Below are 51,124 nucleotides of genomic sequence, written 5' to 3' on the forward strand. Positions count from 1 at the left end.
ATGCCAGAACCTCCATCTGAATCTGAAGTAACTTTCGCATTTCCAGAACCACCTCAACAGGTGACCCAAGAAACTACAAAAGACGATAATGATAACGACTGGCTTGCTAGAATGGAAGCACAATAATTTTTTTAATTTATTTTTTCTTTAACATTTAGAAAGTATAACTTTCTACACTTTTTTGATGTCTGAAATCTTTGAAATTGGACTAGGAAATAATAATCCTGAAATTCGAAAAAAAGCTGATTCTGATTTTGTCTCTTTTTGGGATGAACAGGCTAAGCAGTTATCTTGGTTCTCTCCTTGGACTAAGACTTTAGATTGGAATCCTCCCTTTGCAAGGTGGTTTGTAGGCGGAAAAATCAACGCTTCTTATAATGCTCTAGATGTCCATCAGGCATCAAAATCTCAAAAACCTGCTATATTGTGGGAGGGCGAAAATGATGAATCACGTGTATTGACTTATGAGGATCTTTTTGTTCAAGTTCAAAAATTTGCAAATGTCCTGAAATCTCTTGGTGTCAAAAGTGGTGATCGTGTCACCATTTATCTTCCAATGGTTCCAGAATTACCAATTGCAATGTTGGCCTGTGCAAGAATTGGTGCCACACATACTGTGGTTTTCTCTGGATTTAGTGCAACATCAATTAAAGATAGAATTGATGATTCCAAATCCAAAGTTGTCATCACTGCTGATGGCGGATATCGAAGAGGCAAAGTTGTTAAACTCAAAGAAGTTATTGATGAGGCAATTCAGGGCTTTGATTTTGTAGAGCACGTAATTGTTTTAGAGAGAACAAAAAATGAAATTACTCTAACCTCGAAAGATCATTTATGGCATAACTTAATGGATGAAGCATCCCCTTCCTGTGATGCTGAAAAATTAAACAGTGAACATCCTCTATACATTTTGTATACATCTGGTACTACTGGAAAACCAAAAGGTGTTTTACATGGAACAGGTGGATACCTTACTCATTTACATTCCACATACAAGTGGGCATTTGACATTAAAGACTCTGATGTCTTTTTTTGTACGGCTGATATTGGTTGGGTAACTGGACATAGCTATGTAGTTTATGCCCCTCTTTTACACGGTGCAACTGAAGTAATGTATGAAGGCGCACCTGACTTTCCTGATGCATCTCGCATGTGGGATATATTGCAAAAATACAAAGTAACTATTTTTTACACAACACCTACTGCACTTCGAATGTTCATGAAGTTTGGAGATGATATTCCAAATTCTTTTGATCTATCGACATTAAGATTACTTGGAACTGTTGGCGAGCCAATTAATCCCGAAGTTTGGAAATGGTATTACAAAACTATTGGTAAAGAAAAATGCCCAATCATTGACACATGGTGGCAAACTGAAACTGGTGGAATGCTGATCTCTTCACTTCCTGGAATTGAAACAATTCCATTAAAGCCCGGTTCTGGCACTCGTGCTATTCCAGGCGTAAATATTGCTGTAGTTGATGAAAATGGTACTGATGTGGCACCTAACACAAAGGGCTATCTTGTCATAAAGAATCCTTGGCCAGGAATGCTTTTGACTTTATGGAATGATGATGAAAAATACAAAACTGTCTATTGGTCAAAATATGAAAATTGGTATTATCCTGGTGATTATGCTCTCAAAGATGATGATGATTACTTGTGGCTTTTAGGTCGTGCTGATGATGTTTTGAAAGTAGCTGGACATAGAATTGGTACTGCAGAATTGGAAAGTTGTATTGTATCTCATAATTCTGTTGCAGAATCTGCTGTATGTGGAATCCCGGATGAAGTTAAAGGAGAAGTAATTATCGCATTTGCTGTTTTGAAACAAGGTATTAGTAAAAATGATGAATTAGAAAAAGAAATTTTGTTAAAAATTCGTAATGATATTGGTCCAATTGCTACTCCAAAACAAATCTACTTTGTTTCTAAACTTCCAAAAACCCGTAGTGGAAAAATCATGCGAAGATTACTCAAAGCTATTGCAAAAAACGAAAAGATTGGTGATGTTAGTACTTTGGAGGATGGAGCTGCAGTATCTGAAGTGCAACAATCAGTTGAAGATCTTAAACGCTCAATGAATGTGTGATGTATTTTCTCTGATCGGTTATTGCTTTTTCAATACTTCAAAATCTATTTTTGACAGCATTTCAAACATCTTTTTTAGGCCATCGTATTCTGATTTTGAATTTTTATCCAAACTATCGTATTTTTTTTCTTTTATTTCGTCAAGTTTCTTGTTTGCCTCTTTTACAAATTCTTTGTATTCATTAACCTGCTCATTATTCATTTTTGTTAAATCAAAAATCACTGTATTACTTCCAAGCAAATTTTTATTTTCATCATAAAGGCTGGTGGCTTGCAACAATCCTGGAAATGTTGTTTCATCTTGTCGCTTGAAAGTAATTCTTCTATAAGTGACTCTTCCTGTCTCAAACCATACCTTTAGCGATTCATTCATCTTTTCCCATGATTCTTTTGGTACGTGCTCAAAAATTGATTTTCCTAAAATTTCTGATTTCTCATATCCCAAGTTTGCAGCATATGTGGAATTACAGTCTAAAATCACGCCTATGGAATTGATTCTTCTCCACATTACTGGGGCGTCTTTGAGTGTTTTTCGTGCTTCTGTTTGAGTCATTTTATTAAATTTAGACTGACTAGTTATTAAATTAAAATCTCTTAAAACCATTGATCTAGATTCTGGCTTTTCTTTTCTAGAGCTTTTTTTAGTCTGTTTAGGGTTGATTGCACTCTGTCTTCTGAAAAACTTCGTTCTTTCACTAAATACTGTGTTATTCCTTCATAATCGATTTTTTCAAAAATAACTTCGTCTACTTTTGCTACTTCTGGTTCAAGAAATATTTTCCTTATTTGTTCAAAGTCTATTTCTTGTAATTGTTCTTGAATTTGAGGAATATCTTCTAATCTGGAATGTTGTTTTATCATTTTTAGTGCTGTCTTTGGCCCAATTCTTTCAAATCCGTTTGGATTAAAATCAGTCCCAATTAAAATTCCTACATCAATTAATTCTTCTCTTGTTAATTGTAATTCATCAAGTGTCTTCTGTGTTTCAATAATTTCTGGGACAATATCGATGTATGTATTTCGATTTGGAATTTTTCTTCTTCCACTATTTGTAAAATTTCTTACTAGTTTTTTTGCACCACATAATATTGAATCGAAATCTTGACTTGCAGAAGCATATGCCTGTCCTGTATTTGTCAAATGTGCTGCGGTTGCTTCACCTTCTGATGGTGCATCGATGTATGGTATTCCAAAATACGTTAAAAGTTGTTTTGATTCTTTAACCATACCATCTTTCATGCTTGTTGTTTGTTGTGCATATTTTCTTGCATCTTCCATATTTCCTTCTGCAATAGCTTTTTCGTATTTTACGGTTGCATCTTTTTTGATTTGTTTTCTTCGCTCAATTTCTGCTGTTTTTAGTGAGGGTGGTTTTCCATCAAAAACATAAACTGGTTTTATTCCCAATGACAAAAAATTGACATTTCTATACAGTAATCCACTCAGATGACTCGTAATTCTGCCCTCTGAATCTGATAATTGAAGTCCATCTGGGCCTCTAATACTTGCTAGGAATTGATAGATCGCATTGTATGCATCAATTGCTATGACTTTGTTTGCAAATGATTCTAAGGTTGTTTTCTCTCTAACAACTAGATCTTTAAGATTTAATCCCATGATTTCATCTCCTTTTTGTCATATTTTGCATTTGTTATTTTATGATTTTTCATAATAACCTCCCCTTTTAGCCTTGAATAGTTCTCATTACATCTTATGATTTGCAATATGCTAGGATGTGATAGTGAGGCATTTACTCAAGTTATGTTTTATCACTTTGAAAAACAAAACCCAAAGCCTTACTGCAGACAAATTATGAGATTTTGCATTATTCATGCTAAGCTAATCTCAGAAGATGACAGCTCAATAAGGGTGCAAGTGCTAAATTGAGAAAAATTGAATTTGATATAATAGATAAAGATTATCTAGATTTCTTGTCTGTATGTGTTGATGAAGATCTAAGCGTTGAGGATAAACTCAAGAACATAATCAAATATCATGTAATTGTTTATAGAAACAGAAGGAAGCTTAAAAATCAGAAACTTTTTTCATAATTTGTAGATGAAGAATTTACCTCTAAATCTTGAAGATAAAATTTTTGAAATTAAATCTAATTCAGAAAGTGTAGTGAAAATAAAATCCTATTTCCCTTTACGTGAAAACGAAAAACAGGAAATAATCAAGATTCTTGAATTGAAAAATTTTGATGGGTTTACATCTATTTTTACTGATACTGTAAGTGATGAAGAGTGGGAAAAAACAAAACATCAAATAAAAAAGAAATTTCGAGATGAATTATTTGATATTGATAATGACTCCTGATTTGCTTTATTATGGAGAATATTCAAGACTAAATGCCGGGATAGCCAAGCGGTAAGGCGGCCGTCTCGAAAACGGCTACGCGCAAGCGTGCAGGGGTTCGAATCCCTTTCCCGGCGTCTAACAAATGGTTAAAATCCCATCTTTCTCAAGAAATTTCATGACAAAAGAAACAGAATCTAAAATTCAAAATTCTGGGCTCTCGTTAGCTGATCTAATCGGTCATTTTAGAGAAAAATGCAAGATATGTGGTCATCATAGAATAATGCATAATGAATTGGGAAAGTGTGATGGTGTAATGAATAAGCCTTGTAACTCAGGATGCGATGCATTTGATGCTGAATAAAACAAAAATGTAATTCTTTAATACGTTATTTTCAAAATCCTTTCATGGATTCAGAAAATTTTGAAGAGAAGATTTATCCTTTAGGATATGAACCTCAAACAACTCCTGAAAAAACTGATCCAAATGTTAGAAATCAATTATTGGATTTTATTTTACATTCGGGACCTTCAGAAGTTGTCGATACAGATCTATTTGCTGTAATGGCAAAGAGAAGATCCACAAGAAAATTTTCAACAAAACCTGTAGAGACAGAAAAAATTGATAAAATTATTGCAGCAGCTGATACTGCTCCCACTGCTGGAAACTATCAAGGTTTTGAAATATTTTATGTAAAAAATCCTGAGAAGAAAAAACAACTCATCCCAGCTTGTAATAACCAACCATATGTTAATTCCCCAGTAGTTTTGGTTTTCTGTAAAAATCCAACAAGAGTAAAATTTGATTTTCCAGAATATGTTTTAAAAAAATTTGCAATACAAGATGCTACTCTTGCAGCAGGATATTCTCAGCTAGCAGCTCAAGCATTAGGGTTGAGCTCAATTTGGATAGGAATGTTTGATGAACAAAAAGTTATGGATGTCATAGAGACTGATTTGATACCTTCATCAGTATTATGCATTGGATATCCTGAGCAGACGAAATTTCCAAAACCCAGAAGGAATCTCAAAGATTTGGTTCATGTGGTTTGGTAAGCTATGCCTAAAATTCTCCATCTTTAAATAATCATTCATCTCTGCATTACATATGACTGATGCATATGTGATGCTAAATTGCGAATTAGGTGCAGAAGAAGAAATCATAGAACAATTAAAAGAGCTAGAACAAGTTGTTGATGTTTTTGAAACTATTGGCACTCATGATATGCTAGTGAAACTTCAAGCAGAAAACTTTGAAAAAATACGAGAAATTGTATCTTGGAATATTCAAAAACTCAAAAAAGTGCGCTCAACTGCCACTCTCATAAAAAAAGATAATTAAGATTAGCCTATAGTTTTTTCATGGTTGATGAGAAAAATGAAATTGAAAAACTCATTGACAATATGATTTCTAGTGGTGATGAATTAGTCGCAAATCTTAAAACCGTTTTACCTGATTCTCTTGCTGAATCCATGACAATGTTTCAGGAATCAAATGTAGAGAATTTGAAGAAGATTAAAGATTTCTTAAATAAGTAAATTCTACTTCCGATGAATACTACTATATCTTTTTTAACTATAATTCGAGCTGTAACTTGTGAGCCGAAGTAGAACTATGTCCATAACTGTAAAGAAAAAAACTGGTGATGCGTTTGATGCAATATTACAAATTCCACCAAAAATGATGCCTGATGCAAAACTTCATGATGATGGATGGTGGTCATTTACTGGACCTCATGGTTCATCTAAACTCAAATTTAATGAAAACAAATCTTTTGGAATTTTAGATCATAAATACATCGATGAAGAATCTACTTGGGATGTTCCAATGCGTGTGGTTTCAAGTGGTGATTATTCTGAAGTAATTATTACCCTAAACAAGCCTGATGAACTTAGTGATGAACAATTTGATCAAAGAATGGAAGAAATTGGAGAGATGGTAAATAGTATGAAAAACATAATCGAATCTTCTCCTAACCCTTCCTAAAATTGAATTTTGATAATGGATTGGTCATTCCCCTCATACCTACATTGAATTTCTCTAAATGCCGTGAAAACGATTGTGATACTTTTTTGTGTCTTGTTAGCATGAATAATGCAACAAATCCTTCAAAAAACATCATTGTTCCTTCAATTGGGCTAATCTCAAAAATTCCTGTAACCAGTAATGTTATGGCGATAATGACTACAACCAGAATTACTGAATAGTAGATTGCATAACGTTCCTTTTTTGGGTCATGAAGTGATGATAGGATTTTCATTGTGATGAACTGGTCCCCATAATTTCTCTTTGACGTCGTTTGACATAGTATAGTGATAAGATAAAGGCTGAACTTACTACGGCGATTCCAATCCCCATTGTATGAAGATGAAATTCTCTAATCTCTGGAAAAATAACTGCAAGAAAATGTATTTGAACTCCTACTACAAAAATCAAAACCCATGGAATTTTACTACAAGAATCCTGAAATGTCACTTCTAATCTAGATTGATAAATTAGATAATACTATGCCTGTATCATTAATTTCTGACACGAGATTATGCCTGAAAAGTAGAACTTGTTCTTCAAGCTTAAATGCAAATTTTGTAATAACAATCTAAGAAAATGCCCTATGAAGAAGTATATTATCAAAGATTGGAAGAAGACAATCCTGAAGATTATGAAAAATTAAAATCTAAAAAAACTGAATAATCATCAATTATCTTTTGGTTTATCTGAATCATCATTTTGGTTTCCTCCTGGACCTACCATGTCTTCTGGTTTGACTTTGTTATCCCAATTACCTTTTACTCCTTTGATTAATGAAATAACTCCACCAGCTATCAAAGACAAAACTACTCCGAAGAAAATTGTTTGATCAAATATTTTGTATGAGCAATTGATTTCTTTTGGCGGTGCTTCATCAGAATACTCATAACAAGTACCAAATTCATCTGCTTCAAATGTTGCTGCTTGATAATCTTGTCCAAAAACTCCTAACACTCCAAATCCAATAAAAATTAAGATCACTCCGATTAGAGTAAATCTCATATCACTCATACAAACTTTTTCAAATTATCATATTTACACTTTGACATGAATTTGTTATAGTGTTATTTTTCTAAACTAGTTTTCAAATTTTCTAAAGATGCTTCATAGAAACTTCCCATGAATACAATAAAATCCAGAAATTGTTTTTCTGTCATTTTCATACTGTTAAGATATGATTGCCATGTTAACTCAACTATCGATCTTGATTTAGCTTTAATTGAAATTGTGGCAACATATGCTCTTAATGGTAACCCTTCAGTTGCAATATATGAGAAATATTCCTTATCTTTCCAAGCAACTACATGCTCTTCAATCTTATTTCCGTCATTAAATGTGATTAATCTGACTGCACCTACTCCTTTTTTCTTACTTGAGAGATAGACAGTCTTTTTGACATCTACAACCCATGTAGGCAATCCTGCTATGTTACTAATTTTTCTCCAAACTTTATCTCTAGTCGCTTTAATTTTGATAGTTTTTTTCACAGTACCTGTATGAAATGTCTTTTTTGTTTTATTTGCCATGTGCCATGTTCGATAATCTAGATTTTAAATTTAGTTGTACAACCGTTTTTAATCCCCATCCAATAATACTATCAAATGGTCTTTGGATGGGGAAAAAAGAAAGAAGATAAAAAAGAAGAAAAACATGTAGAGCAGGAAGCCCCACAAAACAAAGAAATCCAATATTCCGATATCCCTAAAGTAATTGCTGATTTGAAGCAACTGCGTGAATCTCAAACAACTTCTGAAATAAAACATTTGAGAAATTCAACTGCTCCTCTAATTGAAGAATTGATGAAAATTGGGGATGTTCTGGAGAAAGATAATCTGAAGGTAGATGACATTGACAAGCATCTGGCAATTATTGTTGTTAGAGGAAAAAAACAAGTGATAAGTGTAATAAAAAAGGATGTACTTCCTTTACCAGAGGTTAAAACAATTGAGGATGCCTCAAAACTAAATTCATTATTGAATCAAATATTAAAAAAAGTTGGAGATGTTTTGGGACGTCAAACTCGAGTAATTCACATATTTGCAAAAAAATATGCAGAACAATTAAAAAATAATTTAGAAGTCATGAATTCCAATCATGCAGAAATTCAAAAATTATTAAAAAATTATCAGGATGGAAAAGAACTATCTGAACAAATCCTCCAATCTGTTTCTGAAATTGATAAAATGAAAAAACTAAAACAAGAAAAACTGAACAAAGTATCTGAAACTGAAAATATTCTAAGCGAAACCAGCAACTCTGTATCCTCACTTGAAAAATCTTTTAAAGAAATAAAGTCTTCTGAACATTATAAAAAATATTTAGAATTGGAATCATCTTTGAATAATTTTACAAAAGAAAAATCTCAAATCAAAAGTTCAATTGATGCCCAATTTACAAAAATTTCTAGACCTTTGAGTAGATATGAGTATGGCTCTTCATTAGACAAAGAGCAAAAAAATCTGCTAACTCAATTAGTTAATGATCCATTTACCATCTTACTTGCTGAAAACAAGGATTCCATCATTACAATATTGGAAAATGTAAGAAAAGGAATCAATTCTGGTTCAATTTCTGTAAAAGATCAAGATAAATCAATGCAACAAATCACTGAAGTTGAAGAATCATTGGATTCGCTAATTTTGAGAGTTTCTTCCTATTCTGAAAAATTCAATTCTTTACAAAATGAATTAGATTCCTATGATCTGACCGATTTTAATACTAAAAAAAATGATTTAGAGAAAAATTCCTCATTACATGAAGAATTACAACTAAAATTGGAATCCTTTCAAGGTGAAATTAACGAGTATGAGGTAAAAATCCCTTCTGTGATATCTGAGGTGCAAATCATGATGCAAAATTACTCAAATACAAAATATGTTGTATTGGATTCTTAAAATTAAATTAGTTAAGAAATAGAGTAATTATGTGATTTTCAAAAAGAAGAAATTAGAACGTAAAGTGTTGATCACTAAGGATGTTGTTGAAAGTATCCTTTCCTACTGTCAAATGAAACATCCCAATGAAGGAATTCTAATTTTAAAAGGAAAATCAAAACAAGGAGAAATTAAAGTTGATGGATTAGTTATTCCTCCATTTAGTTACACTGGTCCAACATTTGCAGGATTTCCTCATTCTTTTTTACCCTTTGATATGAGTTATGTGGGAATTGTACATTCACACCCTAGCGGTTCTGCTGACCCATCAGTAGAAGATTTGCATAATTTCTTTGGATTAGTTTCTCTGATTGTTAAATCTCCATACAAAGATGATTGTATTTTTGCGTGGGACAGTGGAGGCAATTCTGTGCCTCTATCCATTGTTGAAGAATCATAATCTGAAATAACACCTGAAAAATACTGACAAAACTTTATAACATATTTTGCGATACTTTTATTGTATTGTTTAATTATAAGACATATCTGATTTTCTTATTTGCTTCATTAGCTATTAGCATAGGATTGCAAATGGTTTTGCCATTCCCATATGGTTTAGGCGCTGCTCTTGCAATTTTCATTGCTTTCCCATTGATTCTCAGAAGACGTTACATGAGTCGTATGAGAGGCGGCTATGGTGGCGGCAGCGATTCTGGCTCTGGTGGAGGAGGATTCTTTGGAATGGGATCTCCAAATTCATCTGGTGGAGTTCGTTACGTATGCTTGGTATGTAACAACAAACACAAGGGTGGAACTTGTCCACGATGTGGCTCAAAAATGCAAAGAGCAGATTTCTAACTGAAAAAACATGACATTAGATGCCCTTAAACAAAAAGTAATTTTTCATAATTCAGTTGATGTCTGGATTGCTGCATGTGGTGAAAAAAATATTCAATGGTCTAATCCTTCTGATTATAAAAAATTCATTGCACATTTACTCAAAAATAATTTGAATCTTAAAGCATTCAATCTATGTGCACATGATGCTGGTGCAACTGAGGAAGAGAAAACAAAATTTGCTGAAACTCTTGCAGAGACAAAGGATGATCCAAACTCACAAGTCTATACCATCAAATTAACCGATTCTGCACTTGAAATGATTCGTAGTTATCCTTTCTAGTTTAACGTTTGAGCTTTGGATTAACAATTGCATCTAAAGCATTTCCGATAAAAACAAAAGCTAAGCCTGTAATTGCAATCATAACTCCTGGAGGCATTATCCACCACCATAATCCTCTTGCAGCTGCACCAAATGTATTTGCATCATGAAGAATTTGTCCCCATGTTGGGAAAGATGGGTCACCTAATCCAAGAAAACTTAATCCTGCTTCTGTTGTAATTGCGGCAGGAACAGAAATTGCAATACTGGCAAAAGCATAAGGCAACAATTGTGGAAGAATGTGTTTTAAAATGATTTTGGAGTTTTTTTGCCCCATCATATTGGCCGCATCAACATACCCACGAGTTTTAATTTGTAATGACATACTTCTAGAGACTTTGGCTATTCCAACCCATCCAAAAATCATCAAAAATCCTACCATTAGGAAGATGCTGTTGCTAATTGTTACAGAAAGAATAATCAGAAATGGTAAGGCAGGCAGTGCATAGATTACATCGTTAAATCTCATCATCGCTTCATCAGTTTTTTTGCCTTTGAACCCTGCATAAACTCCATACAAAAGTCCCATAATGACTGAAGCAATTGCTACTACCAGGCCAATAAATAACGCCAGTGGTGTTCCCCAAAGCAAACCGATTGCCAAATCTCTTCTTAGCTCATCTGTTCCCATAACCCCAAACGCTTTTCCTCCTATGATCAATTTTGATTCTGTTAATTCAATTTTTGAATTAATTGAAATTGCATTAATTATGAAAACATATTTTCCTTTTAGAGGAACATTTTGTTCAATTTGTGAAAAAATTATGTCTTCTGAAGATAAACTTTGTATAGAAAATCTATAATGTTCTGATTGCAAAAACAAATTTTTCTTAATCATCTCATCAGTAGAAAAAATTCTTTCTTGATGAATTGCTAAATTTTCAGAATATGGTAATGATGACGAAATTAAATCTAATGTAATTCCATCTGGTCTGATAACTGACATTTGAATTAGTGGTGAGTTACTGTATGCTGATGTGAATTCATAAATGAAATCGTTTGGGAAATCATCATATTGATAATTCACTCCAAATTGATGTGATGTTTGGATGATTTCACCTTGAACCCTATTACTAATAACGGGAGAATCTAAAATTTGATGCTCAGGAATTTTTTCAGATTGAAAATAGTTTACCCAAGCTGGTACTGCCACTTTTGGATATGAAATCCAATTTCCAGGATTATTCCATTCTTGAAACGTTTCAACGGGAATAACTGTAATTGCAATTAATGAAATTGATACAAGAATTATCAAAATGGAAATTCCGGCAATCCCAATTTTACTTCTGATGAATTCTTGTTTGATTTCTTGAGGACTAATACTACTCATTGCCCTGTCCTCACACGTGGATCAAAGTAACCATACAGCAAGTCTGCAACAAAAATACTAATCAAGAAAAACACTGTCAAAATGTAAGTAGCACCAATAATTACTGGCAAATCCATGACTGTAATTGCTTCAAAGTACAGTCTTCCCATTCCTGGCCAATCGAAAACTGCCTCTGTAATTATTGCACCTCCTAGTGATCCTGATAAACTGAGGGCAAGTATGGTTACAATTGGCGGTGCTGCATTTTTCAGAGCATGAGTATACACAATTTTCTTTTGCTTGATTCCAATAGTCTTTTTTGCTAAAATGAAATCTTCTTGCATAATTCCTACCATGAAGTTTCTAACTAGATATGCCCATGATCCAAAACCAATCATTACTATTGTGATTAATGGAAGTGCCATATGATACAACAAAGCCAAGAAATATCCAGGTTCTGATGATGGTATGTCTGGAGTAGCTCTTGCTGGAAAAATTTGATACATAAATGAAAATACAAAAATCATTAACATACCAATCCACCATACTGGGAAACTAGAACTAATTATAGCAAAAGATGAAGTGATTCTGTCAACTACTGAACCTACTTTGGAACCAGCTAGCGCTCCTAGAAAAATTCCTATTATTGAAATAATTATTGTTGCAGTAGTAAATAGTAGAATTGTTCTTGGTAATTTTTCAAAAATAATTTCTTTAACATCTGATGAACCTGAATCGCTTGTTAGAAATGTGGCATGGCCAAAATCTAATAGAAGAATTTTATACATTGTTATTCCGATTCTTTGTGGTGAATACCAAGGTTCATCTAATCCTAATGACTTGACTCTCTGATCAATTTGACTTTGTACAAACATTTCAAATTCTTCTACCGATGAAAAACTTTCAGCGATTCCTGGATTTTCTGTAATTTCTGCCCTAACTTGGAAAACGACCCCTTGTTTTAGAATTGTATCCATATTGGAACCCACTAATGCAATTGTAATCAGCAAAGTGATCATTAGAACCCCAAACATTGTTGCTAATCTTGTTGCAACGTATCTCTTCATACTCAATATTTCTGAAATTATGGTTGTTGTTATAATATTAGATGGTATTTTTTGTGCCTAGCACAAAAATACTAGAAATTATTGATTCAACAACAAAAAAATCTCACACTCTTTCTTTTCAAATTTACTTATGATATCATGTATGGTAAATGAGAACAAATTAGGTCAAATTCTTACAGAATATGTTCAGAATCACATTAGAGGAAAAACACCCTTTCAAAACACCTCTCATTATATCGCTTATTTGCATAGAAAATCCATGGAAAATTCCTAATTCTGATAATTCCTTATCTTTAATTCGTTGTTTTAACAACTATCTTTATGACAAGAAAAAAGCAATTTAATCCAGACAATCTTGTTTTGACAAAACCCGAAATCCTTGAATTTTGTGACCGTGTATTGGAAAAATGGAATAAATCTCCAACTCAGAATGCAACTAATATTCTTGCTATGAATGCTGTAAAAACTAGTGTAATGTGGACCGATGATGAATCTCTAAAGGCAATCTGGAGTGAAATAATTGGATGGACTTATGAATTACTGTATCATAATGCTATGGCCAATAATGATGAAGAATGGACTACAGTAATGAAAAAATTAAAAAATAAAAAGTAATTATTTTTCTTTATGAGTGCAAATACCATTAGAAAAGCAAAGAAGCTTGTAGAATCTGGTGGGGTAGCTCAGCTCGAGGATGATTTGTTTCAAATAAAATCTTTATCGGATCCTGAAAAATCATACATTGCAAGTTCCACTGAATGTGAATGTCCGGGATTCAAAAATTTCTATAAATTCCATCATGGAAAAGGTTTGAAAGCTAATTGTTCTCATTTAGAAGCAATTAAAATATTCAAACAAGAAAACCCTTGATTACTTTAAATTATTTTTTGAATTTTTCCAATTGTTACTTTATTTCCATCAATCACAATGGGTCTTAGAATCAATCCTGGATGCTTTATCATAAGTTTGATTAATTGAGCATCTGTTTTTTTAGAATTTTCCAAATCTAATTCCTTGTACATCTTATCTCTTTTTCGTAAAAATTCTATGGGCTTTTTACCACTAATTTTGATAATTTTTTTTAATTCTGTTTCAGTAAGGGGATCTTTGAAAAAATCTCTTTTTTCAATCTCTTTTTTCATTCTTTCAATCTCTGAAATTGATTTCTTACATGTGATGCATGATGATTTATGAAGAACTTTCAAGTCATTTTTTATGCCTAATTTTCCTTAAAAATTGTTTAGAAAAAGAAAATTGCCGTTAGGCACAGCAGATTGATTTTTTAAAATCTTCAATATTTCTTTCAAAGTTGCATTCTTTGCATACTTGCCATGTTCTCTCTTTCAAGATTGACAATGTTGCTTCATAGTTTACAGAATACATTTTTCCTCCACAAGAAGGGCAAGGTAATGGGATATCTATTTTCATAATTATTCTTATGTGATTTTGAATATAAGGCGCACGTAGAATTTATCAATTGTTCATTAATCTTCAGATTGATCTTCTGTATCTAATTTCTCTTGATTAAATTGTTCCAAGATTTCTTTTGGAATCGTAATCATTTCCAAATATGCTTTTTGGGCTTCTTCAAATGTGCCTCCATTCTCTAAAATCTCTGCTCTTAGGTTTTGAGCATTTTCAAAGGTATTTTTTGTGAAATTCAATTGATTGATGACTAGTTCTTTGATTTCAGGTCTTAAACTTGTAATGTAGTCTTCATATTGATATCCTCCATACGTTCCTGCTCCTGGTTGATAGAAATCAATTGCTTCTTGTTTTAGTTCTTCAGCAATTCTTCTTTGTTCGTTTAGACGAATCTGTTCTTCATTAGGTTTGTATTCTTCTTTCTTTTCTAAAATTAATTCATCCAATAATCCATGATAATATTTGAATAATGTCTGACCTATTGGGTCTTTTTCAAAATCACTTTCATTTGAACTTAGATATTTTCTTGCTTGTTCTGATGCTAATTGTTGTTCTAATAATGATAATTTACTTGCTTCTCCTTTTACGTCAAAGGAAGTTGATGATAGGCCCTTCATTTCGTACCATGTTGCGACTATGTTAATTGGATATGTTCCAGCAGCTCTCTCCAGATCTTTGAATTCAGCTCTAAATTCTCCCCAAGGATCTGTGAAAACCTTAACTGAATCTGAGCCTGTTCTAAGAAGAACTTCAGCTCCTCTGATTGGCTTATATGCATGATCAACAACTTGCCCTGAAATTACTACTGTGCCTCCTGAAACTATTGACTTATTTTCTACATTAGAAATAATGACAAAATCCCACAACTCTGCATTTGCCACAGGCAACACTGAAATCACCATCAATACTGTTAGCAATGCTACAGCTGCTAGTTTATGGGTAATCATATGAGATTGTGCTGAATTTTGTTGTTAAGACAATGTATGAAGAAAAATTAGCCATTTTTCAATTTTTTTTGAGTCAATTTTGTTGGCTTTGATAAAAACAGTCTCTAGACATGCTTCCCTAATTCTTAAACCTCTGGAAAATTTACCCTATGAAATATGGACTTGGAAAAATTTCAAAAGGATGTTACTCAAATGACAGAAAAACTAGCTAAAAATCTTGACCAATCTGATTTGTCAAAACTGAATTTTGTTCGTGAGCAGTTAATTGAAATGTATAAAAAAAATCTAGTTAAAATCAATCACTCAATTTTAGAATTAATTTGTGCTAGCACTTTGATTTCTAGAGGATATTCTGTTAAAGTTGAGAAAAATATTTCTGAAATTCTGGTTTGTGATATCTTTGCAAAAAAAGGAGGAGGAAATACCATAATTGAAATTGAAACAGGATTTACTCCACCAGAACATGCAATGGATACTGTTGATTATTACGCAGCTAGAATAATGAGTAAAATTGCTCGTTATAGCAAACACTGTTCAAAGTTTTCATTGGCAACTCCTGTCATTGGAATATTGCCTATTGCAAAAATTTTCTTACTTCCACCAAATGCAAGAAAACAAGAAGACGTTCAAAAAATAAAAAATTTATGCGATCGATATTACAAAAATCCTCCAATTAATTATGAGGATATCTTGAATGCTCATCTTCATTCAATTTTTTTGATAAATATTGACAAGGGCTTTGCAAAAGAACTTGATCCACAAGGATACATGGATTTAACTGATGATCTCCTTGGTAGAAGTGAAGTTTCCTATTGATTTTAAGGATTAACAAAAATATTCAAATTCATCTTTGTTTACTAGTTAAGTATGATTTGTGCATCTTGTGAATCTCGAAAGCACTATGAATGCATTGATTGTATGAACAATCACAAAACCTACATTTGCACTTGCGATTGCCATGATGAAAATACTAAACCTCACCCAATAGGGAAATCTCATTGATTAATTTCTAAATTTTCGCTCCAAGTCTTGAGCCATTATTTCCAACTTGCTGGTATCACCAAGTTTTCGATAAGTTAGTTTTTCTAGAGTTTTGATAATGCTTATTGCTGCTCTATATTGAGGGATTTCTGGCTCATTTAATTCACCATACATGCCGATTCCCTGAATTCCATGTTTTTTAGCAAATCCTAGAATTAGCCCATTAAATCCAGTAATGATTGATTTTTGTGGAGTAGTTTCTACATCTAACTTCTTCATTTGGTTTGTTAGCTCGGTAGATGTTGTAGTGATGTATGTTTTTGGTTTTTCGTCAAAAATTCTATTTGTATGAAATCCACCTAATGTGTAAATGAACTTTGCAGAATATTTTTTTGAAATTTGAATTACGTCTTCACACAATGCGTTTAATTCACTGTTACTCTGCGGTTGACCTTTACCTCCTCCAAAAACAATTAGGTCTTCTGTATATCTATAATCCCAACTTTCGTCTGGAAGATCAATGTATCCCCCTCTGTCAACAACATATGTGGGAAATGGAGTTTTTGCAGTTCTAAATGGTTTGGTATGGAGTGATTCATTGATAAAATTTACAACAATACTTCCAACGTTTCCCATATCTTGCATAGCTGCAATGATGATTGGTTTTTGCACATTAGGCTCTTCAATTTGTTCAAACTCCATTCATCCTCTTAATTCTAATGAATTTTAAATCTATATTGAAAAACTTTTTTTGATTGAAACCTTCTTGCGCCTAATCTGATGTTTTTCCCAAGTGTAAAAACAATATCATATTTTAACTCTTGTAGATTTACATCTTTTTGGCTCAAGATCGTCAAAAACGTGAAGATTCATAAGGCAAAAAAACATTCTATCGACAAATTATGGAGACTACTGTAGAAACCATTGGAACACTCGAATATGTCCTTGATAAGTACTCAAAAGTCTGGAGTTGGAAAGTAACTGGTGATCGTGCAGTAAGTATGATTTCTAGATTAGTCACTCAAGCATGGTATGGTGAAAACGTAAACGAGATAATAATTCCTGATAGTGATGAAAGTGTAAAACAAATCAAAATGATACTGGATAGATATCCTCTAGAAATTCTTTCAAAATCTGCCTGGCAGAGAAAAATTGTCAAAACGTTTGCTCCTAAACCTACATTACCGCCTGTAAAATTAAAACTCAAGAAAGCAAAAACTGGTGAGCAGTTTAGAGGAAAACTCTTGAATTTTCAAAAGGAAGGATTAGACTTCTTAATCAAATCATCTGGTAATGCATTATTGGCAGATGAAATGGGTTTAGGTAAAACTGTTCAAACCTTATCCTATGTCGCCACTGAAAAACAAACTTTTCCGGTTCTAGTTGTTGCTCCTCTTGTCACGCTAAATAACTGGGAAAGAGAAATTTCAAAATTCTTAAAGAAAAAAAGTCGTAACGGTAGAATTGTTGAATCTGATTCTCCTAGTGTAACAATAATTCGTACTGGAAAATCAAAAGAATTACCAAAAACTGATATCTATATCATCAATTATGAATTACTTTTCAAAAGATACGATGATTTATCAAAAGTTGGAATCAAAACAATTGTTTGTGATGAGGTACATAATCTCCGTTCAAAGACTACTCAAAAGTATAAGGCAGTAAAAAAATTAGGAGCTTTAGATTCAATCAAATATAGAATTGGTCTTTCTGGAACTCCCATCTATAATCGTGGTTCTGAAATATGGCCAATTATTGATATTTTGAAACCTGGATTACTAGGAAGCTTCAAAGAATTTTGTGAATACTTTTGCTATGTAAATGAAAAAGGAAAGGCAATAGTATTGGAAAACAAACGTGCTTCTCTTAGAAATGAACTTCAAAAACATGTTATGCTTAGAAGAAAAAAATCCGATGTTCTAAAAGAACTAAAAGACAAAGTTAGATACAAAGAAGTTATTGCATCGGATACTGAATACTATCTTGAAGAATTAGATAAGATTTGGAAGAAATTAGAAGAAGAACAAAAGGATGCGGAAACTGAATTCTCCAAATCTGCATCTTATCAACGTGCTATCCAGAGTGAAAGACAAATTGCAGGCGTGGCAAAATTACCTCATGTGATTAATTTTGTTAAAAACATCATGGAAATTGAAGAAAGTGTTGTAGTTTTCTGCCATCATAAAGTAATTCATAAACTTCTTCATGAAAGCCTTGAAGAATTTTCCCCAGTCTCAATTATTGGTGGGCAAACCGATTCAGTAAGGCAAGATCAAATTGACAAATTCCAAAAGGGTGAATCAAAATTAATGATTGCTGGATTACGTGCTGGAAATGTTGGTATTAATCTAACCAGAGCAAAATATGTGATTTTTGCAGAATTAGATTGGAGTCCTGCTATTCATAGACAAGCAGAGGATAGATTACATAGAATTGGCCAAAAGAATACTGTCTTTGCATATTATCTGATAGGTAATGGAACTCTTGATGATCATGTTGCCAATATTTTGGTTGACAAAAGTTATGAAATTGATGAAATCATGGATGAATCTACAGAAAATTATGAAAATAAAAATAAAGCAGAATTAATTCTTGCTCAAATTCAAGATAAAATTAGATCAAAATAACTAGATCTCTAGTTTATTTTTCAATTCAACAAGTTTTTTGACAATTGTTTCTTTTTGGGAAAATTCCATTTGTGAGTCTTGAATTTCTTTTTGAATTTCATCAATGATACTCAAAACTTCGATACTGTGGTTATCTTTTTCAAAGTTTATTTTTTCAAATCCTTCTGTTTCTGTTTTATCAATTTCTTCTATTCCTTCAGGTAGAATTTCAAAAATTTTGATGATTGTTTCGTTGACTCTTTGTGGAGACATTAAGACAAATTGATTTTTTCTCAATTTTTCCATTTCTTGATTGATGTGTTCTTCTGTTTCCTCTAGGATGTCTGAAATCTCTTTCATACTACATGATTTTACTTGTAATAGTCTAAGAATTCGTGCCCATAATGGGATTTTAGAATTCCATAAGATTTCTTTGGCTAAATCCGTAATAGAAAAAGAACCATTGTCATTTAATACAATCATTTTTCTGTCTTTTAGTCCTGCTAATGTATCTAGAATTTTTCCTACTCCTAATCGCTTTAAATTAGAATTTTCCAAGCTGGTTTCATTAAAGGTCCCATTTTCCTTTATTGCCAAATCTAAAATCTCTAATTCTATTGTTCCTATTTTTCTCATATTTTCAATTCCTTCTTTAGATTTATCTTCCTTTCCTCTTTATCTCTGAATGTATCTCTTCTAATTCTTTGTGCAATTTCAAAATATTTTCAAAGTTGGATTTTTCCCATCTCTCAAATTCCTCAATCTTTCCTAATTTAAAATCTGGATTAGATATTTGATTTGCTAAAAACCATGGTTCTCTATAAGTAAAAATTATTTTTCCAATCAATAATCCATTCTGATTTAGAAATGAATTCATCATTTTTTTGATTTTTTCTTTTTGATCAGGATAATTCTCAATCAATTTCTCAAAATTATTTTTTCTCAATAATTGAAATCTCTCAAACACTTTGTTACTCGTTTCTCTTAATTCTCTAATATTATTATCATAATTTTTTAAAAATAGTTCTGCCCATTTTTTCACATTTGAAGAATTTGAGAAATTCAATTGTTTAATTTTTAAAATTTCATCAATTACTTGCTGATTGGCATTGATATGCCACTCGATAAATTCCTCTATCTCTTTAATGTTATCTGATTTTTCACAAATCCAAGAAAATAACTCCGCTCCTTTTGTTTCACTATCAAATAATTCTTCAACCCTTGGATGTATCACGATTTTAGTAGTATCTTCAAAAATATATGTGGATTCAAAGGTTTCATCATATGGTTCAGTATGAACTTCCAAAACTTGCTTATGATTATGATGAATTAGAACCTCATATTGATGCCGAAACAATGAGGATTCATCACCAAAAACATCACCAATCATATGCTGATGGCCTAAACTCTGCACTTGACAAAGTTTGCGGGGCCTCACATCCTCAATACATCTCATCCATTCTTTCAGATTTGAAATCTGTACCTGAAACAGGACGTTCTGCAGTCAATTTTTTTGGTGGGGGATATGAAAATCATAAACTATTTTGGGAAACTATGACTCCTGATGGTGATAAATCTCCCGGAGGAAAATTAGAAGATTCTATTGATGTTTATTATGATAATTTTGAAAACTTCAAAAAAGTTTTTTCTGAAAAAGCAGTTTCTATTCAAGGTAGTGGTTGGTGTTGGTTGGTATTTAATCAAACATACAACAAAATAGAAATCATTACCACTTCAAACCAAGATAGTCCGTGGGTTTTACAAAAAATTCCACTGTTGGCTCTAGATGTTTGGGAGCATGCATATTATTTGCATTATCAAAATCGAAGACCTGAATATGTCAATTCCTGGTGGAATGTTGTGAATTGGGATTATGTTGAAAATAGATTTTCGGAACTAAATGGGTAAACTTCATAATTTGGACAAATTCTTTTAAAGAAAAATTCCATTTTTGTACCAATGAACAAGAGTCTAAGAATTATTGCAATTCTAGCAATATTGCCCTTGTTTGCAACAGGTCTAGGGACTGACTATTTCTCAGGTGTCGATGCTTTGAAAAGTAAAGGTACTTCAACCTCTCAATATGGTTCAAGTACTGATATCTGTGGATTGGATTTCTGCTCAAACTATCCTGGTGGAAGAGCTGGATGGGAAACAGACCAAGGTAGTGCCACTACACCTGTAACTCCAGTTGAAGAAGAACACATGGAAAAAGAATCCATGGAAGAAACTCATGAAGAAGAACACATGGAGAAAGAACACATGGAAAAAGAATCCATGGAAGAAACTCATGAGGAATTAACTGAAGAAGACTTGGGCTCTGTACTTAGATTATCAAGAGCAAATGTTCCTGCAACAATCCCATTACATCAAGGATTCTATGATGGTGGTGATGTATATTACATCATTACTGATTCAAGTGATCCTACACATGCAAATGTGATAACTGAAAATCAAGGTTGGAAAGTTGAGCTTGCTCCATTGTTAAAGAATGCTCCTGAAGAAGCATTATCAAAAACCTACATGTTCTTAAACGGAATTGAGGGTGATGGTGTTCATGGTTATCAGGGAGAAATCTTCACTAGCACTCCTGCTCAAGAAGATATCTACAGTGCTTTAACATCTCATGTACATGTTACATGGAATGAAGGTGCTACTCCTAGAATTTTAGATTCTGAGGCCATGGTTATGGAAGCAGTTGACAACGGGGAAATTCAATTAGCTGAAATTGATGTTGTATTGAACATGCCTCAAATTGTTTGGCCAGAAGGACAAATGATGGTTAAAGAGGACAAAACTTTGACTGATACAACACCTTACGGTGGTGGTCAAGTTCTTGATATTAATACAGAAGAGATGGAAGTTACTTTCATTGCTCATCGTGGATGGGGTCCAGATGGTAGAACAATCTATTACATTGTAACAGATGCAACACCAAGTGGTCCTGCTGGAATGATGGGTGTTGTTAGTTCACCAACATCTGCAAGCTTGATTGCAAATTCTGCAGCAGTTGATTTGTATCAATTCAAAAATGGAATTGCAGGAACGGGTCCATTAGGATTTCAACCTGGAATTGCAGCCGGTGCTCCTGGTGATGAAAATTATTCTCCAATGTGGAGAATCTTCATGACTGGTTGGGCTGATCCTGGTAGTGCTCAAGTTTTAGAGACTATTGGTGATTTGAATGCATATCAAGACGCTGGGTTGATTGACATTGGAATTGCACGCCCTATGGATAGTGATCATATAGTGAACTGTCCATTCATTGATCCATTCCAATAAAATCAAAATTTTCTTTTTTATTTTTTTTAAATTTTGAACATCTGTTTGTTTTAAAGCATTTTTTTTAACATTTTTTTTGAGAATTGACTGCCTACTTTATCTGTGATAAAATGAATAATCTACTATGAGTATTGCAGGAATGTACATGCTAAATTCTTCTGAGTATCAAGAAGAAAAAATCCATCAAGCCCTAGATATGTTATATGTTGACAGAAAAAATGAGTTTCGCGAATTATCTCAAGTTCTGTTACCTGAGAAAGCAATTACGTCTATGCCGAATTGGAAGGAATTCGTTTTGAATTTCTCTTTAGATGTTGAGGAGTCATTCAAAACTTGGTCAGGACAATCTGAATTGGATACTCATTCGCCACAAAAGGCATTGACAATTTTACGTCAATTAGGTCATGACCTAACTTCGATGAATCAATTGACACATCTTCTTAACATGTCATACAATCTATCTGCAGAATTCAAAGAGATTTACCGCAGATTAAAGTAACCTCTTTATTTTTTTATTCTAGTTAAAACAAATTTCTGTATTGAATTTTCTATCAAAAAAAGTTCTAGAATATCAGGAAAAAAAAATTGAAAGAATCAGAAAAAACATTACGAGAACATCTTGATAATAAAAAAAGATTGGAATCCTCAGGTGGGTCATCAAAAGAAATTGAACATGAGGAAAAACTAATCAAAATTTGGTCAAATAACATTGAAAAAATTAAAGCAGAGATGAGAAAAATTCAAGAAAAATAAGATTCATTAGGACAAACCCTGATCGCTTGTATATGGACTTCATGTTAGAAGAAGAATTAATTGATCTGATGACTTTCTGTCTTCAAAATCCTGATTCCTCAGAAATCCCCGACAAGCATAAACGAATTACTGAAATTGGACATGAATTGTATGCTGATGGTGGAATTGATGCACTTGAAAATTTCTTCTTTGTATTAAAAAATAGAATTACTGAAGAAATAGAAAAAGATCCATCTCCAATGCGTTCGCTATGGAATGGACTTACTGACGAATGGCAGTATTAGATTCCCTTATTGAGAATTTTATCCTCTACCGATTCTGAATATGGCTGTGTTGCAAGTTGGGCAAGTGCCTTTAATTGCTGGTTTGCCATTTTTCATGGTGTATGGTTTTGCGCCACCGATTTCTCGTTTGTCGCGGCACTTTACACAATATCCTATTGTCATAATTGCACTAGGCTCAGGTTCTATTAGCGAGAACTTGTTGAACTTTTTTCACTAAGTGGCAAACCTCCGATCTTATTTTTTGTGTTCTACAACAATTTTTTTCGTATCGGACATTTTTTTGCAAAATTTAGGAACAAATTCTTAGAAGATCTTAAGTAAAACACAAAAATTTGTTGAAAAAAAGTTTGTCAATTTTTTAGCTTACATTAACTTGAATTTTTGAAGTTTCAGATAATGCTTGATGATATTTCAGACCTTCCCACACAAAAATTTCTGCAAAATACTCTCCATCTTTTTGAGGAGTCCATGACAAAGATGGATTTAATTTTTGATCAGGTGTTAACTGTCCACTGATCCATCCAAGTGATACAACAAAACCTGATTCATCTTTTATTTGTACAAGATAAACAAAGTTTTGAGATTTTGTTTGATGGTTTGTGATGTCTGCTGAAATTTGAATTTGCTGATTTACATTAACATTATCTGTTACTGGAACTCCAAATGCATTTTCTAATCTTGGTTCTTCAATTGAAGCTCTTTCTAATTCTGTTTGTGCAAAAATTGGACTAAAGCTAATACTCACCAGTAATACAATTACAATTCCAATGCCCCTAACTAACACAAAAATTGAACAGATTTTTTGCTAATAAAGCGTTTCTGGATTGATTTTCTTGATTTACGCCTTGATCTGTTGAATCAGTTTACCTTCTTGATTTTAGATGACACTATTTTGTTTGGATTGAGGATATTATCCTGATCCAATAACCTCTTTAATTCTTGAAAAATCTCATAGTTTTTCTTTCCATATTGTTTTTTGATAAATTCTGAACGAGCGATTCCGTCTCCATGCTCAGCCGTGATTGTGCCTGATTGCCTGATTATTTCTGAGAAAAATTCCTTTGAAATTGCTTTGATGGTGCTTTTTTTGACAATTTTTCCTGATAGTCTAATGTGTAAATTCCCATTACCAATATGTCCGTAAATGATAGATTTTGTACCAAATTTTTTGTTGACTTGTTTTACAACTGAAAATACTTTTTCAATTTTTTCAATTGGAACTGCTGAATCCTCAATAATGTGGGGTATTCTGTTTTCTTTTTTTATTGATTTCAAACTATAATGTAATGATGAATCTCTATATTTCCACCATTTGAAAATTTCATTATCTTTGTGAATAATTTTTTTAATTTTTCCGTTTGATAATATTCTGACATTCTTTAGATTTGTAGAAATTTTTTCATCATACTCTATAAACAACAGACAATTTGTTTTTTTATTGAATTTTTCTGGAATGTGTTTTAGTGTTGGTTTGTCTACAAACTCCATTGCCGACGGATGTGTCGTCAAAATTTCTTTACAATTTTTAGCAGCTTGTAAATTTGAATCATATTCAATAACGACTAATGCTTTATTTTTAGGAATGTTTTGAATTTTTATTTTCGCTAAAAGAATTATTCCCAATGTTCCTTCAGAACCTAAAATAATTTTATGTGCATCTTTTTCATTTTTTATTGTGTCAATCCTATAGCCTGATGAATTTTTAGAAACATTTGGAAATGATTTTTTACTAATTTTTTTTGAAATGTTCGAAATCTTTTTGCTTATATTTTTATTTTCAGGAAGTTTGATTAGTCTGCCATTCCCATCTGCTATTGTTACTTCTAAAACATTATCAATTACACTTCCATATTTTAAACTCCTACTCCCACTTGAATTATTTCCTAGCATTCCTCCTATGGAGCAAAATGAACCAATTGATGGGTTTGGTGGAAAGAATTTATTTTCTGATTGTAATTTTTTATCTAGAATTCCTTTTACAACTCCTGGCTCTACTACTGCATAATTTTTTCTTATTTTGATTTTGTTTAATTTTTTTAAATCTAAAATTATGCCTGAGTTTAATGCACTTCCAACTAATCCTGTGCCTGCTCCCCTGACTGTGACTGTGGTGTTAAATTTTCTGGCTGCCTTGATTGTATTGATGATATCTTTTTGATTATTGGCAATTACAACTGCTTTGGGAATTATTTGGTAGGAACTTGCATCAACTGAATAATAATCTCTTAATTCTTTGTCTGATAGTATTTCTCCTTCAATTTTTGATTCAAGGACTTGTATCAGATTTCTTCTCATGTGTAATTACTATACTTTAATTCTGTAATAATCCCATCTTTCAGGATCAAATAGTGTTACAAATTCTGCTTGTTCTTTATTCACTCTAGCTCTAATTACATCTCGTAGAGCAAAACTAGTTAAGAATTTGTATTTCATGGAGTGTGCTTGCATGATAAACATATGTCTCATTTCACTGCCTCCTTTCAATCCCCAATAACCCATTTTCAAAGCTAGTGGTTCTAAGAAAATCGTATTGTTTAATCCATAATTTTCATCTCTGATTTCCTCTCTGAGGTTGTATTTTTCTAGTGGTCCTCCTTTAGCAAATCCTACAATTTCACCATTTTTGTCATTTAGTCTTAGTGTGTTGATAATTACTTGTGGGTCTTTCACCGTTTTTTCAAAATTATCTTTTTCAAACTGCAGTGGTGTAGGCAGCTCTAAAAATATCTCATATAGTGATTTGATGAAGTTTGGATCTTCTCTAGTTGACATTGATTCTATGGTTGGCATTAATTTCAAATTCTCATACGCATAATCTGCTTGAATTGTAATTTCCTGCTGTCTGATTTTCATAAAAGATAAAACTGTATCAAAAAAGTTTTTCCGCATTTCTTTTGGAAGTGTTTTTAGAATTCCTTTTGCCATGTCCGTTTCTTTGTTTAGTAATTCTTCAAAATATGCAACTGCACTTCTAACTATTAATGATGGTCTCCATGCTAATGCATGAGCATTCATCTTTGCCATTTCCATGGCTTTAGTAAAGTCTCCTAATGCGTAACCACTAATTCTATCTACTACTGAAAGAAACCATCCCATCTCCATAATGTGCTGTTGGTATTGTTGGTTGTTTCTAGTTGCATCTGAATTTTGAAAACACTGTTTGATTTGCTCTTCCGCATTTTTTCTTAAATCACCACTCCAAGGATAAGTGGTTCTTAAAATCAATACTTTGATAATTTCTAAATCTACATTTGCTGTGTTGATAAGTTGTCTTAACTTTCTGTCCATTGAAATGAATTTCAAAACACTTTCTTCATGTGGTTTATCCACGTTTTTTTGTGGATCGAAATCATGAAACAACGCTGCGATGTACAAATACTTGATATCTTCTGGACTGAACTTGATTCTTTCTTGACTTTTTGCCAGAAGAGAAACATAAGTTACTTCAAGTTCATGATGGATGTTGTGATATCCATAGTAGTCACTCCCTAATCCTTGACTTTCAAACAAATCAATAGTATAATCTAGCATTTCGACATAACAGTCATCTTCCAATCCATTCTGAACCATCAAACTGATGATTTCATTTCTCATTGAGTGAGTGTTTGCAAATTGTTGCAATATATCATCGATCTAATTCATGTTTTTAAAGATGATCTGATGGGGTATTCGTAAAATCTCATCAGTAACACTCAATAGAATTAGTCATAGGCTAATTTTGAATGTCAGTCAACTTGGATTTGCTTGAAAAATTGATGGCTGAAAATGAATCAAAAAAGCTTGAATTCTCATTGCACCTGAATGATTCAACTTATCCTGTAAACTCTGTTAGTATCGTAAATTCTCCTACTCCTGTAAATGAGCCTACAACTCGTGGAGGAGTATATTTCTCAGATAAATTTGCCTACAAAATGAGAGGAATCATCGAAGACTTGTCTGTCATTCCGTTATTGACAAATAAAATGCTTGGACCAAATACTGATTTTGGAGAACTAAAAATTGTTACAAAACTACCCTCAGAAGATTCTACAATTGAAATCTTTACTAATCTGACAAACAGTGTTCAAACTCCAACTTCCATAGAACTTAGTATGATTATTGTAAAACTTGAAACTGCTTAATCTTTTTTAAAATATCTGTCATATCTTTTTTTACTTTCTTCATCTGATAATACTTCATAAGCCTTGTTCAGTTCTGCCATTTCTTTTTCAGAATCTTCTTTGGTTTTATCTGGATGTGTTTTTTTTGCTAGTTCTCTAAATCTACTTTTTATTTCATCAGGTGATGCATCAATGTCTACTCCTAACATCTCATAGTAATTTGGAAGTTCATCATTAATTGAGGCTTCTCGAAATTTTTTGTCATCTTTTGTACTTGTTCTTTGTCCAATTTCTTCATAATCATCTCCCCATCCAGAATGATATTTTTCAAATGTTTTTTCTTTTTTGGATTCAAGGTTTTCTTTGTCGTATGAAGTTTTTTTCCTAAGAATAATGTCCCTTGCCAAAAACAAAAAGATTGCAATAATGGCTATGGCAAATCCTCCAAATAACAATATCTTGTCTTGATCAGAAACTTCTAAGTCCATGTCTAATTCTGATGACTGTCCATATGCAAGTTGAACAGAAAAAACTATCAATAATGACATCAAAAGAATGCTTTTTTCCATCTTGTACTCCTTAAGTTAATCTAAAGTCTTCTTTTGCTGTATTTAGAACTACGTGTGTTATTGTATTTTCTACGTTGGGAATTGATGCTAATCCCTTCACAAACACACTTAGTTCGTTTCTTTCTTTGAATTTGGCAATAACTATTGTATCTGTAGAGCCTGTGATGTCATATACGCCACATACATTCTCAAATTTTGAAATCTCTTCTTCAATATCGACAATTTTGTCATTTTTAGCAATAATTTCTATAATTGCTGTAAGTGAGTATCCTAATTTCTCATGGTCAATAATTGCCGTATATCCTTTGATTATCTTCTCTTTTTCTAATTTTTTTATTCGAGAAAGGACCGTTACTGTAGACATGCCAAGTTTTAATGCTAACTGTCTTGCAGATAATCTGGCATCCACCATTAGATTTTTCAGAATCTTTTCGTCAGTCTCATCAAAATTCATACTATATTATCGTGAAAAATTTATTTAAATTTTGAATTTTTCAAATTTAATAGAAATGAGTTTCTATGTGATTTGTGGATGAAATCGCCAAACTAGTTTCTAAAGGTCAATCCTTTATGGAAGATGGAAAATTTGAAGATGCTTTGGGTGTTTTTGAACAAGCTTTGTTATTAAACCAAGACGACCCCGATTTATGGAATCATAAAGGCGTTGCATTAAGAAGTCTGGGAAGATATGATGAATCTGTGGAATGTTTTAACCGTTCATTGGAAATTGATCCAAGAGATAAACGTGCTTCTTAATTGAATTAATGTCAAGTAATAGTAAATCTATTTTATTACCAAAGTATTATTTGATTTAGTGGTTGTAGAGATATCGAAAATGTTACAACAAGCAATGGAATTTGTTGAAGATGGAAATTTTGATGATGCTCTGAAAATGTATGATTTAGTTTTAAAACAAGAGCCTGAGAATATTCATGCTCTAATTGACAAGGGTGCCACTCTTCAAAATATGGGTAGAATAAAACTAGCAATCAAATCCTTTAATCGTGCTTTAGACATCTCTCCTCAAAACCTTGACGCATTATTGAACAAGGGTGCTGCATTGCATTCGGAGGGTAACTATCCTGAAGCAATATTGTGTTATGATGCTGTATTAAAAATTGATAAAAAATGTGCAATGGCTCTTGCCTACAAAGGACTCTCTCTTGGAGAAATGAATCAATTAGAAAATGCAATAAAGCATTTCAAAAAAGCATTATCTATTGACAAAGAGTATGATCTTGCACATATCTCAAAAGAAATTGCTCAGGAACTACTCAAATCAATCAAAGAGAAAAAAGCTAAAACACAGTAACGTCGCCTGGTGCTGGTTCTCGTTTCATCTCATTTTCACTAGGCTCAAAGAAATCTTTGTTTTCCTTTCTACAATTGTCTAGACATTCCCTCATTTCTTCTAAATTTTCAAAGCCTTTATGACACAGATAGCATTTTGGCTTATGTTCATCTACTAAGGGCAGAACCATGATTTTCTATGTGTGATTGGCTACTTATCTTTTGAGACTATAAGGAATATATCATGATTAGATTGACTTTAAACATGTTAGAGCAATTAGCTGGGGATTCTCAAGCACTTGATCGAGCAATTGCTGGTGAAGAACTATCTTACAAGGATGGTTTAGAATTGATGAATTATGATAATTTGCATTTACTTGGAGCCGTTGCTGATGCTTCTAGGAAAAAATTAGTTAGTGATACTGTAACTTTTGCAGCATCTTATTACATGAATTACACAAATGTCTGTGCTGCAAGTTGTCAAATGTGTGCATTTTACCGAAAGGATGGCGCCGATGATGCTTACACCTTAACTCCTCAAGAAATTGAACAACGAGTTTCAATTGCAAAACAAATGGGTGCAACTGAAGTTCATATTGTTGGTGGTTTTCATCCGAAACTTCCTTTGGAATATTATGAAGACATGATGAGGGTAATTAAAAAAAATCACCCAGAACTAAACATCAAGGCTTTAACTGCTGCAGAAATTTTCTACCTATCAAAACTTACAAAAAATTCTACTAAAGAAATTCTGTCTCGTCTAAAAGATGCTGGACTTGATTCTATGCCAGGTGGAGGCGCTGAATTGTTTCATCCAGATATTCGAGGAAAAATCGTTCGCGGAAAATGCTCTGGACAACAATGGCTTGATGTTATAGAAGAAGCACATAATCTTGGAATCCAGAGTAATGTGACTATGCTGTATGGCCATATTGAAAAACCTGAACACATCATTGATCATCTTATCAAAATTAGAGAATTACAAAAGAAGACTAATGGGTTTATCACTTTGATTCCATTAAAATTCAGTCTGGATAACACAGAATTAGAACAAGAGCATTTGGTAAATAATGAATGTTCTTCAGTATATGATCTAAGAGTGATAGCCATTTCTCGTTTAATGTTAGCAAATGTTCTAAACAATATCTCCGTTTATTGGGTTGCATATGGAAAGAAACTTGCTCAAGTTGCCTTATCTAATGGTGGTAGCGATTTGGTTGGTACTGCATTTTCTGAAGAAATTTATCGTGCGGCAGGAAAGCCTACTGCTTCATCAATTGATGAATTAGCAACAATGGTGAAAGAAATTGGTCGTTCTCCTGCACAAAGAAATACTCATTTTAAAATTTTAAAACAATTCTGAAACTAAGGATTAAGATATTTTTTTACTGATTCTAGTTTATCTTCCATCTTTACTTGTTTGTCTCTTCTAGAATCAATTTTAATCACAACTTCAACTCTGGCAATTCCTAGATTATGAACTGCCTCTAGCATTTTTTCTGATGCTTGATTGATTGTAATCATGTTGTCTGATTCCAAGATTGTTCCCATAGGATTGATTTCGTATCGCAAGTTTTCTATATTTTGAATTGATTCTACAGCTTTGGCAATGTAAAAACTAGCACTGGTAGTTTTTGTGGCCATTGGATAGATGCTAATTTCAGCTTGAATCATATTGTTATATCTTTGATTTGAGATAAAAATCTTGAATTATTCTGCAGGCTTTTTCTCTGTTTTTTTTGCACTACCTTTTTTCCGTCTTGCTCCAAAACTTATTAACACAAGCAAGAATCCGACACCAACTAAAATCCCGGAGAGCATTTGATAAGCTTGGTTTTCATCTTCTGCAATCATTAAATCAATAATTTCTTCCTCAGTCATTCCTGATTCTCCCAAAGGAGATTCATTCATTGTAATTGCAATTGCCATGCCAAATGCTATCATCACAATTCCTCCTGCAAAAATTTTCTTATCTAATAAGACCATTTTCTATTTTAGATTGGATTTCATCATATATTAGGTAAATGACAATTTCAAAAATTATTCCAATGTTGATCGAATCCAAGAATTGTTAGCACTAGAAAAAAATTGGGCAGCAGGTTATATGCAATAATTCAAAAATTCCTTTTAATTGAATCAAAAACTTGAGTCTCTGATTGTTTTTGGAGTGATGGCAGGAATCCTTTTACCTGTCAGATTGTTATTTGTTGAATTTGTCTCTGATAGTTGGTTTGGTTCCCTTGGTGTTATCACTGTAGTTTCTCTAACTGTTGTAATTTTGGCTAAAAAACAAAAACTGGGATTTTTTGGTCACATGCTAGAGCGCCAAATGTTTAATTTTCAAAAAGGTAAACGTATCTGGATTGTATTTGGAGAATCCGCATTTTTGTTATCAATTCTGGGTTTGATGATATTTGCTATAGACTATGGAAATTCTCTATCTGTTGAGAATTCTTTGGTTGGGAGCATGTCTACTGAAGAATTGATTGAGACTACCGAAGAACTTTCCCCAAATGATTGGATTTTTGGAATAATTATGGCTCCAATTGGATTTATCACTGCATTTCCAGAAATGAGTGTGGCCATAGCATCTATTGATCAAAAACTTGATGGATGGTTAATGCATTTTTACACTGTTGGATTTGTTGAATATCTTGAATTAGTTGGAATTTTAATCTACTATAAAATTTCATTCAGAAAAAAATCAATTATTGCACGATATGCAAAAACTGCAATCTAAAATCCTTCTGGTGGCTTTTGTACAAAAACATTGCAAACAAGTGCATCTGTCTTCGAATCTCTGTACTGAACATTACAAGAAAGGAATTTTCCCTTAAGGGCTTGCTCTAATTGTTCTTTTGTGGTATCTGAATATTGCGGTTTGTCAGGATCATCAATTTTTGCAATAATGATTTTCTCTGTTTTCCCATATTCTTCTTTATTGTCTTTTCTTACATGGCTTACAACCATTCGAAATGCATTTCCAGCTAAAATCTCCATTACTGGACCACCGATTCCATCACCCATTAATTTTAAAAAATTTTTGTTCTATAATTACTTGGTGGCTATACTTAACTCAAAGTCTGGAACAAGATTTTTCTCTTTAGCCATTTCGAAGAGCTTTCTAATTGATTGCTCACCTGGTTCTCCCATGTTTACAGTAACTTTGTTAACGTACATTTTAACAAATTTCTCAATCAAATCTCTTGGTTTTCCTCTTGAATATTGCATTGCATATTCTAATGCATCATTAAGATTTTCCAATCCAAATTCAATGGATGCTTGAAGATATTTGTCAAATTTTACAATAGTGTCCATGCCTAAATCTGTCTTCATTACATTGATTCCAAGAGGAACTGGTAATCCATTAGTGGTTTTATCCCACCATTCTCCAACATCTAAAATTTTGACATTGCCTTCTTGTTCATATGATAATTGTGTCTCATGAATTACTAGTCCTGCATCTACTTTTCCTGATTTCACAGCTTCTGGAATGTCACTGAAATTCATCTCAACATAATCAAATTTACCAATCATTAATTGAAGTAGTAAAAATGCTGATGTCATTTTACCTGGAATTGCAATCTTACATTTTTTAATTTCATCAATGCTCATCTGTTCTCTTGCAGTAACAATTGGACCGTATCCAATTCCAAAACTTCCTCCACTTCGTAAAATTGTGTACCCTGGAATGTATGCACATGCATGAACTGATACTGCAGTTACATCTAGCTGAGGATCTGTTGCCTTACGATTTAATTTCTCAATATCTTCTATTACGTGATTTACCTTAAAATCTGGAGAAGGAACTTTTCCTGTAAACATTCCATAAAACATGAATGCATCATCTGAGTCTGGAGTATGTCCAACAGATATTTCCATATCTGAGTAAAAATTTAGTCGTAATAAAAATCAAAACCTGTTTTCAAATCGTTTTTCTAATATATGTCTCAATGATGATGAATCTTGTGAACACCATTACAGCATTTGAAAAGGATATGGAACTTCAAATCTCTTTACTAAAATCATTCAAGAAACAAAAACCAATTTCTAAAAATAATCAAAAAAATACTATATTTTCTGGCAGTGGAGATTCTTTGGTTTCTTCAATGATGGCTGAATCTCTTTCTGATGGACTAGTTCGTGCAATGGACCCAATGGATTTGTATCGTAACAAATCTCTTGTAAAATCAAAAAATGTCTATTTTGTTTCAATTTCTGGAAATACTATTACTAACATCAAGACAGCATGTCATGCTAAACACTCAACAGCTATAACCGCAAAACCTGATAGTCGATTAGCCTCTGCCACGAATAATACTATAATTTTGAATGCAGAAACTCATCATGTCTTTACTGCTGGAAGTATTTCGTTTTTAGAAAGTGCACTAACTTGCATGTCGTTAGTCAAAAATATCAAAATTCCTAGAAATTCCAAACTCTTCTCAAAAGCAAAACGTGATTCTCAAAATCACCTCGTTTCAAAAAAGATCTATGTACTGGGGAGCCGATTCACTTTTCCTTTGGCAATGTATTGTGCTGCAAAATTTTATGAAATAATGGGTTATGATGCACATTATTGTAAAATTGAACAATTCTCTCACATGGAACTGTTCTCAGCAAAAAAAGGTGACACTGTAATTGTTTTTGAGGAAAAAAATCCTCATAATTCTCAATTAGTAAAAAATCTCAAAAAGGTTGGCATGAATGTGATCCACCCTTCAATCCCAACTGAGAAGATGTCCCAATTTCTCTATTGTACATTTTTTTCACAGTTTCTTGCTCTAAATGAGGCTAAAAGAAAACACAGAAGAGATTGTTACTTTGTTACTGCAACAAAACTTCGAAATGTTAGCAATCAAATGATCTATTGATCTTTTCAAAGGCTAAGGTTTAATAGCTGAATACTTGGGTGTGCGAATATGGTAAAATTCAAGTCAACTGGTGAAGTTTTGAAAATTATCAAAAATAAGGATAATATCAGAAACTTTGGTGTTATTGCACACGTTGACCATGGAAAAACTACCATGAGTGACAGTCTTTTAGCTTATTCTGGAATCATTGCTCCATCTGCAGCTGGTAAGGCATTAGCAATGGACTTTGATAAAGAAGAACAACAGAGAGGAATTACAATTTACCAAGCAAATGTTACATTACTTTTCCAACAAAAAGATAATGAATATGTCATTAACATGATTGATACCCCTGGACACGTAGACTTTAGTGGAAGGGTTATTCGTAGTCTTAGAGCAATTGATGGTGCAGTAGTTGTATGTGATGCAGTTGAAGGTATCATGACTCAAACTGAAACTGTAACAAGAATGGCACTTGAAGAAAGAGTCAAACCAGTTTTGTTTATCAACAAAGTCGACAGACTCATCAAAGAACTCAGATTAACTCCTGAAAAAATGCAGCAACAATTAGCTGAAGTAGTTTCCAACTTTAATCAATTAATTGACACATATGCTGAACCTGAATACAAAGAAAAATGGAAAGTTTCAATCCAGGATGCAAGTGTTACCTTTGGTTCTGCTAAAGATAGATGGGCAATCAATGTCGACTTGATGAAAGAACGTGGTATCACATTCAAAGATGTAATTGATGCTTATGAAAATGAAAAAGTAGCTGATTTAGTAGAAAAAGCACCACTGGCTGATGCAGTTTTGGGCATGGTAGTAAAACATCATCCTGCACCATATGAGGCTGTAAAATACAGAATTCCACAAATTTGGAAAGGTGATTTAGATTCAGATGTTGGTAAAGCATTACTTGCATGTAGTGATGATGGACCAACAATTATGATGATTGTAAACATGGTATTAGATCCAGCGGCAGGTCCTGTTGCAATTGGAAGATTGTTTTCAGGAACCATCAAAGATGGGCAAACAATTAACATCATTGATGAAAAGCGTGAAGGAAGAGTTCAATCTGTCAACTTCTTTATGGGAAACCAAAGAGAACAAGTTGGAGAATTAGGTGCTGGAAATATTCCTGCATTACTTGGATTAACTGAAGCTAGAGCTGGAAATACTCTATCTACTGTAAAAGGCATTCCGATGTTTGAAGGTGTAAAGTATGTTTCAGAACCTGTTGTTCAAGTTGCAATTGAACCAAAACATCCAAAAGATTTACCTAAACTTGTCGAAATTCTAAAGCAACTAACCATTGAGGATCCAAACTTGATTGTAAAAATTGATGAGGAAAGTGGTGAAACAATTGTTGCCGGAATGGGTGTATTGCACCTTGATGTTGCAACTCATAGAATTCAAGATGCAAAATGTGAGATTGTAACTTCAGAACCTTTGATTAACTATAGAGAAACAGTTAAAGCTCCATGTGAGCCAATCATGTCTAAATCTCCAAATAGACACAATAAAATTTTCATGAAAGTAGAGCCATTGGAACCTGAAATTGCTCATATGCTAAGAACTGGTGAAATCAGTGATATGAAAGATAAAAAAGTTGTAGCAGATTTACTAAAGAAAGCAGGATGGGATACTGACACAATTAAGAGAGTTATGAAATTTGATTCTCGTGGAAATGTTTTGATTAATGGAACCAAAGGTGTTCAATTTGTTCAAGAATCAACTGATTCAATCAATTCTGGATTTGATGAAGTGATGAAAGAAGGTCCTCTTTGTAAAGAACAGATGAGAGATTGTAAATTCACATTTACTCACTTTGTTCCTCACGAGGACACTGCACACAGAGGTCTATCTCAATTAGGTCCTGCATCACGACGTGCATGTACTGGTGCATTACTAACTGCAGGAACTGCAATTTTAGAGCCTACATTGGCAATTGAAGTAAGAGTTCCTACTGATTTAGTGGGAAATGTTGCAACTGTATTGTCTGGTAAACGAGGTAAAGTTCTTGATATGTCTCAAAAAGGTGCATCAAGCATTGTTACTGGTGAGATCCCTGCTTCTGAAACCTTTACTCTTTCTGAAGAAATGAGAGGTCAGACTGCAGGTCGTGCTACTTGGAATACTTCATTTAAAGAATGGACTGAAGTGCCAAAATCTATGCTGGCAACAGCTGTTGCAGATATCAGAAAGAGAAAAGGTCTTGCTCCAGAACCACCAGGTGCAAATGAATTCATTGATAAAGAATGACTTCCTAGTATACTATCATGTCTGAAGATTCCAAAAGTCCTGCTGAATTACTAAAAGAAGAACAAGATCTATTGTTGGCAGAGATTAAAGAGAAAGCAGAAAAAAGAAAACATGCAATGAATCCAGACCAAGATCCTGACAATGAATATGTCAAGTAATTTTATTCGGTAATTTCCTTAAACTCGTTTAACTTTTTAATTTCTTGAAAATCCAAATCTTGTTTTGCTTTTGCTTTTATTGAAAAATCTAATTTGATTGCCTTTTCTAAAACTATCAAACCTTCTTTGATATTTTGCATTTTAACTAGCGTTGATGCTTTATTGTATAATGTTGTAGCGTTGTTTGGTTTTGATTCAAGAACTTTTTCATAGCAATCTAGTGCAGATTGGAATTCGTTTTCAAAATGATGTGATAATCCTTTGTTCAACCAAGCAAGCAAGTTTTGATTATCCTGAGTTAAGACTTTATCATAATGAATTATTGCTTGCTGATATCTCGCTAGTTTTCCTAATATGTGGCCTTTTTTCAATAATGCTTCTACATTATTTGGTTCTTGAGATAAAATTTTATCATAGACAACTGATGCCTCTTTTGGATTTCCCAAATTAAGTAATGTTTGTCCCTCTTCTAATAATCTCTCAACATTATTTTCCATGATTCATTCAAATGTTATGTTTTAATGAAATTTGTGATTATGATGAGATTGAGTGATTTCTCACCCTGTCTCCCATGTGTGTTAGGTGATTTGTCTTTCAAAATTTGTATTTAATACTGATGGACGATTTCTCTGTATTGGGAATTTTTCGAAGACCTTATTTCATATGATTTTCTATCTAATTTTGACTCATGAGTGCTGCTGATAAGTACTGGAACAAACGCTTCAAAAAAGAACTTGTTGAGGAAGAAGACAGGCTTAAACAAGAAATTGATCAGGCTGTAAAAAAGAAACTTGCTGAAATCGATGAGGATTCTGAGACTGAGTCAAACTAAATTAGTAATTATCAATTTTCTTTACCATTTCTCCTTAATAATCAACCTAGAGATTGTAGGTCGACCTAGGAAAAATGAGTCGATTAGAGCCTGAATTAGAACTACATGAGCGTGAAAGGATTGTTTTAGAGACAATTCGAGAAAACCCCACTTTGCATCATAATGCATTACTCCATCTGATTGTTCCAAAATTTATGGCCAAAACAACTTTTGAGAAGACACGAAATTCGCTTATTGATAAAGATATGATTTATGTGGAAATAAAACAAAACATGAAATTTTATCATCCTACAGAAAATTTTGAACATGTTTCACATCAACACATTGAACGAAATACAAGTAACTTATTTCATGACCTAAAATCTCAAATAAGAAAATTAGATACTGATTTTTCTCACAAGGATATTGATGAAAAAATATCATTGTCAAAAAATTTACTGTATTCATTATTGCTAACAGATAACGGTTTTACAATTTTAGATTCTGCAAAAAATCCAAAGAAAACACTTTATCGTGATGAACACTTGACAATACAACAATTGATGTTCAAAATTTTTGAAATAATTAGAAACGATAAAGATTCCTCATTAATTTTTCCACCAATAATGAGTAGTTTAGGAATGCGTTTACCTCAATTGCAGAATAAATAGTTATTTCATCTAGTTATTTATTCAAGTACGTTTTTGGAATATTATGGGATTACTCTATACAAAATTCTATTTGGATTTTGATGAAGTAGAATGGAAACAAATCTCCAACGATCCTGTGGTTTTTCAAACAGTAAAAGACTCTGTTTCATTGGAAATAGAAGATACTTCTCACAAATTTTACAAATTAAATTTTAAAGAAGGTGGAAAAATCAAGTTATTACGTGTCACAGGAAAATTTCGTCTAATCTGGGATGATGAAGACGTTTTAGACTAAAAAATTATAACCAGCAATTCTATCTTTTGAATTATGTCACTTCAAAATGAAATTTCTGAAATTCAGAATAGTTTTGATAATGTATCTTCTGACAAATTTTTAGAAGTTTTATCTAAAATCAAGCCTGAATTAAAGAGTTCCTTGACTTCAGAATACCTACAAGGTAAAATTGACAAAGTCAAGGCTGAATCTGATGAAAATGAAAAAAAGAAATTGTGCAAATCCTTGATGCCTTATTTAGATTGGTATCAAAAGGGTCAGTAAATTATTCTGAAAACTGTTTTATTTTCTTTAATGCTTTGTTGATTATCTCAAGATCATTTGTAGCTTCTTCCATATCTCCGACTAGATTGACGAAATATTCGTGACCGTAATCTTGAGCTTTGTGAATATCTGCCTCGTAGCATTGTAATGCTTTTTCTAAAAATGGAATCTCATCTACTAATTTGTTTGTAGATTGAATGTCTTCTAAACTATTTTTGATTTTTTCAACTGTTTCATCAATTTTTGGAACTGTTTTGACTGCTTGTTGATGAAGAACTGACGCGAACATTGCAGCTGCATCTTTTAATTCTGGACTATTTCCTAATGTCTTCAATCTTTTTTTATAATGTTGTAGTGCTTTAAGGACAATTTCGTATCCTCCTTCATCTTTGAGAAATATTGCACCTAGCCAAACTTTTTCAGACAATTCAAATGATCTTTTTTTCCATACTATAATTTCGTTGCCTCTTTAGCACTAGTATGATTCCTACTTGTTGCTAATATATCAGAAAACCGTAGATTGGATATTGAAACTAAAGAATGAATTTGGGATGAATATATTGTTGGCCCATTGTCCAAACTGTGATTCTAGTTCTTTGTATTGTGGAACGATCCCAACTGCAATTAAGAGTCTTGCAAATAAAGAAGTTCTTTTTTGTAAGGCATGTAAATTCGTTATTTCAGTTGACGAATACAAGAAAATGCTTTGGCACGTCTAGGTGTCATAATTTTCTTTAATTTGAGGCTCATTTCTACTAATCAAAAATAGAATTACTCCTCCTAATGTTGCACCCATTCCAATTAATCCCACAAATGTACCCGTATTCTTTACTAGTCTTAGGTTGGGATCTGTCTCTCCTACCTCTATTGAATAAAACATTATCAATCCTACAATAAACATACAAATTCCAACAATTATGATGATTTTTCTAGTATTCATACTTCTTTGACTAATCGGTAATTAATAAACTCCAAATCTAGTTTTGTTTGTTTTAGTGAACATAGTAAACTCTTTTAATTAAACAAATCTATGAGTTTCGTGAAACTACTCCTTGGATTATTTGCAACATTAATGATATTTGGAATATCTTCAAATGCTTTTGCTCAAACAACATTTGACGTAAATATTCCCACCGGAGCTGCTAGTCCAGATGCCCCATATTTCTGGCAAAGTGAAATTAATGGGGACACTAGTGGAATTGTTGAAATTACTATAGGTGATTCTATTTCTTGGAAGAATGCAGATTCTGCTGCACACACGGTTACATCTGGAACTCCTGTTGATGGACCTGATAATATTTTTGATAGTGGTTTGTATGGACCTGGAAAATCGTTTACTCACAAATTTGATGAAATTGGATTTTATCCCTATTTTTGTTTAGTTCATCCATGGATGGATGGGGCTGTCATCGTTATTGACGCATATTCACTAGTCCCTAATGTTGGTAAGGATGCAGGTGATGGTACCACTACATTTAATGTTGAATATGATTTTAACCGAGTTTTGTCTTCTCCAATTGTTGATGAAGAACAAAAATCTATTACTTTTCAAATAATTGGTGATGCTCAATCAAACAATCATGATTTAGAATTAAGACTTCCTTCTCAACTAATCGATGGTCCTTTTGTAATTTGGGCTGATGGTGAAAAAATTACAAATTATGAATCTGAGAAAGAAGGGGAACTGACAACACTGTTCATCCCACTGACATCTCAATCTGAAACTTTGACTATTGTCGGAACAACCGTTGTGCCTGAATTTGGAACTATTACTATGCTGATCTTACTGGTATCGATTTTGAGTGTGGTAATTCTTTCAAAAACACGTCCAATCTTGATTAAGTAGTATATATTTGAAAATAAAAAATTATAATAAATTATAAAAATCTTATAAAAAATACTATAATAATTTGATTCTATATAGTAATTATATAGAATTAACGAATAATCACTAAATATTAGAAATACGTAATTATATTGTCTGAATAGAATAAAGCAGACTTGTGGCAGTAAATCTGAAATCAGAAATTTGAGAATTCATTACGCCTGGTTCCAGTAAAAAGGATGAGAAAATTCATCTCACTGCTACAAATTTTTTCCAAGTGTTAAATCATCAAAAATTCATGAGTGTGTTAATTTTTTTAAAAAGTTATTTTACTATCTAATAAAGAGAATATCTAGTCGGGGATATCCATTGCAACAACTTAGTCTTTCTGAAACCATTAGTGAAGTAGAACAATTGATAGAGAGTGGTAACGGTGATCCTGGAAGATTATATCACATTCTTGAATTTTTGAAAAACAACAAACCCTTGTATCATTCTGATCAAATGTATTTAGAAAATAAACTGAATTCTCCTTTTTCATTAGATGAAGATCCTATAGAAGAAAATGACATCTTGCCAAAAGTGAAAGAACTAATTAATACTGGAAAAGGTGATCCTGGAAGACTACAGCATATCTATGACACATTATCCAATAACAAACCACTTTACCATTCTGATCAAGTTTATTTGGAATCAAAATTAGATACGTCAATTCAAGAGCATATCCCTACTGAGTCTGCAGAAATTACAAAAGAAACAAAAAATGTTCCTCCTAAAGTTACTCTTGAAGAGAAAAAACCAGAACCTGAAAAAATAGAAACAAACCAAACTAAAGAAAAAGGAGCTATGCCAAAAGGATGGTCCTCTAACGATGCCTCACCAGAACTTTCTGATATTGACAAAACAATAGAATCTGAAGAAAACAAAATTAAGCAACAACAAATGATTTCAGAAGAAATTACAAATAAAAAATTGAAATTAACTGAACTGATTTCACATCGTAAAAACTTTGAAGAAAAAATCTCAAAAGAAAAATCATCACTAGAATCAGAAATACTTAATGAGAGAATAAAAATTGAATCACAAACTAAACTTTCTGAAGAAATTTCACAACAAAAAAATGAATTAGTGAAAGTTCAAAAAGAAAGAGCCTCCATTATTAAAAAAATTGAATCCGAAAAATCTACTATTACTAGAGATTTGGCAAGCCAAAAACGACAATTGGCTCAAGCCCAACTTGAACAAGAAAAAATCGAAAAACAGGTACAAAATGAACAAAAAATGTTAGCAAAACTTGCTTCTGAGCAAAAAATTAGACTTGTAGAACAAGCAAAAATTGCACAAGAAATTAAATCAAAACAAACAGAGTTAGACAAAGCCAAACAAGATTATGATGATATTGTTTCTGCTGTAAATGAAGAAAAAGCTAAATTTGCTGAGGCTGAAAAACTAAAAAAATCAATTAAAATTCAGGAGCAAGACTTGATTAAAGCCAAAGAAAGCCGCTTAAATCTTATCAATACTATTTCTAAAGAAAAAGAAATTATCGCTAAAAAAACTCTAGAAGAAAAAAATCGATTAAAATCACAAACAGATCTGACTAAACAATTACGAAAAGAGGAAAAATCTTATGAATCACTTAAAAAGAAACGTGAAAAAATTGAGGCCCAAATTAAATCTAAAAATAAAAAATTGAAAGAGCGACAGCAAAAAATCAAAAAGCAAATTGCTGAAAAAGATAAAAAACTAAAATCCCTAAAAACGTCCAAACCTGTTAAACCAAAAACAACAAAGAAAACTGTTAAACCAAAAACAACAAAGAAATAATCATAGTTTTATTGTAATTTCTTCACCATTACCAATTGGTGATGTGATGGTTCTAACATTTTGATATTTTTTAATGTGTTTTGCATACTTTGCCATATGTTCCTTGTATTTTTCTGGGTACAGCATGTTATCTGTAATGATGACTCCCCCTGCTGATACCATCGGCAAAACCGAGTCAAAATACTCTATAACATTTTCTTTATCTGCATCAATTAAAACAAAATCAAAAAATTCATTGTATTCTTGATTCAATTTTGATAAAATATCTCTTGCAGTTCCTTGTTTTATTGTGATGTTATTTGCAACTTTAGCATCTTCAAAGTTTTTTTCGGCTCTTGTGATCTTGCTAGGGTTCTGTTCGATTGTGATTATTTGACCCTGTTCTTCTAAAATTGCTTCAGCACACCAGATCGTAGAGTATCCTGTTGACATTCCTATTTCAAGTACATTTTTTGCATTTTTCAGTCGTAAAATCATATTCAAGAGCTCACCTGTTTCTTTGGTAATTGCTAGCATTCTATCTTCAGGCGGAACATCTACTTTTCTTGCTTTTTCTAACTGGGATTGGCTTTCTAATCTTTCAAGTACTCTGGAAATATCTGAATTCACATTTGATCTCTATTTTCAAAGAATTTAATTCTGCTTGATTTTTTTCCAATAATCATATTATAGCTTATATTTAGTATAGAAATTTTTTAAATTATCATGGCTGCAAAGAAGAAAATCGATTTATTAGAAATTGTACAAAGTATTCTTAAATTGGATTCTAAGATGAGATTTGCTGCAATAATCGATCCCAAAGGAAACATTCGAGAAGCCATTATGAAAACGGGTAAAACCAATCTAAAGAACCAAAAAGAAGAAGAACATTTCTGTAAACAGGTTGCACAAAGACGAAGTATGAGAAAAGAATTTGATCGTTCTCTTGGTAAGGTTAGATATGTTCATGTTGAAAGAGAAAAAGTTTCACAGATGGTCATCTACACAAAGCGTAACATTGTATACTTTACAATGGAACCTGAAATGCCTGTAAATACAAAAATTCGATTAATTACTAAAATTAAAAAAATTACTGCCGACATCTAAAATCTTTAGATAGTCTGATTTTCTTACAATGTTATGTCTTTTCCAAAGTATCTTGGAGATTCTAAAATGTTTGAATATGACAAACATTATCGTGATTGCAAACAATTTAACAAACCCTTCATTAAAGCTAAGGTAAACCCAAAGCATGGAAATTATTTGGTTAATATTGATATGATGACTTGTGATTACAATTTCTCATCTGATGAGATAAAAGAATTAGAAAAATTTGTAATTATTGAAAAAAATTTCAATTTGGATGCCTATAACATTGATGAGGAAATAGCTTGGTTTGATGGAGTTGTGCCTGAAAATGTAGATTCTTTTTGTAAGAAATTATTTGATTTAACCCAAAAATACCATTCTTAGAATCTTATTAGATTTTTTAAAATTTTATCAATTACTTGAATTTCTTGTTTCCTTTCTTTAATGGTAGTTTCATTCCATTTTTTTGCAAACTCTGATTGCTTATCCAATTTTTCTAATTCTTCGATGTATTTTACTAAGTGAACTTTGTAGTTGTGTAGTAAATCTAAATGCTTGTTGTGATTTTTTTCAGTCGGTGTTGGCATCCCACTCCTCCCCTTTTACCTCTGGAAACATCTCTTTAATTCTTGTTTGATCTTTTCTCATCGCTTCAATCCTATCATCTAAATGATTTTGTACAGTAGGATCTGACTCTTCAGTTTTCTCTTTTTCAATGTCTGAAATGATTTTTGAGAGTGATTTGTAGTATGTAATGTGATTTCTCTTTGATTTTTCTGACTTATCTTCTACTTTTTCATCCATTACTTTGATTTCAATTTTTGAAATAAGTACTTGATGTTTTGATTATTTACACTAATATTCTGATTTACAATACAAAATTCATGAAAATTCTAATTGATGAAATGGATGATGGATGGGACGAAAAACTTCAAGATCTGGGGTATGATGCCTATAGTGTTAAAAAATTACGTATGGAAGGGCATAAACTGGCTACGGATTATTCTGTCATAAATTATGCAAAAGAAAATGACATGATTTTGGTAACCCGTGATACTGAAAGCGGACAAGCTTGTCAAGAGAATGATTTACCATACATATTGTTAGATAATGATGAAATTTTCAAATTGATTGTTGAGAAGCTAAAAACTTTCAGTTAAGATTTTCTGAATCAAGCTGATTTACTCTCAAATTTGCTAGCACTTCATTTAGAAATGCTTCCTCAGTTTGATGTGAAATAATATTCATAATTGCATGCCAACAGTCATCAATTTTTCTATTAATTTGAGAAAACATCTTGTCTTTTTTGAACGTTGGGTAAAAAGAGAGTAATTTCATAATTCCACTTGTAGATTGAACAACATGAATAAAGTGTATTACAGATCTTAGCCTTTCATGAAATGAAAATTTCTCTTCTTTAGTTAAACTTTCAAATCTCAAAATCTCTTCTAAAATAATCTCTACTTCTTTATGCAAATTCTTAAGTTGATTGTTTACTGATTCATACAAATCAATAAGTTCGTATTCGATATGTGATCTATTGTGAATTTTTTTCTCAATTTCCCCTGATTCTGCTAATGCACTAATTTCTCTGTAAACAGTTTTTTCATTTCCAACTTTTTCAATAACTCTTTTTGCAAGATCAGTTCCCCTAGTTTTACCATTTTCATTTAATATTCGAATTATTTCTGTTCGTATGATCTCTGAATTTTTATCCATGATAACCTCTAATTTTTTTGGTACTTTTGAATTACTGCTTTTTGTCCAATCTCGTTAATTTCATTTACTAATGTCTCGAGTATTTCAATACCTTTTCTGATAGGTTCTTTTTCAAGATTTTTGTATTCTAATTTTTGTTTCAACACTAATTTTTCATTATTAGCAAAACTTAGTAAAGTAACACTATCACCCATTTCCAAATTTATGAAAAAATCAACATATTCTTCAGCAGATTGAATTCCCATAATGTTTTCATTTTTACCTTGTATTTGATTGAAACACTTGACTTAGGTTTATTTACAATTTTGACAGTATTATTGCATGGATAGTTGTGATAGACGAGTTCGTGCCTACAAAAATGGAAAAACCATGGAAGAATGCAAGGAGATTGCTGAATCTATGAATCCTGATTTTAAATCACAAATTGATAAAAATGGAAAAGTTCTCTGGACTGAAATTTTAGAACAAGTTGATCATGATGAGTTACTTTACAAACTTTCGTTAAAATACCTACGACGTGACGGATATGATATTGGAAATTATAAAATTCCTGAAGTAAAGAAATTTACTTCATAGAATTTATCTTACAACTGCCATCTGGATTTCTTAATTTTCTTGCCATTACAAATGGTATTACAAACAAGATCGGAATTGAAATTGCAATAAACAATGTTTGCATTTGTGCTAATGCGACAGATAATGCTATTCCACTTGCAGTACCAATGAATATTGAAAGAAATGTCCCTGCACATGTTGGACATGCAATAAACAATCCTGTTGCAGCACCTATGGTACTCATTCCACTTCCCTTTTTAGAAATTGTGTATGCATTGACAGCAATTGCTGTGTTTAATCCAACCAAATATGATACAATTACTTGTAAGACTAGATTTATTGGAATAATTTGTAATCCAACATGTTCAGTAAGATACACAATAATTTTTGGCATGTATCCAGGACCGTCACAGCATGGTGCAATAAATCCTGATGGAATTGTAGCTCCATAATGTGTGATAAAATTGACTTCAGGTTGGTAAACTAATGTTCCTGAAATTAAGGAAAAAAATATGCCATACCCAACAAAAGTTGCAACAAATATTTTTCTTGATTTTGAATTCCAAGTGGTTATTGCAATGATTGTAGATAGATCTTTGCCCTTAGATTCAACTTTTCCTTTATGGTATCTATACATTCCAAATGCAATAGCTCCAAATGACGCAATGAGTGTTATGTAGAATCCTATTGCAATTCTTTGAATTGTTTCAATTGCACTTGGAGTCATTAATTCTGGGTCTTGAAATCTTCCATAGATTACAAATATGAAAGCAATTGTGACAAATCCTAAAATGATGAGCTTTTTGCCTTTAGATATGGCATTTGACTCTCCTTTACCCATAATTTTTACCATTTTTGATGAAATTAAATTCTATCTAGCTTAATCTGGGTACGAAAATGTAGATAATTGCAATGATTTCAAGTCTCCCAAAAATCATCAAAAATCCCAATACAATTTTTGTTGCTGGGTCCGTATCAAAATCAATTACTCCTGCAGATAATCCTCCTGTTGTGATTACTCCAGCTGCCTCAAAGAATGCATCTTGGAAGGGTACGTCTTCAATTGAAGCTAAATGTAAACCCGTTATTGCAGAAATAGTTGGGAATAAAGCAATAATGATCAATGTTGAAGTGAGCTCTTTTTTTGTTTGAGTAGATAATTCTGCTCTTTTTACTTTGCTAAGTAATGCTCGAACATCTTTAAGGTGGAATAACCTGAAAATTTTCAATCCTCCTGCTGTTGAAAATCCACATCCTCCTATGAACATCAAAATAATTAGTATTGCGTGTGCTCCTCCATTTAATCCAGCTAGACTTTCTAGTTGTAGTCCTGCAGTAGTACTTGCTGAAACAGAATAAAATGCACTGTCCAATGGGTTTAATCCACTAATTCCCATAAACAACACAATTGCACTTCCTAAAATTGCAAAGTATACTAATACCTCTTTACCAAGCTTTGGTGCAAGGAATTTTTTCCTTACAAATGCATAGTGGAATGTAAATGGCAAAGCACCCAGGATCATTGCTCCCATTAAGATTACTTCTTTTTGCCAACTAATGTCATCCAAAATTTGCGATGACGGTATGAATCCTCCTGTCGCCAGAGTACTCATTGCAAGTGAAAAATTATCTAAAATGTTAGCCTCTCCGAAGAAAAACAACAACATTGCAACAATTACAATGTATACTGCAAAAATTACAGTAATTGTTGAAAACAATTCTTTCATGTGTAGTGTTCTTCCTGAAATGAAACCCCTCATTGATTGTAATTTTGATTCAGGATAGAATGCAGTAATAACTAGGTAAATGAAACTCATTCCTCCTACCATCTGAGTATAGCTACGATAGAATGTGAAACTCTGTGTTAAATTTTCAGGCTCATCAAATAATGAAATTCCACCTGTAGTAAATCCTGCAGCACTAGAGAAAAATGCATTAGCAAATACCTCTACATTAGTCTCATCTGATGGAAATACGTACAGGTACGGGACTGTTCCAAATAATGAGAGCAAGAATAAACTTGAAAACACTAGAATTGATGCCTGCTGAAGATTTAGGCTGGATTTTTCACCATATGAATTCAGAAAGAATCCTGTCACCAACAACAGGACAGTTGTAAGATAAATCCCCGTCGCAGTAACCGTATCTTCTAAAATTGTAGATACGATTGCAGGAACAAGTAAAAGGACACCTGCAAATTGTAAAACAAAACCCAAATTTCCTAAGACTGCCTTTACTGGTGGACTTAGTACTCTTGGTGAAACAGCTGTTGCATCTCGAATAATGTTTGCAATACTTGCCTGGAAAATCATTCCCACCACTTGATTCTTTTTTGATAGTACTGGAAGCTTTCTAATGTGATTATCTCTCATCTTGTGTAATGCATCTTGTAATGTTGATTTTTCGTTAATAGTGACTAATGGAGCTGACATGATATCTTTTAGAGTTGTAGCTTCTGCATAGACTGTTACATCACTAACTTTACTTAGAATATCTTCATCTGTTACAATTCCCACTGGAAGTTTTTCACTATCAGTAACAATGATGTCATCTGTTTCATAATGTCTTAACATTCGTGCAGCTTCTCTTGTTAGTGTATTTTCATTTAGTATCAGAACATCTTTGTCCATGTATTCAGTAACATACTTACTAAGAACATACGAAACTGCCCGTTCTGGATTTGTAGACATTAAGCTACCCATAGTTGGGGATTTTAAATAATTTGGGGTTACGCAGTAGAATTGATCGTTAAAAAATTATTTACCTCTTTATGTTTGATCCAGAATTTTTGCTATCTTTATAAGCACTGAGCCTGCAGTTTATGCGTACGACGATGGATATTGATCAAGCACAAGAGCCTGATTATGAATCAGTCACAATTGATTATGTAGGGTTTGTAGACCCATATGCTGTTGAAGGGTTGGTAATTCTAAAAGCTGATAGTGGAAAAGAATTTCACATGCGTGCATTTTCTGGAGAAGTTGCAAGACATATCTCAAGTTTTGGTGAAACAGAATCCGAACAAGCTCCATCCATTTACAAAATGATAGAGGAGATTTGTGAAGAAAATGAACTAGTACTAGTTAAAGTCAAAATCTATGAGAGTGGTGAGGTATTGCGCTCGAATCTTTATTTTACTGGCAAAAAAGACTTGGTTTTAAGAAATTATAGAGCATCAGACGCAATGGCACTTGGAGCATATTACAAAATCCCCATTTTAGTAAGGAAAAATCTTCTAAAAGAGAGCATGGAAGCTGAATAATTTAGAATAGTTTTTTGTATTGAAAGTTATTGAGAAATCATGAGTGAACAAGAGCAACTAATGGATAATCTACTAAATGTAGATCTTGAAATAATTGAATATGTGCGTGGCCTTCATGAGGCAAATTGGGACTCTGATTCACTAAAACAAAAGGTTGGAGACCTGCTAAAGATTAGAGATGAAATGGTTGCAAAACTAATGGATTCTACTTGAATTATCTTACAATAAAATTGTGATTTACTAATCTCATCAATAATTAATTTCTATCAAAAAATCCTTCTGGAAACTTTTTCTCAATTTTTAACAATTCTTCTTTGTATAGTTTGATTTTTTCATTATCGGGCTCTTTTGAATCTTCTAATTCCTGAATTTTTTTGAGCAGCGTTTTGTGTATGATAGAAAATTCTGGAAAATTTTTAGGAAGTCTTGACATATCTAGATTAAATATGCGTCTTACTAATACTAGCTGTGAAAATTCTTCTTTTACTTGGATTGATAATGTTTTCTGGAATAAGTGTTGCCTCAGCTGAGCCTGTTACTTCCCAATCAACAACACCTTCTAAAACTCACTTTGTTGATGAGCAGATAATGATCATGACTGATATCTCAAACAATCAAGATATTGTACAGGATTTTGCATATTTGACTCAAGTAACAAACGATGAAGGAGTTGTAATTTCCCTTTCTTGGTTAACTGGATCTTTGTCTCCAAGACAATCTTTTTCTCCTGCACAATCTTGGACTCCAACTGAATCTGGAATTTTCCACATTAAGGTATTTGTTTGGGAAAGCATTGATAATCCTGAAGCATTATCTCCTCCACTGTCTATGACAGTAGACGTTAGTGAAAGATTTTCTTAAAAATTATCTTGCTTCATAATTCGGCAAACTCATCATCTATCAGTGATAGCTTAGTTTTGAGATTAATCATCAGCTATTATTTTTGAAAATTTCTATGGTATATTGTTATCGCAAAACAGAACACTTTTGATTCTAGTATGTGGAATGGTTTTATGGTTAATCTTGAGAAACTCTACAAAAAAGTTGCCTTACAAGTAATTGATAGGTGTCATGGAGGAATTAAAATTACAAAACACGGAAAAATTATCGAAGTCTATGATCCTAAACGCCATATTTGGAGCAAAGGATTAGCTGGATTAGTCATTAAAGAAGAATGTAAAATTGCTAATCTTCGTGATTGGGAGATTGCAAATGTTAGAGGTTATGTCATTGATGAGTTACTTTCAAAATCTGACTAGTATTCCACTTTTCTAATCAAATGTGGTTCTTTAAGCATATGGTGTCATCTTTGAGCGATGATAATTCTACTTGTTTTAGATTGTAATTTGTAATCACAATTAGCGCTTCACATCTTGTACACAAAATTGTCTTTCCATCAGATCTTTCTTCTCTAATGACGTTTTTTTCTAACCTGTCATCTTTCTGACATGTGGGACATAGTCTTGGTTCTTTTGAAATTATGATGATCTCTTTTACAAAAATCATCTTTCCCATGAATCTTGCAATTTTATTGCCCAAAAAAGAGTTTGTAAGTCAATTGGCATCAGCAATTTATCTTTGAGCGTCAAACCGTTTAATCACTCAAATCAAAATGAATGGTATTCAGTATATTTCCAATCTAACCAATTGACAAATGCATTAACAATTTAGAGAAAAATAATCTTTTTGCCACTAAAGTGATTCTCTAATGATGTCATTAACTGCTTTTGAATAACTATAGGTGGAATTTTGTTTCTGCATTTTTTTTGCTTGATATGATCTTATTTTTTTGTCTAAATCGTCTTCGATCATTATTGTTGCGCGTCTAACCATGTTATGCAATTCATAAGTTCAGTATTAATGCTAGTTAATAATTATCACAATTGATAATTACTTTTTGTCTATTATGTAACTATCTCGTCTAATCTATCTTCTTCTTGAGCTCGTTTGATTTCCATTGCAATTCTTCTTCCTACACCAAATGTAGTTCCATACTGATACTTTGTGTAAGGACTAGTTGTTGCAACAATTGGATTTCCTGGAACTCTTAAAGAGACATCATACACAATCAATTCTAAATCTTTTGTAATCACACTTTGCAATGAGAATGGACCGATAATTCCTGGTGCATATTCCCTTTTAGCTGCAGCCACAAATTTGTCTCCCATTTTGATTACTTTTTCTAATAGGGATTCTCTGATGCTTGCTGGAGTGTGACCTACCTCAATATTTTGCAAATCCATGTTGATATCAAGCTGCTGTTGTGCAGGTAATGCATTATAATCGTGAATGTTTGTCTGTAATCTTCTTTCAATTCCAATAAAATCAACTTGGTCTGAAATTGGTGTATGAAAGAAATTAAAATTCATGTATGTTCCAATTGCTAATTCTTCAATACTAGCAATCTCTAAATCTTTTCTTGCAATTATTCCTTGTTTGATTTTTTCTTCAG

At 32.5% G+C, this 51,124-nt stretch carries 83 protein-coding genes and 1 tRNA gene (2 of these 84 only partly in view); 45 read left to right on the plus strand and 39 right to left on the minus strand.

The window, feature by feature from the left end:
* Both Q0941_RS06130 and acs read left to right on the plus strand, forming a co-directional pair.
* On the plus strand, nt 1-126 hold the 3' end of the coding sequence (locus tag Q0941_RS06130) for a CdvA-like protein (RefSeq protein WP_299292221.1). It extends 753 nt beyond the left edge of the window; only the last 126 of its 879 coding nucleotides appear in the window; the start codon falls outside the window, past its left edge; it ends in the stop codon at nt 124-126.
* A 58-nt stretch (nt 127-184) separates the two neighbouring features.
* Nucleotides 185-2,092, plus strand: coding sequence for an acetate--CoA ligase (acs, locus tag Q0941_RS06135; RefSeq protein WP_299292222.1), 1,908 nt, complete (start codon nt 185-187; stop codon nt 2,090-2,092).
* Between the two features lie 18 nt (nt 2,093-2,110).
* Here acs and Q0941_RS06140 read toward each other — a convergent pair whose 3' ends face one another.
* Nucleotides 2,111-2,644, minus strand: a complete 534-nt coding sequence (locus Q0941_RS06140) for a PAS domain S-box protein (RefSeq protein WP_299292223.1) — start codon at nt 2,642-2,644, stop codon at nt 2,111-2,113.
* A 41-nt stretch (nt 2,645-2,685) separates the two neighbouring features.
* Nucleotides 2,686-3,708: a flap endonuclease-1 gene (fen, locus tag Q0941_RS06145; RefSeq protein WP_299292224.1), complete on the minus strand. Its 1,023-nt coding sequence runs from the start codon at nt 3,706-3,708 to the stop codon at nt 2,686-2,688.
* 441 nt (nt 3,709-4,149) lie between these two features.
* Here fen and Q0941_RS06150 point away from each other — a divergent pair, with 441 nt between their 5' ends.
* From Q0941_RS06150 to Q0941_RS06180, 7 genes are all read left to right on the plus strand, one after another.
* Nucleotides 4,150-4,410 (plus strand): hypothetical protein, encoded by a 261-nt coding sequence (locus tag Q0941_RS06150; protein WP_299292225.1) that lies wholly within the window; start codon nt 4,150-4,152, stop codon nt 4,408-4,410.
* Nucleotides 4,411-4,444: 34 nt separating this feature from the next.
* Nucleotides 4,445-4,526: transfer RNA gene (locus Q0941_RS06155), tRNA-Ser, on the plus strand.
* Nucleotides 4,527-4,567: 41 nt separating this feature from the next.
* Nucleotides 4,568-4,753, plus strand: a complete 186-nt coding sequence (locus Q0941_RS06160) for a hypothetical protein (protein WP_299292226.1) — start codon at nt 4,568-4,570, stop codon at nt 4,751-4,753.
* 44 nt (nt 4,754-4,797) lie between these two features.
* Nucleotides 4,798-5,445 carry a nitroreductase family protein gene (locus Q0941_RS06165; protein WP_299292227.1) on the plus strand — a complete coding sequence of 216 codons (648 nt, stop codon included), beginning with the start codon at nt 4,798-4,800 and terminating at the stop codon, nt 5,443-5,445.
* 52 nt (nt 5,446-5,497) lie between these two features.
* Nucleotides 5,498-5,731, plus strand: coding sequence for an Lrp/AsnC ligand binding domain-containing protein (locus Q0941_RS06170; RefSeq protein ID WP_299292228.1), 234 nt, complete (start codon nt 5,498-5,500; stop codon nt 5,729-5,731).
* 20 nt (nt 5,732-5,751) lie between these two features.
* Complete coding sequence (locus Q0941_RS06175; RefSeq protein WP_299292229.1) at nt 5,752-5,928, plus strand: hypothetical protein; 177 nt, start codon at nt 5,752-5,754, stop codon at nt 5,926-5,928.
* Nucleotides 5,929-5,986: 58 nt separating this feature from the next.
* On the plus strand, nt 5,987-6,376 hold the full coding sequence (locus Q0941_RS06180) for a hypothetical protein (RefSeq protein WP_299292230.1): 390 nt from the start codon (nt 5,987-5,989) through the stop codon (nt 6,374-6,376).
* Here Q0941_RS06180 and Q0941_RS06185 read toward each other — a convergent pair.
* The 4 genes from Q0941_RS06185 to Q0941_RS06200 all read right to left on the minus strand — a co-directional run bounded on the left by Q0941_RS06185 (nt 6,363) and on the right by Q0941_RS06200 (nt 7,944).
* A complete protein-coding gene (locus Q0941_RS06185) occupies nt 6,363-6,650 on the minus strand; it encodes a hypothetical protein (RefSeq protein ID WP_299292231.1) in 288 nt (95 codons plus the stop codon). The two genes, Q0941_RS06180 and Q0941_RS06185, sit on opposite strands and share 14 nt — an antisense overlap.
* Nucleotides 6,647-6,865: a hypothetical protein gene (locus Q0941_RS06190; RefSeq protein ID WP_299292232.1), complete on the minus strand. Its 219-nt coding sequence runs from the start codon at nt 6,863-6,865 to the stop codon at nt 6,647-6,649. The genes Q0941_RS06185 and Q0941_RS06190 overlap by 4 nt, the downstream gene beginning before the upstream one ends.
* Before the next feature lie 219 nt (nt 6,866-7,084).
* Nucleotides 7,085-7,420, minus strand: a complete 336-nt coding sequence (locus Q0941_RS06195) for a hypothetical protein (RefSeq protein WP_299292381.1) — start codon at nt 7,418-7,420, stop codon at nt 7,085-7,087.
* A 62-nt stretch (nt 7,421-7,482) separates the two neighbouring features.
* Complete coding sequence (locus Q0941_RS06200) at nt 7,483-7,944, minus strand: SRPBCC family protein (RefSeq protein ID WP_299292233.1); 462 nt, start codon at nt 7,942-7,944, stop codon at nt 7,483-7,485.
* 75 nt (nt 7,945-8,019) lie between these two features.
* Here Q0941_RS06200 and Q0941_RS06205 point away from each other — a divergent pair, with 75 nt between their 5' ends.
* From Q0941_RS06205 to Q0941_RS06220, 4 genes are all read left to right on the plus strand, one after another.
* A complete protein-coding gene (locus Q0941_RS06205) occupies nt 8,020-9,312 on the plus strand; it encodes an exonuclease SbcC (protein WP_299292234.1) in 1,293 nt (430 codons plus the stop codon).
* A gap of 31 nt (nt 9,313-9,343) precedes the next feature.
* Nucleotides 9,344-9,751 (plus strand): Mov34/MPN/PAD-1 family protein, encoded by a 408-nt coding sequence (locus Q0941_RS06210; RefSeq protein WP_299292235.1) that lies wholly within the window; start codon nt 9,344-9,346, stop codon nt 9,749-9,751.
* Nucleotides 9,752-9,882: 131 nt separating this feature from the next.
* On the plus strand, nt 9,883-10,149 hold the full coding sequence (locus Q0941_RS06215) for a hypothetical protein (protein WP_367277479.1): 267 nt from the start codon (nt 9,883-9,885) through the stop codon (nt 10,147-10,149).
* Nucleotides 10,150-10,159: 10 nt separating this feature from the next.
* On the plus strand, nt 10,160-10,471 hold the full coding sequence (locus Q0941_RS06220) for a hypothetical protein (protein ID WP_299292237.1): 312 nt from the start codon (nt 10,160-10,162) through the stop codon (nt 10,469-10,471).
* 1 nt (nt 10,472) lies between these two features.
* Here the strand turns inward: Q0941_RS06220 and Q0941_RS06225 are convergent, their stop codons facing one another.
* Together Q0941_RS06225 and Q0941_RS06230 are read right to left on the minus strand one after the other, a co-directional pair.
* A complete protein-coding gene (locus Q0941_RS06225; protein WP_299292238.1) occupies nt 10,473-11,840 on the minus strand; it encodes an ABC transporter permease in 1,368 nt (455 codons plus the stop codon).
* Entirely contained in the window at nt 11,837-12,886 is a 1,050-nt protein-coding gene (locus tag Q0941_RS06230; RefSeq protein WP_299292239.1) for an ABC transporter permease, read from the minus strand. The genes Q0941_RS06225 and Q0941_RS06230 overlap by 4 nt, the downstream gene beginning before the upstream one ends.
* A gap of 321 nt (nt 12,887-13,207) precedes the next feature.
* Between Q0941_RS06230 and Q0941_RS06235 the strand changes: the two genes are divergently transcribed.
* The gene (locus Q0941_RS06235) at nt 13,208-13,501 is read left to right on the plus strand and encodes a hypothetical protein (RefSeq protein ID WP_299292240.1); all 294 of its coding nucleotides are present in this window, start codon (nt 13,208-13,210) and stop codon (nt 13,499-13,501) included.
* A gap of 12 nt (nt 13,502-13,513) precedes the next feature.
* On the plus strand, nt 13,514-13,756 hold the full coding sequence (locus tag Q0941_RS06240) for a hypothetical protein (RefSeq protein ID WP_299292241.1): 243 nt from the start codon (nt 13,514-13,516) through the stop codon (nt 13,754-13,756).
* Between the two features lie 5 nt (nt 13,757-13,761).
* Here the strand turns inward: Q0941_RS06240 and Q0941_RS06245 are convergent, their stop codons facing one another.
* From Q0941_RS06245 to Q0941_RS06255, 3 genes are read right to left on the minus strand one after another with little or no spacing between them, the layout of a single operon-like run.
* Complete coding sequence (locus Q0941_RS06245; protein WP_299292242.1) at nt 13,762-14,091, minus strand: arsenate reductase family protein; 330 nt, start codon at nt 14,089-14,091, stop codon at nt 13,762-13,764.
* Between the two features lie 55 nt (nt 14,092-14,146).
* Complete coding sequence (locus Q0941_RS06250; RefSeq protein ID WP_299292243.1) at nt 14,147-14,314, minus strand: hypothetical protein; 168 nt, start codon at nt 14,312-14,314, stop codon at nt 14,147-14,149.
* Nucleotides 14,315-14,370: 56 nt separating this feature from the next.
* A complete protein-coding gene (locus Q0941_RS06255) occupies nt 14,371-15,258 on the minus strand; it encodes a carboxypeptidase regulatory-like domain-containing protein (RefSeq protein WP_299292244.1) in 888 nt (295 codons plus the stop codon).
* A gap of 156 nt (nt 15,259-15,414) precedes the next feature.
* Between Q0941_RS06255 and Q0941_RS06260 the strand changes: the two genes are divergently transcribed.
* Nucleotides 15,415-16,074, plus strand: coding sequence for a hypothetical protein (locus Q0941_RS06260; RefSeq protein WP_299292245.1), 660 nt, complete (start codon nt 15,415-15,417; stop codon nt 16,072-16,074).
* Nucleotides 16,075-16,260: 186 nt separating this feature from the next.
* Here the strand turns inward: Q0941_RS06260 and Q0941_RS06265 are convergent, their stop codons facing one another.
* Nucleotides 16,261-16,941, minus strand: coding sequence for a PAC2 family protein (locus Q0941_RS06265; RefSeq protein ID WP_299292246.1), 681 nt, complete (start codon nt 16,939-16,941; stop codon nt 16,261-16,263).
* 200 nt (nt 16,942-17,141) lie between these two features.
* Here Q0941_RS06265 and Q0941_RS06270 point away from each other — a divergent pair, with 200 nt between their 5' ends.
* Nucleotides 17,142-18,866, plus strand: a complete 1,725-nt coding sequence (locus tag Q0941_RS06270) for a DEAD/DEAH box helicase (RefSeq protein ID WP_299292247.1) — start codon at nt 17,142-17,144, stop codon at nt 18,864-18,866.
* Here Q0941_RS06270 and Q0941_RS06275 read toward each other — a convergent pair whose 3' ends face one another.
* Together Q0941_RS06275 and Q0941_RS06280 are read right to left on the minus strand one after the other, a co-directional pair.
* Nucleotides 18,867-19,481: a hypothetical protein gene (locus tag Q0941_RS06275; protein WP_299292248.1), complete on the minus strand. Its 615-nt coding sequence runs from the start codon at nt 19,479-19,481 to the stop codon at nt 18,867-18,869.
* Nucleotides 19,482-19,503: 22 nt separating this feature from the next.
* Nucleotides 19,504-20,151 (minus strand): hypothetical protein, encoded by a 648-nt coding sequence (locus Q0941_RS06280; protein WP_299292249.1) that lies wholly within the window; start codon nt 20,149-20,151, stop codon nt 19,504-19,506.
* Between Q0941_RS06280 and Q0941_RS06285 the strand changes: the two genes are divergently transcribed.
* The 5 genes from Q0941_RS06285 to Q0941_RS06305 all read left to right on the plus strand — a co-directional run bounded on the left by Q0941_RS06285 (nt 20,130) and on the right by Q0941_RS06305 (nt 23,164).
* A complete protein-coding gene (locus Q0941_RS06285; protein ID WP_299292250.1) occupies nt 20,130-20,753 on the plus strand; it encodes a superoxide dismutase in 624 nt (207 codons plus the stop codon). The genes Q0941_RS06280 and Q0941_RS06285 overlap by 22 nt on opposite strands.
* A 51-nt stretch (nt 20,754-20,804) precedes the next feature.
* Nucleotides 20,805-22,127 carry a hypothetical protein gene (locus Q0941_RS06290; RefSeq protein ID WP_299292251.1) on the plus strand — a complete coding sequence of 441 codons (1,323 nt, stop codon included), beginning with the start codon at nt 20,805-20,807 and terminating at the stop codon, nt 22,125-22,127.
* A 124-nt stretch (nt 22,128-22,251) separates the two neighbouring features.
* Nucleotides 22,252-22,626 carry a hypothetical protein gene (locus Q0941_RS06295; protein WP_299292252.1) on the plus strand — a complete coding sequence of 125 codons (375 nt, stop codon included), beginning with the start codon at nt 22,252-22,254 and terminating at the stop codon, nt 22,624-22,626.
* An 86-nt stretch (nt 22,627-22,712) separates the two neighbouring features.
* Nucleotides 22,713-22,880, plus strand: a complete 168-nt coding sequence (locus Q0941_RS06300) for a hypothetical protein (RefSeq protein WP_299292253.1) — start codon at nt 22,713-22,715, stop codon at nt 22,878-22,880.
* A 32-nt stretch (nt 22,881-22,912) separates the two neighbouring features.
* Nucleotides 22,913-23,164 (plus strand): hypothetical protein, encoded by a 252-nt coding sequence (locus Q0941_RS06305; RefSeq protein ID WP_299292254.1) that lies wholly within the window; start codon nt 22,913-22,915, stop codon nt 23,162-23,164.
* 18 nt (nt 23,165-23,182) lie between these two features.
* Here Q0941_RS06305 and Q0941_RS06310 read toward each other — a convergent pair whose 3' ends face one another.
* The 4 genes from Q0941_RS06310 to Q0941_RS06325 form a co-directional block, all read right to left on the minus strand.
* A complete protein-coding gene (locus Q0941_RS06310; RefSeq protein ID WP_299292255.1) occupies nt 23,183-23,326 on the minus strand; it encodes a DUF5679 domain-containing protein in 144 nt (47 codons plus the stop codon).
* 196 nt (nt 23,327-23,522) lie between these two features.
* A complete protein-coding gene (locus Q0941_RS06315; protein WP_299292256.1) occupies nt 23,523-23,948 on the minus strand; it encodes a hypothetical protein in 426 nt (141 codons plus the stop codon).
* 74 nt (nt 23,949-24,022) lie between these two features.
* Complete coding sequence (locus Q0941_RS06320) at nt 24,023-25,459, minus strand: FAD-binding oxidoreductase (protein ID WP_299292257.1); 1,437 nt, start codon at nt 25,457-25,459, stop codon at nt 24,023-24,025.
* A 9-nt stretch (nt 25,460-25,468) separates the two neighbouring features.
* Nucleotides 25,469-26,758, minus strand: coding sequence for an HD domain-containing protein (locus Q0941_RS06325; protein ID WP_299292383.1), 1,290 nt, complete (start codon nt 26,756-26,758; stop codon nt 25,469-25,471).
* 128 nt (nt 26,759-26,886) lie between these two features.
* Here Q0941_RS06325 and Q0941_RS06330 point away from each other — a divergent pair, with 128 nt between their 5' ends.
* A complete protein-coding gene (locus tag Q0941_RS06330) occupies nt 26,887-27,285 on the plus strand; it encodes a hypothetical protein (protein WP_299292258.1) in 399 nt (132 codons plus the stop codon).
* On the opposite strand, the gene Q0941_RS06335 is transcribed toward Q0941_RS06330, so the two are convergent.
* Both Q0941_RS06335 and Q0941_RS06340 read right to left on the minus strand, forming a co-directional pair.
* Nucleotides 27,282-27,833, minus strand: coding sequence for a DnaJ domain-containing protein (locus Q0941_RS06335; protein WP_299292259.1), 552 nt, complete (start codon nt 27,831-27,833; stop codon nt 27,282-27,284). The two genes, Q0941_RS06330 and Q0941_RS06335, sit on opposite strands and share 4 nt — an antisense overlap.
* Nucleotides 27,834-27,843: 10 nt before the next feature.
* Nucleotides 27,844-28,287 carry an Lrp/AsnC family transcriptional regulator gene (locus Q0941_RS06340; RefSeq protein ID WP_299292260.1) on the minus strand — a complete coding sequence of 148 codons (444 nt, stop codon included), beginning with the start codon at nt 28,285-28,287 and terminating at the stop codon, nt 27,844-27,846.
* Between the two features lie 74 nt (nt 28,288-28,361).
* On the opposite strand from Q0941_RS06340, the gene Q0941_RS06345 reads away from it, so the two are divergent.
* Together Q0941_RS06345 and Q0941_RS06350 are read left to right on the plus strand one after the other, a co-directional pair.
* Nucleotides 28,362-28,589, plus strand: coding sequence for a tetratricopeptide repeat protein (locus Q0941_RS06345; RefSeq protein ID WP_299292261.1), 228 nt, complete (start codon nt 28,362-28,364; stop codon nt 28,587-28,589).
* Between the two features lie 79 nt (nt 28,590-28,668).
* Nucleotides 28,669-29,145: a tetratricopeptide repeat protein gene (locus Q0941_RS06350; protein ID WP_299292262.1), complete on the plus strand. Its 477-nt coding sequence runs from the start codon at nt 28,669-28,671 to the stop codon at nt 29,143-29,145.
* On the opposite strand, the gene Q0941_RS06355 is transcribed toward Q0941_RS06350, so the two are convergent.
* The gene (locus Q0941_RS06355) at nt 29,132-29,314 is read right to left on the minus strand and encodes a hypothetical protein (protein WP_299292263.1); all 183 of its coding nucleotides are present in this window, start codon (nt 29,312-29,314) and stop codon (nt 29,132-29,134) included. The genes Q0941_RS06350 and Q0941_RS06355 overlap by 14 nt on opposite strands.
* Nucleotides 29,315-29,388: 74 nt before the next feature.
* Here Q0941_RS06355 and Q0941_RS06360 point away from each other — a divergent pair, with 74 nt between their 5' ends.
* Nucleotides 29,389-30,486, plus strand: a complete 1,098-nt coding sequence (locus tag Q0941_RS06360; RefSeq protein ID WP_299292264.1) for a radical SAM protein — start codon at nt 29,389-29,391, stop codon at nt 30,484-30,486.
* 2 nt (nt 30,487-30,488) lie between these two features.
* Here the strand turns inward: Q0941_RS06360 and Q0941_RS06365 are convergent, their stop codons facing one another.
* The gene (locus tag Q0941_RS06365) at nt 30,489-30,797 is read right to left on the minus strand and encodes an MTH1187 family thiamine-binding protein (RefSeq protein WP_299292265.1); all 309 of its coding nucleotides are present in this window, start codon (nt 30,795-30,797) and stop codon (nt 30,489-30,491) included.
* Between the two features lie 36 nt (nt 30,798-30,833).
* A complete protein-coding gene (locus tag Q0941_RS06370) occupies nt 30,834-31,109 on the minus strand; it encodes a hypothetical protein (RefSeq protein ID WP_299292266.1) in 276 nt (91 codons plus the stop codon).
* Nucleotides 31,110-31,254: 145 nt separating this feature from the next.
* Between Q0941_RS06370 and Q0941_RS06375 the strand changes: the two genes are divergently transcribed.
* Complete coding sequence (locus Q0941_RS06375) at nt 31,255-31,863, plus strand: hypothetical protein (protein WP_299292267.1); 609 nt, start codon at nt 31,255-31,257, stop codon at nt 31,861-31,863.
* On the opposite strand, the gene Q0941_RS06380 is transcribed toward Q0941_RS06375, so the two are convergent.
* On the minus strand, nt 31,860-32,150 hold the full coding sequence (locus Q0941_RS06380; protein WP_299292268.1) for a hypothetical protein: 291 nt from the start codon (nt 32,148-32,150) through the stop codon (nt 31,860-31,862). The two genes, Q0941_RS06375 and Q0941_RS06380, sit on opposite strands and share 4 nt — an antisense overlap.
* Nucleotides 32,151-32,177: 27 nt before the next feature.
* Nucleotides 32,178-33,005, minus strand: coding sequence for an MqnA/MqnD/SBP family protein (locus Q0941_RS06385; protein ID WP_299292269.1), 828 nt, complete (start codon nt 33,003-33,005; stop codon nt 32,178-32,180).
* A 71-nt stretch (nt 33,006-33,076) separates the two neighbouring features.
* Between Q0941_RS06385 and Q0941_RS06390 the strand changes: the two genes are divergently transcribed.
* From Q0941_RS06390 to Q0941_RS06400, 3 genes are read left to right on the plus strand one after another with little or no spacing between them, the layout of a single operon-like run.
* Nucleotides 33,077-33,997 carry an SIS domain-containing protein gene (locus Q0941_RS06390; RefSeq protein WP_299292270.1) on the plus strand — a complete coding sequence of 307 codons (921 nt, stop codon included), beginning with the start codon at nt 33,077-33,079 and terminating at the stop codon, nt 33,995-33,997.
* A gap of 48 nt (nt 33,998-34,045) precedes the next feature.
* Nucleotides 34,046-36,238, plus strand: a complete 2,193-nt coding sequence (locus tag Q0941_RS06395; protein ID WP_299292271.1) for an elongation factor EF-2 — start codon at nt 34,046-34,048, stop codon at nt 36,236-36,238.
* Between the two features lie 17 nt (nt 36,239-36,255).
* Nucleotides 36,256-36,396: a hypothetical protein gene (locus Q0941_RS06400; RefSeq protein ID WP_299292272.1), complete on the plus strand. Its 141-nt coding sequence runs from the start codon at nt 36,256-36,258 to the stop codon at nt 36,394-36,396.
* 2 nt (nt 36,397-36,398) lie between these two features.
* Here the strand turns inward: Q0941_RS06400 and Q0941_RS06405 are convergent, their stop codons facing one another.
* Nucleotides 36,399-36,893 (minus strand): tetratricopeptide repeat protein, encoded by a 495-nt coding sequence (locus Q0941_RS06405; protein ID WP_299292273.1) that lies wholly within the window; start codon nt 36,891-36,893, stop codon nt 36,399-36,401.
* 191 nt (nt 36,894-37,084) lie between these two features.
* Between Q0941_RS06405 and Q0941_RS06410 the strand changes: the two genes are divergently transcribed.
* The 4 genes from Q0941_RS06410 to Q0941_RS06425 all read left to right on the plus strand — a co-directional run bounded on the left by Q0941_RS06410 (nt 37,085) and on the right by Q0941_RS06425 (nt 38,416).
* Complete coding sequence (locus Q0941_RS06410) at nt 37,085-37,228, plus strand: hypothetical protein (protein WP_299292274.1); 144 nt, start codon at nt 37,085-37,087, stop codon at nt 37,226-37,228.
* Between the two features lie 74 nt (nt 37,229-37,302).
* On the plus strand, nt 37,303-37,878 hold the full coding sequence (locus tag Q0941_RS06415) for a hypothetical protein (RefSeq protein WP_299292275.1): 576 nt from the start codon (nt 37,303-37,305) through the stop codon (nt 37,876-37,878).
* Nucleotides 37,879-37,921: 43 nt separating this feature from the next.
* Entirely contained in the window at nt 37,922-38,152 is a 231-nt protein-coding gene (locus Q0941_RS06420) for a hypothetical protein (protein WP_299292276.1), read from the plus strand.
* A 33-nt stretch (nt 38,153-38,185) separates the two neighbouring features.
* The gene (locus Q0941_RS06425; protein ID WP_299292277.1) at nt 38,186-38,416 is read left to right on the plus strand and encodes a hypothetical protein; all 231 of its coding nucleotides are present in this window, start codon (nt 38,186-38,188) and stop codon (nt 38,414-38,416) included.
* 1 nt (nt 38,417) lies between these two features.
* On the opposite strand, the gene Q0941_RS06430 is transcribed toward Q0941_RS06425, so the two are convergent.
* The gene (locus tag Q0941_RS06430) at nt 38,418-38,843 is read right to left on the minus strand and encodes a hypothetical protein (protein ID WP_299292278.1); all 426 of its coding nucleotides are present in this window, start codon (nt 38,841-38,843) and stop codon (nt 38,418-38,420) included.
* A gap of 100 nt (nt 38,844-38,943) precedes the next feature.
* On the opposite strand from Q0941_RS06430, the gene Q0941_RS06435 reads away from it, so the two are divergent.
* The gene (locus tag Q0941_RS06435; protein ID WP_299292279.1) at nt 38,944-39,135 is read left to right on the plus strand and encodes a hypothetical protein; all 192 of its coding nucleotides are present in this window, start codon (nt 38,944-38,946) and stop codon (nt 39,133-39,135) included.
* Here the strand turns inward: Q0941_RS06435 and Q0941_RS06440 are convergent.
* The gene (locus tag Q0941_RS06440; RefSeq protein WP_299292280.1) at nt 39,132-39,356 is read right to left on the minus strand and encodes a hypothetical protein; all 225 of its coding nucleotides are present in this window, start codon (nt 39,354-39,356) and stop codon (nt 39,132-39,134) included. The two genes, Q0941_RS06435 and Q0941_RS06440, sit on opposite strands and share 4 nt — an antisense overlap.
* 99 nt (nt 39,357-39,455) lie before the next feature.
* On the opposite strand from Q0941_RS06440, the gene Q0941_RS06445 reads away from it, so the two are divergent.
* Nucleotides 39,456-40,262 carry a PEFG-CTERM sorting domain-containing protein gene (locus tag Q0941_RS06445; protein ID WP_299292281.1) on the plus strand — a complete coding sequence of 269 codons (807 nt, stop codon included), beginning with the start codon at nt 39,456-39,458 and terminating at the stop codon, nt 40,260-40,262.
* A gap of 348 nt (nt 40,263-40,610) precedes the next feature.
* On the plus strand, nt 40,611-42,068 hold the full coding sequence (locus tag Q0941_RS06450; RefSeq protein ID WP_299292282.1) for a hypothetical protein: 1,458 nt from the start codon (nt 40,611-40,613) through the stop codon (nt 42,066-42,068).
* Here the strand turns inward: Q0941_RS06450 and Q0941_RS06455 are convergent, their stop codons facing one another.
* A complete protein-coding gene (locus Q0941_RS06455; protein WP_299292283.1) occupies nt 42,069-42,677 on the minus strand; it encodes an O-methyltransferase in 609 nt (202 codons plus the stop codon). It lies immediately after the preceding gene.
* 96 nt (nt 42,678-42,773) lie between these two features.
* Here Q0941_RS06455 and Q0941_RS06460 point away from each other — a divergent pair, with 96 nt between their 5' ends.
* Complete coding sequence (locus Q0941_RS06460) at nt 42,774-43,154, plus strand: DUF6659 family protein (RefSeq protein ID WP_299292284.1); 381 nt, start codon at nt 42,774-42,776, stop codon at nt 43,152-43,154.
* A gap of 33 nt (nt 43,155-43,187) precedes the next feature.
* On the plus strand, nt 43,188-43,520 hold the full coding sequence (locus tag Q0941_RS06465) for a hypothetical protein (RefSeq protein ID WP_299292285.1): 333 nt from the start codon (nt 43,188-43,190) through the stop codon (nt 43,518-43,520).
* On the opposite strand, the gene Q0941_RS06470 is transcribed toward Q0941_RS06465, so the two are convergent.
* Both Q0941_RS06470 and Q0941_RS06475 read right to left on the minus strand, forming a co-directional pair.
* Entirely contained in the window at nt 43,517-43,723 is a 207-nt protein-coding gene (locus Q0941_RS06470) for a hypothetical protein (protein ID WP_299292286.1), read from the minus strand. The genes Q0941_RS06465 and Q0941_RS06470 overlap by 4 nt on opposite strands.
* Nucleotides 43,707-43,940 carry a hypothetical protein gene (locus Q0941_RS06475; protein ID WP_299292287.1) on the minus strand — a complete coding sequence of 78 codons (234 nt, stop codon included), beginning with the start codon at nt 43,938-43,940 and terminating at the stop codon, nt 43,707-43,709. Before Q0941_RS06475 ends, Q0941_RS06470 begins: the two co-directional genes overlap by 17 nt.
* Before the next feature lie 80 nt (nt 43,941-44,020).
* Here Q0941_RS06475 and Q0941_RS06480 point away from each other — a divergent pair, with 80 nt between their 5' ends.
* The gene (locus Q0941_RS06480) at nt 44,021-44,296 is read left to right on the plus strand and encodes a DUF5615 family PIN-like protein (protein ID WP_299292288.1); all 276 of its coding nucleotides are present in this window, start codon (nt 44,021-44,023) and stop codon (nt 44,294-44,296) included.
* On the opposite strand, the gene Q0941_RS06485 is transcribed toward Q0941_RS06480, so the two are convergent.
* A complete protein-coding gene (locus Q0941_RS06485) occupies nt 44,289-44,855 on the minus strand; it encodes a hypothetical protein (RefSeq protein WP_299292289.1) in 567 nt (188 codons plus the stop codon). The two genes, Q0941_RS06480 and Q0941_RS06485, sit on opposite strands and share 8 nt — an antisense overlap.
* Before the next feature lie 8 nt (nt 44,856-44,863).
* Nucleotides 44,864-45,100 (minus strand): hypothetical protein, encoded by a 237-nt coding sequence (locus tag Q0941_RS06490; RefSeq protein WP_299292290.1) that lies wholly within the window; start codon nt 45,098-45,100, stop codon nt 44,864-44,866.
* A gap of 76 nt (nt 45,101-45,176) precedes the next feature.
* Here Q0941_RS06490 and Q0941_RS06495 point away from each other — a divergent pair, with 76 nt between their 5' ends.
* A complete protein-coding gene (locus Q0941_RS06495) occupies nt 45,177-45,431 on the plus strand; it encodes a hypothetical protein (protein ID WP_299292291.1) in 255 nt (84 codons plus the stop codon).
* Here Q0941_RS06495 and Q0941_RS06500 read toward each other — a convergent pair.
* The gene (locus Q0941_RS06500) at nt 45,421-46,251 is read right to left on the minus strand and encodes a hypothetical protein (RefSeq protein ID WP_299292292.1); all 831 of its coding nucleotides are present in this window, start codon (nt 46,249-46,251) and stop codon (nt 45,421-45,423) included. The two genes, Q0941_RS06495 and Q0941_RS06500, sit on opposite strands and share 11 nt — an antisense overlap.
* Before the next feature lie 34 nt (nt 46,252-46,285).
* Complete coding sequence (locus Q0941_RS06505; RefSeq protein WP_299292293.1) at nt 46,286-48,100, minus strand: CBS domain-containing protein; 1,815 nt, start codon at nt 48,098-48,100, stop codon at nt 46,286-46,288.
* A 143-nt stretch (nt 48,101-48,243) separates the two neighbouring features.
* Between Q0941_RS06505 and Q0941_RS06510 the strand changes: the two genes are divergently transcribed.
* Together Q0941_RS06510 and Q0941_RS06515 are read left to right on the plus strand one after the other, a co-directional pair.
* A complete protein-coding gene (locus Q0941_RS06510; protein ID WP_299292294.1) occupies nt 48,244-48,672 on the plus strand; it encodes a bifunctional nuclease family protein in 429 nt (142 codons plus the stop codon).
* Nucleotides 48,673-48,711: 39 nt separating this feature from the next.
* Nucleotides 48,712-48,885, plus strand: coding sequence for a hypothetical protein (locus Q0941_RS06515; protein WP_299292295.1), 174 nt, complete (start codon nt 48,712-48,714; stop codon nt 48,883-48,885).
* A gap of 43 nt (nt 48,886-48,928) precedes the next feature.
* On the opposite strand, the gene Q0941_RS06520 is transcribed toward Q0941_RS06515, so the two are convergent.
* Entirely contained in the window at nt 48,929-49,105 is a 177-nt protein-coding gene (locus Q0941_RS06520) for a hypothetical protein (RefSeq protein WP_299292296.1), read from the minus strand.
* A 35-nt stretch (nt 49,106-49,140) separates the two neighbouring features.
* On the opposite strand from Q0941_RS06520, the gene Q0941_RS06525 reads away from it, so the two are divergent.
* Both Q0941_RS06525 and Q0941_RS06530 read left to right on the plus strand, forming a co-directional pair.
* A complete protein-coding gene (locus Q0941_RS06525; RefSeq protein ID WP_299292297.1) occupies nt 49,141-49,533 on the plus strand; it encodes a hypothetical protein in 393 nt (130 codons plus the stop codon).
* 152 nt (nt 49,534-49,685) lie between these two features.
* Complete coding sequence (locus Q0941_RS06530; RefSeq protein ID WP_299292298.1) at nt 49,686-49,931, plus strand: hypothetical protein; 246 nt, start codon at nt 49,686-49,688, stop codon at nt 49,929-49,931.
* A 16-nt stretch (nt 49,932-49,947) separates the two neighbouring features.
* Here the strand turns inward: Q0941_RS06530 and Q0941_RS06535 are convergent, their stop codons facing one another.
* The 3 genes from Q0941_RS06535 to Q0941_RS06545 all read right to left on the minus strand — a co-directional run.
* On the minus strand, nt 49,948-50,187 hold the full coding sequence (locus Q0941_RS06535) for a hypothetical protein (protein ID WP_299292299.1): 240 nt from the start codon (nt 50,185-50,187) through the stop codon (nt 49,948-49,950).
* Between the two features lie 177 nt (nt 50,188-50,364).
* A complete protein-coding gene (locus Q0941_RS06540) occupies nt 50,365-50,505 on the minus strand; it encodes a hypothetical protein (RefSeq protein WP_299292300.1) in 141 nt (46 codons plus the stop codon).
* Between the two features lie 71 nt (nt 50,506-50,576).
* On the minus strand, nt 50,577-51,124 hold the 3' portion of the coding sequence (locus tag Q0941_RS06545; RefSeq protein ID WP_299292301.1) for a formate--phosphoribosylaminoimidazolecarboxamide ligase family protein. 544 nt of this gene lie beyond the right edge of the window; the window shows 548 of its 1,092 coding nt (coding positions 545-1,092); its start codon lies off the right edge, out of view — the gene reads right to left on this strand; the stop codon is at nt 50,577-50,579.

This window comes from Candidatus Nitrosopumilus sp. (genome assembly GCF_028278985.1).
GTDB lineage: Archaea > Thermoproteota > Nitrososphaeria > Nitrososphaerales > Nitrosopumilaceae > Nitrosopumilus.

What these genes read in the sequence shown, in the direction of transcription:
- Q0941_RS06420 (WP_299292276.1), top strand. Translation starts at nt 37,922, where the DNA reads ATGGGATTACTCTATACAAAATTCTATTTGGATTTTGATGAAGTAGAA.
- Q0941_RS06320 (WP_299292257.1), bottom strand. Translation starts at nt 25,459, where the DNA reads ATGAGAAGAAATCTGATACAAGTCCTTGAATCAAAAATTGAAGGAGAA.
- Q0941_RS06510 (WP_299292294.1), top strand. Translation starts at nt 48,244, where the DNA reads ATGGATATTGATCAAGCACAAGAGCCTGATTATGAATCAGTCACAATT.
- Q0941_RS06365 (WP_299292265.1), bottom strand. Translation starts at nt 30,797, where the DNA reads ATGATTCAAGCTGAAATTAGCATCTATCCAATGGCCACAAAAACTACC.
- Q0941_RS06265 (WP_299292246.1), bottom strand. Translation starts at nt 16,941, where the DNA reads ATGGAGTTTGAACAAATTGAAGAGCCTAATGTGCAAAAACCAATCATC.
- Q0941_RS06220 (WP_299292237.1), top strand. Translation starts at nt 10,160, where the DNA reads ATGACATTAGATGCCCTTAAACAAAAAGTAATTTTTCATAATTCAGTT.
- Q0941_RS06500 (WP_299292292.1), bottom strand. Translation starts at nt 46,251, where the DNA reads ATGGGTAAAGGAGAGTCAAATGCCATATCTAAAGGCAAAAAGCTCATC.
- Q0941_RS06270 (WP_299292247.1), top strand. Translation starts at nt 17,142, where the DNA reads ATGGAGACTACTGTAGAAACCATTGGAACACTCGAATATGTCCTTGAT.
- Q0941_RS06440 (WP_299292280.1), bottom strand. Translation starts at nt 39,356, where the DNA reads ATGAATACTAGAAAAATCATCATAATTGTTGGAATTTGTATGTTTATT.
- Q0941_RS06485 (WP_299292289.1), bottom strand. Translation starts at nt 44,855, where the DNA reads ATGGATAAAAATTCAGAGATCATACGAACAGAAATAATTCGAATATTA.
- Q0941_RS06480 (WP_299292288.1), top strand. Translation starts at nt 44,021, where the DNA reads ATGAAAATTCTAATTGATGAAATGGATGATGGATGGGACGAAAAACTT.
- Q0941_RS06225 (WP_299292238.1), bottom strand. Translation starts at nt 11,840, where the DNA reads ATGAGTAGTATTAGTCCTCAAGAAATCAAACAAGAATTCATCAGAAGT.
- Q0941_RS06195 (WP_299292381.1), bottom strand. Translation starts at nt 7,420, where the DNA reads ATGAGATTTACTCTAATCGGAGTGATCTTAATTTTTATTGGATTTGGA.
- Q0941_RS06185 (WP_299292231.1), bottom strand. Translation starts at nt 6,650, where the DNA reads ATGAAAATCCTATCATCACTTCATGACCCAAAAAAGGAACGTTATGCA.
- Q0941_RS06295 (WP_299292252.1), top strand. Translation starts at nt 22,252, where the DNA reads ATGAGTATTGCAGGAATGTACATGCTAAATTCTTCTGAGTATCAAGAA.
- Q0941_RS06380 (WP_299292268.1), bottom strand. Translation starts at nt 32,150, where the DNA reads ATGGGTGATGGAATCGGTGGTCCAGTAATGGAGATTTTAGCTGGAAAT.
- Q0941_RS06215 (WP_367277479.1), top strand. Translation starts at nt 9,883, where the DNA reads ATGGTTTTGCCATTCCCATATGGTTTAGGCGCTGCTCTTGCAATTTTC.
- Q0941_RS06255 (WP_299292244.1), bottom strand. Translation starts at nt 15,258, where the DNA reads ATGATTACCCATAAACTAGCAGCTGTAGCATTGCTAACAGTATTGATG.
- Q0941_RS06505 (WP_299292293.1), bottom strand. Translation starts at nt 48,100, where the DNA reads ATGTCTACAAATCCAGAACGGGCAGTTTCGTATGTTCTTAGTAAGTAT.
- Q0941_RS06200 (WP_299292233.1), bottom strand. Translation starts at nt 7,944, where the DNA reads ATGGCAAATAAAACAAAAAAGACATTTCATACAGGTACTGTGAAAAAA.
- Q0941_RS06350 (WP_299292262.1), top strand. Translation starts at nt 28,669, where the DNA reads ATGTTACAACAAGCAATGGAATTTGTTGAAGATGGAAATTTTGATGAT.
- Q0941_RS06515 (WP_299292295.1), top strand. Translation starts at nt 48,712, where the DNA reads ATGAGTGAACAAGAGCAACTAATGGATAATCTACTAAATGTAGATCTT.
- Q0941_RS06330 (WP_299292258.1), top strand. Translation starts at nt 26,887, where the DNA reads ATGTCAGTCAACTTGGATTTGCTTGAAAAATTGATGGCTGAAAATGAA.
- Q0941_RS06495 (WP_299292291.1), top strand. Translation starts at nt 45,177, where the DNA reads ATGGATAGTTGTGATAGACGAGTTCGTGCCTACAAAAATGGAAAAACC.
- Q0941_RS06240 (WP_299292241.1), top strand. Translation starts at nt 13,514, where the DNA reads ATGAGTGCAAATACCATTAGAAAAGCAAAGAAGCTTGTAGAATCTGGT.
- Q0941_RS06230 (WP_299292239.1), bottom strand. Translation starts at nt 12,886, where the DNA reads ATGAAGAGATACGTTGCAACAAGATTAGCAACAATGTTTGGGGTTCTA.
- Q0941_RS06170 (WP_299292228.1), top strand. Translation starts at nt 5,498, where the DNA reads ATGACTGATGCATATGTGATGCTAAATTGCGAATTAGGTGCAGAAGAA.
- Q0941_RS06335 (WP_299292259.1), bottom strand. Translation starts at nt 27,833, where the DNA reads ATGGAAAAAAGCATTCTTTTGATGTCATTATTGATAGTTTTTTCTGTT.
- Q0941_RS06305 (WP_299292254.1), top strand. Translation starts at nt 22,913, where the DNA reads ATGGACTTCATGTTAGAAGAAGAATTAATTGATCTGATGACTTTCTGT.
- Q0941_RS06520 (WP_299292296.1), bottom strand. Translation starts at nt 49,105, where the DNA reads ATGTCAAGACTTCCTAAAAATTTTCCAGAATTTTCTATCATACACAAA.
- Q0941_RS06460 (WP_299292284.1), top strand. Translation starts at nt 42,774, where the DNA reads ATGGCTGCAAAGAAGAAAATCGATTTATTAGAAATTGTACAAAGTATT.
- Q0941_RS06325 (WP_299292383.1), bottom strand. Translation starts at nt 26,758, where the DNA reads ATGAGAAATGAAATCATCAGTTTGATGGTTCAGAATGGATTGGAAGAT.
- Q0941_RS06390 (WP_299292270.1), top strand. Translation starts at nt 33,077, where the DNA reads ATGATGATGAATCTTGTGAACACCATTACAGCATTTGAAAAGGATATG.
- Q0941_RS06535 (WP_299292299.1), bottom strand. Translation starts at nt 50,187, where the DNA reads ATGGGAAAGATGATTTTTGTAAAAGAGATCATCATAATTTCAAAAGAA.
- Q0941_RS06285 (WP_299292250.1), top strand. Translation starts at nt 20,130, where the DNA reads ATGGTTCAGTATGAACTTCCAAAACTTGCTTATGATTATGATGAATTA.
- Q0941_RS06160 (WP_299292226.1), top strand. Translation starts at nt 4,568, where the DNA reads ATGACAAAAGAAACAGAATCTAAAATTCAAAATTCTGGGCTCTCGTTA.
- Q0941_RS06205 (WP_299292234.1), top strand. Translation starts at nt 8,020, where the DNA reads ATGGTCTTTGGATGGGGAAAAAAGAAAGAAGATAAAAAAGAAGAAAAA.
- Q0941_RS06400 (WP_299292272.1), top strand. Translation starts at nt 36,256, where the DNA reads ATGTCTGAAGATTCCAAAAGTCCTGCTGAATTACTAAAAGAAGAACAA.
- Q0941_RS06415 (WP_299292275.1), top strand. Translation starts at nt 37,303, where the DNA reads ATGAGTCGATTAGAGCCTGAATTAGAACTACATGAGCGTGAAAGGATT.
- Q0941_RS06235 (WP_299292240.1), top strand. Translation starts at nt 13,208, where the DNA reads ATGACAAGAAAAAAGCAATTTAATCCAGACAATCTTGTTTTGACAAAA.
- Q0941_RS06405 (WP_299292273.1), bottom strand. Translation starts at nt 36,893, where the DNA reads ATGGAAAATAATGTTGAGAGATTATTAGAAGAGGGACAAACATTACTT.
- Q0941_RS06425 (WP_299292277.1), top strand. Translation starts at nt 38,186, where the DNA reads ATGTCACTTCAAAATGAAATTTCTGAAATTCAGAATAGTTTTGATAAT.
- Q0941_RS06465 (WP_299292285.1), top strand. Translation starts at nt 43,188, where the DNA reads ATGTCTTTTCCAAAGTATCTTGGAGATTCTAAAATGTTTGAATATGAC.
- Q0941_RS06385 (WP_299292269.1), bottom strand. Translation starts at nt 33,005, where the DNA reads ATGGAAATATCTGTTGGACATACTCCAGACTCAGATGATGCATTCATG.
- Q0941_RS06395 (WP_299292271.1), top strand. Translation starts at nt 34,046, where the DNA reads ATGGTAAAATTCAAGTCAACTGGTGAAGTTTTGAAAATTATCAAAAAT.
- Q0941_RS06290 (WP_299292251.1), top strand. Translation starts at nt 20,805, where the DNA reads ATGAACAAGAGTCTAAGAATTATTGCAATTCTAGCAATATTGCCCTTG.
- Q0941_RS06165 (WP_299292227.1), top strand. Translation starts at nt 4,798, where the DNA reads ATGGATTCAGAAAATTTTGAAGAGAAGATTTATCCTTTAGGATATGAA.
- Q0941_RS06260 (WP_299292245.1), top strand. Translation starts at nt 15,415, where the DNA reads ATGGACTTGGAAAAATTTCAAAAGGATGTTACTCAAATGACAGAAAAA.
- Q0941_RS06490 (WP_299292290.1), bottom strand. Translation starts at nt 45,100, where the DNA reads ATGGGAATTCAATCTGCTGAAGAATATGTTGATTTTTTCATAAATTTG.
- Q0941_RS06250 (WP_299292243.1), bottom strand. Translation starts at nt 14,314, where the DNA reads ATGAAAATAGATATCCCATTACCTTGCCCTTCTTGTGGAGGAAAAATG.
- Q0941_RS06275 (WP_299292248.1), bottom strand. Translation starts at nt 19,481, where the DNA reads ATGAGAAAAATAGGAACAATAGAATTAGAGATTTTAGATTTGGCAATA.
- Q0941_RS06540 (WP_299292300.1), bottom strand. Translation starts at nt 50,505, where the DNA reads ATGGTTAGACGCGCAACAATAATGATCGAAGACGATTTAGACAAAAAA.
- Q0941_RS06360 (WP_299292264.1), top strand. Translation starts at nt 29,389, where the DNA reads ATGTTAGAGCAATTAGCTGGGGATTCTCAAGCACTTGATCGAGCAATT.
- Q0941_RS06140 (WP_299292223.1), bottom strand. Translation starts at nt 2,644, where the DNA reads ATGACTCAAACAGAAGCACGAAAAACACTCAAAGACGCCCCAGTAATG.
- fen (WP_299292224.1), bottom strand. Translation starts at nt 3,708, where the DNA reads ATGGGATTAAATCTTAAAGATCTAGTTGTTAGAGAGAAAACAACCTTA.
- Q0941_RS06410 (WP_299292274.1), top strand. Translation starts at nt 37,085, where the DNA reads ATGAGTGCTGCTGATAAGTACTGGAACAAACGCTTCAAAAAAGAACTT.
- Q0941_RS06310 (WP_299292255.1), bottom strand. Translation starts at nt 23,326, where the DNA reads ATGACAATAGGATATTGTGTAAAGTGCCGCGACAAACGAGAAATCGGT.
- Q0941_RS06175 (WP_299292229.1), top strand. Translation starts at nt 5,752, where the DNA reads ATGGTTGATGAGAAAAATGAAATTGAAAAACTCATTGACAATATGATT.
- Q0941_RS06150 (WP_299292225.1), top strand. Translation starts at nt 4,150, where the DNA reads ATGAAGAATTTACCTCTAAATCTTGAAGATAAAATTTTTGAAATTAAA.
- Q0941_RS06340 (WP_299292260.1), bottom strand. Translation starts at nt 28,287, where the DNA reads ATGAATTTTGATGAGACTGACGAAAAGATTCTGAAAAATCTAATGGTG.
- Q0941_RS06470 (WP_299292286.1), bottom strand. Translation starts at nt 43,723, where the DNA reads ATGCCAACACCGACTGAAAAAAATCACAACAAGCATTTAGATTTACTA.
- Q0941_RS06370 (WP_299292266.1), bottom strand. Translation starts at nt 31,109, where the DNA reads ATGGTCTTATTAGATAAGAAAATTTTTGCAGGAGGAATTGTGATGATA.
- Q0941_RS06355 (WP_299292263.1), bottom strand. Translation starts at nt 29,314, where the DNA reads ATGGTTCTGCCCTTAGTAGATGAACATAAGCCAAAATGCTATCTGTGT.
- acs (WP_299292222.1), top strand. Translation starts at nt 185, where the DNA reads ATGTCTGAAATCTTTGAAATTGGACTAGGAAATAATAATCCTGAAATT.
- Q0941_RS06475 (WP_299292287.1), bottom strand. Translation starts at nt 43,940, where the DNA reads ATGGATGAAAAAGTAGAAGATAAGTCAGAAAAATCAAAGAGAAATCAC.
- Q0941_RS06530 (WP_299292298.1), top strand. Translation starts at nt 49,686, where the DNA reads ATGGTTAATCTTGAGAAACTCTACAAAAAAGTTGCCTTACAAGTAATT.